The sequence below is a fragment of the Rikenella sp. genome (genome assembly GCF_056799795.1).
The window spans coordinates 1-41,537 of the sequence record NZ_JBQIQO010000022.1; the positions used below are offsets into that span (position 1 = coordinate 1).

Here is a 41,537-nt window from a genome sequence, read left to right on the forward strand (position 1 = left end):
TTTTCGTGGGTGAGCAAGTTTTTTCGCGCGCCTGCGCGATTCATTCTATTTCGGCTCACCGCCGAAATAGCTGAATCGCTTCTTTAGGCGGCGGCGCGCGGTCGAGCTTTGTCCCGCCTAAAACAGCCCTCGGGCCGGGCAGGCCCCACGTCCCGTGGACGGGAAATGCTTACGCATTTCAACTACTAGCCTCTACCCCGTTCTTTGTTCGCGCGCCCTGGGAAATCTAGTCAAAACTCGCTTGCGTGTTTTGACGATTTTCCTATTTAAGCGTCGACGTGCGTCTATCCTACGGGAGGAGACTGCCCTCAGGCCCCACTTAGTAAAGCAGAGATCACCCTAAACAAAATACCCTATGGGTGCGTAGACGGGAAATGCTTACGCATTTCCACTATCAGTCGCAGCCCAATCCTTGATTTGGGTACAAAAAAGCCTTCCCCTGCTGACACAGAAGAAGGCTCGAAAATGATAAAAGGAGAGAATAATTCCGAATCAGTGTGCGAACTCTGCGAAGAAGTCGTTCCCCTTGTCGTCCACGATGATGAATGCCGGGAAATCTTCGACATAAATCTTCCGCACCGCTTCCATCCCCAACTCCGGGAAGTCCACCACCTCCACCGACTTGATGCTGTTCTTCGCCAGCACCGCCGCCGGGCCGCCGATCGAACCTAAGTAGAAACCGCCATGCTTCTTGCAGGCATCGGTCACCGCCTTGCTGCGATTTCCCTTGGCCACCATCACCATCGAACCGCCGTGATCCTGGAGCAGATCCACGTAGGGGTCCATCCGCCCCGCCGTCGTCGGCCCGAACGAGCCCGAAGCCATGCCGTTCGGAGTCTTGGCCGGCCCTGCGTAGTAAATCGGATGGTTCTTGAAGTATTCCGGCATCGGTTTGCCCTCGTCCAGCATCTGTTTGATCCGGGCGTGCGCAATGTCCCGCGCCACGATCAGCGTCCCCTTGATATTCAGGCGCGTCTTGATCGGATATTTGGTCAGTTCCGCCCGCACGGCGTTCATCCCCTTGTCGAGGTCGATCTCCACCGCCGGAGTCAAGCCCGGCGCCTCTTTCGGCAGGAAGCGGGCCGGATTCTTTTCCAGTTGTTCGAGGAAGATACCCTCTTCCGTAATCTTCGCCTTGATATTGCGGTCGGCCGAGCAGCTCACCCCGATTCCCACCGGACAGGAAGCGGCATGCCGCGGCAGCCGGATCACCCGCACGTCGTGTACCAGATACTTGCCGCCGAACTGTGCCCCCACGCCAGACTCCTGGCAGATTTTCTTGATTTTCTCTTCCCATTCGAGGTCGCGGAACGCACGCCCCCCCTCGTTCCCCGTGGTGGGCAGGTGGTCGTAGTAGTGCGCCGAAGCCTTTTTCACCGTAGCGAGGTTGGCCTCCGCCGACGTCCCCCCGATCACCACCGCCAGGTGGTACGGCGGGCAGGCCGATGTCCCGAGATCCTTGATTTTGTCCTTGATGAATTGCGTCAGCGACGCTTCGTTGAGCAGCGCCTTGGTCTGCTGGTAGAGGAAGGTTTTATTCGCAGAACCCCCGCCCTTGGTCAGGAAGAGGAACTTGTAGGCCATCCCCTGTTCGGCATAGAGGTCGATCTGGGCCGGCAGGTTGGTCGCGCTGTTTTTCTCTTCGGTCATCGTGAAAGGCACGACCTGCGAGTAGCGCAGGTTGCAGTCCCGATAAGTCTCGTAAATCCCTTTCGAGAGCCACTCCGCGTCGTTCGCACCCGTATAGACATCCTCGCCTTTCTTCCCGATCACGATCGCCGTTCCGGTGTCCTGACAGGTCGGCAGTTCGCCCTCCGCCGACACCGCCTGGTTCAGGAGCATGGTGTAGGCCACGAACTTGTCGTTATCGCTCGCCTCGGGATCCTTCAGGATGTCGGCCAGCTGTTGCAGGTGCGAAGCGCGCAGGAAAAACGAAACGTCGCGGAACGCCTCCCGCGCCAGCAGGTTCAGCCCTTCCGGTTCGACGCGGAGTATCCGGCGACCGCCGCAGGTTTCGACACGGACATACTCTTTGGTCAGGAGACGGTATTCGGTGGTGTCTTCCGACATCGGAAACGGTTCCTGATAGTTGAATTCTGACATGGTGATCGAGTTATAAGTTGGTAAGCACTGAGGACAAAGTTACTGTTTTTTCCGTAACAGTGCATCGGGTGCCTGCCCCTTTTCTAACTCGTTTTCGAACCCGGCTGCCGGTCGTCGCGCCCGATTTCGTCGACGTCGAGTCCCGACGGCCGCTGGAACATCCGCAGGCCGAACAACGGCAGGCAGGCCATCACGTACTCCATCGTCGAACGTCGCACGGTGTCGTAGGCGTACTCGCTCTCGGTGTTGCGGGTGAAGGCGTAGACCTCGAAGACGAGCCCCGTCTCGGTCACTTCGGTCAGGTAGCGGGCGAAGGTCAGCAGCCGAGGGTTCAGCTGCGGATGGCGGAAGAGCCAGACCTCCATGTGGGCCCGGAATAGGGCCAGGTTGGTCAGGTAGTGCGGACTGCTCGAACGGGCCAGCTCGATGGCGGCCTGAGATTCGGACTGGGTGAGCGGGTCGGCGGCGATCCGTTGCAGCAGGGCGTCGTCGGCCCGGGCGATCGAGGTGACGTCCAGACGGAACCGACAGGTGAACCGCCGGCCGGTGCTCTGCTCCATGCACCGCCAGTTGATGAAGGACTCCGAAACCATCGAATAGATCGGAATCGTCGTGACGGTGTTGTCCCAGTTCTGGACTTTCACCGAGTTGAGGTTGATGTCGAGCACGACGCCGTTGGCCTGTTTGCCGGGCATCTCGATCCAGTCGCCCGGGCGGAGCATGTCCTGTGCCGCCAGCTGGATCGAGGCGACGAAGTCGAGCAGCGTATCCCGGAAGATCAGCGAAAGGACGGCCGCGGCGGCTCCCAGTCCGACGAAGAGCCGGGCGGGGCTCTCCTGCAACAGGGCGGCGACGATCAGGATGGCGACGATGAAGGCGACGAGGATTTTGCCCACCTGGACATACCCTTTGATCGAGCGCAGCTGTGCTTCGGGCCGCCGCTGGTAGAGGTCGTTGAGGGCGTCGAGCAGTGAAAAGCAGACGAGCATCACGGTGAAAAAAACGGCGCAACGGGTGGCGATCCGTACCGTTTCGTTCAGCCCGGGGGTGAAGCCGCTGAAAAAGGTGTTGATGCTGAACAGGATGACTCCGAGCGGTATCAGGTAGAGCGCGCGGCGGTAGAATTTGCGTTGGAAGAGGATGCCGACGAGGGCGCGGCGGGAGTGTTTGGCCCACCGCCGGATAAAGGTGAGTCCGAGACGGAGCAGCACCCGGTCGATGAACCAGACGGTGAGGGCCAGGCCTGCGCAAACGACCACGAAGGCGAGCGCGTCGCACCACCAGGGCGAGAGTCCCAGACCGGCGAGCCATTGGCTGAAGTCTTGCACGACCCAGAATTTCGCGGTCGGAGCGTGCTGTGTCGCTTCGGCCAGCCGGGCCGACCACGCCGTGGTGTCTGCGGCGACCGTGTCGGCTCTGAGCAGCGGCCCGATGAAGGGTATGTCGGTCAAGAGGTGCATTTCGATCAAACTGGAGATGGCGTTTCCGCAGCCTCCGAAAGAGGCGGCCGTTTATGGAACGAATGTCGTGCAAAAGATGTGCCCCAACGGTTTTCCGGGTACAAAATCGATCTTTCCGCTGCAAAAAAAGAGGAGCGTCTCTCCGGTTTTCACCGAAGAGACGCTCTTTATGGAGGACTCGGCCGCAACGAGGCGGCAGGTCCCGGACTCGACGATGCGAGTCTCCGAATTATTTAGCCGCAGCGGTCGAGTCGCAAACTGCGGTCGAATCGCAGCAAGCTGCGCTGTCCACAGCTACTGAATCTACGACGATCGTTTCGCTCATTTCAACGACAGCGGTGGTGTCAGTGTTGTTCGAGTTGGCAGCACCGTTGCCGCAAGCTACGAAACCGGCAGCCAAAGCGGCTACGCAAGCGAATTGGAAAATTTTTTTCATGACAAGTATGTGTGTTAGTGATGTTAAAACCGGTGCAAAGGTATACCTTTTTCTGAAAAATGATACTGCGAAACGAAATTTTTTGTAAAATATAAAGCGGTTGATTCTCAAGGAGTGAGCCTGCGAGACGATGGAATGTCCGTTGCGGCGGGGGTTACGACGCTTCGGCAGGGGGAGCGAAATGGGGGTGCGGGCCTGCGAACAAAAGCGTATCTTTGTCGGGTCGAACCGAAAATGCAGGTTATGAGCGCTCCGAAATATCGTCTCGCCGGGGAGCCGGGCGAGGGAAAATTCTATATCGAGACCTATGGCTGTCAGATGAACCAGAGCGACAGCGAGGTGGTGGTGGCCGTGATGCAGGAGGCGGGTTTCGTCTACACCGATTCGCTGGACGAGGCGGATGTGGTGCTGGTCAACACGTGTGCGATCCGCGACAATGCGGAACAGCGCATCTGGGGCCGGCTGGCCGAGTTCCGCGGGGTGAAACGCCGCCGGCCGTGGATGTTGGTGGGCATTATCGGCTGCATGGCTGAACGGCTCAAGGATCGGCTTATCGAACAGGAGAAGGCGGTGGACATCGTGGTGGGGCCGGACGGCTATCGTTCGCTGCCGGGGCTGGTGCGGCAGGCGGCGGGGGGGACGAAGGCGGTGAATGTGCTGCTCTCGCGCGAGGAGACCTATGCCGAGATCAGCCCGGTGCGGCTGGATAAGAACGGGGTGACGGCTTTTGTCAGCATTATGCGGGGGTGTAATAATATGTGTTCGTATTGTGTGGTGCCGTACACGCGGGGGGTGGAGCGGAGCCGCGATGCGGAGACGATTCTGGCGGAGGTGCGCGATCTGTTCGGGCGGGGGTATCGCGAGGTGACGCTCCTGGGGCAGAACGTCAATTCGTATAATTATAACGATGTGAATTTCGCGGGGCTGCTGGCGCGGGTGGCCGAGGTGTCGCCGCTGCTGCGGGTACGGTTTTCGACGTCGCACCCGAAGGATTTCTCGGACGAGCTGATCGAAACGATGGCGCGGTATCCGAATATCTGTCGGGCGATCCACCTGCCGGCCCAGTCGGGCTCGTCGCGGATGCTGGAGCTGATGAACCGCCGCTATACGCGGGAGTGGTATCTGGATCGGATCGCGGCGATTCGGCGCATGCTGCCGGAGTGCTCGATCTCGACCGACCTGATTGCGGGCTTCTGTACCGAGACGCAGGAGGATCACGAGGCGACGCTGTCGCTGATGCGCGAGGCAGGCTATGCTTTCGCTTATATGTTCAAGTACTCGGAGCGGCCGAACACGAAGGCGCAGCGGACGATGCGGGACGATGTGCCGGAGGAGGTGAAGACGGCGCGCCTGACGGAGATCATCAACTTGCAGAACGAGTTGTCGCTGGCTTCGAACCGGGCGGAGGTGGGGCGGCATGTCGAGGTGTTGGTCGAGGGCCGTTCGAAGCGGTCGGCGGACGAGGTCTACGGGCGGACGTCGCAGAATAAGGTGGTGATTCTGCCGCGGATGAATTTCCTGCCGGGCGATTACGTGCAGGCGTTGATTACGGATTGTTCGTCGGCGACGCTGATCGGCGTGCCGCTCGGATAGGGTGTTCGCTGGTCGGGAACCGGCCGGCTCAGAGCATGGCGATGCGGAGAATCAGTTCACGGAGCAGTTCGCCGTCGCCTGCCGAGCCGGCGTTCATCCCTTTCGATTTCATGTCGAACTCGCGTAACCAGCCCAGGATAGTAAATACTTTGGCATTGGAGTAGTTGGCGGCAGCGCTGATGTATTCTTTGGCGAAAAACGGGGCGGGCAGTTTCAGCAGCTTGGCGACCTCCATCTCCGACAAGCCGGTCATCGCCGGTCGCCCTTGTTTGCGGTTTTCCCACTGGGCGATCCCGAGGGTCACGATGCGTTGGAAGTGGTGGAACAGGGTGGAGAGCGTCGCGGGCAGCGGATTGTCTTTCGGATTGGCTGCGAAGTGGTCGGCGATGGTCAGGGCTCGGGCCATGTTCCGTTCCGAGAGGGCCCGTGTCAGTTCGAAATTGTTGTAATCTTTGCTGATGCCGATGTTCTGTTCGATGTGGGCGGCCGTAATCTCCTGCGTTCCGTCCGGCAGCCGGGTGAAGAGCTTTTCGACTTCGTTGTCGATCTTTTGCAGCTCTGTCCCTAAGTGGTCTGCCAGCATTTGAATCGCTTTCGGCTCGATGCGGCATCCTCTTGCGGCGAAGAGGTCGCGCATCCATCCCTCCATCTCATAATCCCGCGGCGTGGAGGCCTCTAAAACTACGGCTCCGGGGCAGCCGGCGAGTTGTTTGTAGACCACCGACCGTTTGTCGAAACTCTTCCCTTTATAGCAAATCACCAGCACGGTACTGGCCAGCGGCTGTTGGGCATACACGCCCAGTGTGTCGAAATTGCGCATGGCCTGCGCTTCGCGCACGATCACGACCTGTCGCTGGCTCATCATCGGATAGCGGCGGCAAAGCGATACGACGGTCGGCCCGTCGGTCTCCTTGCCGTAGACGACCGTCTGGTTGAACTCGCGTTCGCTGTCGTTCAGCGCGTGGGCGGCGATGTAGGCCGAAATCTTGTCGGTATAGAATCCCTCCTCGCCGCTCAGCAGGTAGAGCGGCGCATACCGGCCTTGTTTTAGCTCGGCCAGAATCCGACCGGCCGCTTGTTGGGTGTCTCTGAAATTTTGTTTGGCCATATCTTCCCCCAAAGATAACGTTTTCGGGCGGTCGGATGAAAACAAAAATCCCTTTTCGTTCACAGGAACGAAAAGGGATTCCGATAATGGAATATCGAAGAAGGAATAACAGTCTACTGTGCCGCCTCAGCTCCATCCGCGGTCGGCAACGCTGCCGGCGCCCCCGAAGAGAGGTCGAGGTTCTGGATCGGCGATGCCTGATTCTCGATCGCCTGCTGCAAGGCGTCGTTGCTCCGCGAGATATCCGCCCGCGGCATGGCCATCGTAGCCGCCAAGCTGAGCACGACGATCGCCACCGAAAGCCCCCAAGTCAGTTTTTCGAGGAAGTCGGCCGTTTGGCGTACCCCCATCACCTGGTTCGAAGCTCCGAAGTTGGCTGCCATCCCGCTCTTGGGATTCTGAGCCAGCACCGTCAGAATAATCAGGAAGCTGGCGATAATAATCAGGACAATGAAAAAAACGTACATAGTCGTGTATGTGAAATGCGTGTGAATGTATGGTGGTCGTCGTTCGCGTTCCGGATATGCGCCCCGGCGTCCGGCGTCAAAAGTAGGCTCCGGTTCCGCCTCCGAAATCGCCGTTTTCTGCCCGGATCTCTGCAATCAGGTCTGCAAAGTAAGCGTTTTTTTCCGGATATTTCAAGCCTAATTTGTAATAAATTTCGATGGCTCGATCCGGAAGTCCTTGAGCCAGATAGATTTGGGCCAATATTTCGGTGGCGATTTCGCCGTCTTCGGCCACCGAGGAGACCGAAATGTCTACCGGCTCTTCCACCGCACCCGGCACGGGAGGCTCTGCCACGATCCGCGAGCCCCAGCCCTCGGTACTCAGAAAATCGTCGATAATGGCGTCCGTCTCCGACTGCATCGGCTGGTGCACCGATTCGAATCCCGTTTCGAACGTGTCGTGGTGATGTGTATCTTCCCCCTGTACGGTCGCCGCTTCCCATGTCGCATTCGTCACCGGAGCCAGCAACAGGGTGGGATAAGGATGGATGAAGAGCCGCACGTCTGTCCGCCGCAAAGCCCGGTGGTAGCCGGCGGGATCGACTCCCCGCAGCGAGCGCAGCTGCATGTACCGCCCCAGGGTGAACCACGGATAGCTTTTCACGAGGTCGTCCAGACGCGCCGATACGCCCGGTTGTTCCAACAGGGTGTAGTCGTCGAGGTAGGCTCCGATCGGTTCGTCCATAGCGGTTTTTGGGGGTGGCAAAAAGGTGATTACCAGTTGGATAAAGCTTCGTTGAAGATGTCGTCCACCAGTTTTTCGACGATCTGCGGAATCAGCGTCCCTTCGGCCTGTGTCAGCAGGATATTGGTGTTGTAGTCTTCGTAGTTGCTGAAGGTCTTTTCGAAGCTGTACTGCGGCTCTTTTTTGTTGACGAATTTGACGCGGACGGTAATCGTGAGCCGGTTCTGCGTGGCGTATTCGTTCCCGGAGATCGAAACGGGGTCGGAGCTGTAGCCGATGATTTCGCCCGAGAAGGCGAGGTCGCCGTCTTCGCGCACTACTTGCAGCCGGGTCTGGCTGGCCAGTTTGCTGGTGAGTTCGTCGGTCAGGGTCGGGCTCAGAATCGGTGCGACCATGGCGGCCATGTTGGTGAAATAGGCGACCGATACGGTTTTGCTCAAATTATAGTTGACCGATGCGCCCGAGAAGGAGTATTTCACGGAGCATCCGCCTGCGGTGAGCAGTACCGCTACGCAGGTGGCGAGTGTATATGTCAACGTCCGTAAACGTCTCATGTTCGTGTGGTTATTCATTCGCAATGTCTTTGTCCTGTATCCCGAGCTCTTTGATTTTCCGATACAGGGTGCGTTCGGAGATGAAGAGTTCCCGGGCGGCTTCTTTGCGTTTTCCGCGGTGTTTCCGCAGGGCGCGGATCAGCATCTCGCGTTGGGCCTCTTCTTTGGTCTGCGGCGCGCTGTCGACTGTTGCGGTCGACGTGTCGGTCACCTCCTCTGCTGCGGTTTCAATATAGGGGTTCTCCGACGTAGCCGGGGTGTAGAGTGTCGGCGTTGCCGTATATTTGACGGGCAGTGCCGTCCCGTAGCCGGATGTCGTACCGCTGCCGTGTTGTGCCGCTGCGAGCTCGGCCACCATCCCCTTGAGCTCCGACACTTCGCCCCGCAGGTCGAACAGCAGTTTGTACAGGATATCCCGCTCTGTGGTGTTGGCGAATTCGCTTCCGCTGCCGTGTCCGGTCGGCCCCACGGGCATCAGACTCCCGGGTGTCGAGTAGTCGGGCAGGTAACGCAGCAGGGTCTCTGGTCCGATCTCGCGACGTTCTTCGATGGCGGATATCTGTTCGGCGACGTTCTTGAGTTGTCGCACGTTCCCGGGCCAGCGGTATTCTTCCAGCATCTCTCGGGCCCGGGTGTCCAGCGTGACGGGCGGAATGTGGTATTGGGTCGCGATGTCGGAGGCGAATTTCCTGAACAGCAGGTGGATGTCTCCTTTCCGATCTCGCAACGGAGGCACGGCGATGGGCACGGTATTGAGCCGGTAGTAGAGGTCTTCGCGGAACCGTCCCGCTTCGACGGCGAGCCGCAGGTTGACATTCGTGGCGGCGACGACTCGCACGTTGGTCTTCTGGGCTTTGGACGATCCGACGCGGATGAATTCGCCGCTCTGCAAGACGCGCAACAGCCGTACCTGAGTGGTCAATGGCAGTTCGCCGACTTCGTCCAGAAAAATGGTCCCGCCGTCTGCCACTTCGAAATATCCTTTCCGGCTGTCGGTGGCGCCGGTGAAGGAGCCTTTCTCGTGTCCGAAGAGTTCGCTGTCGATCGTCCCTTCGGGAATGGCGCCGCAGTTGACGGCGATATAATTGCCGTGTTTCCGCGCGCTGTAGGCGTGGATGATCTGTGGAAAAAACTCTTTCCCCACGCCGCTCTCGCCGCTGATGAGCACGGTCAGGTCGGTGGGAGCCACGCGAAGGGCGACTTCCAAGGCCCGGTTCAGGGCGGCGGTGTTCCCAATAATCCCGAATCGCTGTTTTACGCTCTGAAGTTCCATAGTCGGTCACACAAAGATACGGCTTATTTTCATTTCGACGATGATGACTGCTGCCGATTGGCACAATTCTTGAACGCTTTTTTGATACCTTTATTATTGCTTAGGAGGGTACTGTTCTTTTTGTGAACAAAAAGAACCAAAAAAACTTCAGAGCGCATCCCTTCGGGATGCTCTGGCCGTGTCTGCCCGATTGGTTGGGCTGGATTTTCTGGTGTGGCGCGCTATTATGTGACGAAATACCTTTAGGCGCGCCCACCGGAAAAATCCCAGCCCAACGAAACAAGGCGGAGAGAACACGTGGTCGGCCCAACGTGACGACCTCTGCAAAAGTCTTTTGGGTACCTTTTCTTCAGAAAAGGTACGGTTCTATCCGGGGCAAAAAAAACGTACAAAAATTGTTCATTAAAAATTATACTGTTATGCAAACACTTTTCATGGATCGCCTGCAACGTTCGCGCGTGGCAGTGAAAAACTGGTGGCTGCTGCTCCTGCTCGGGATTGCGGTGTTCGTCATCGGAATCATTATTTTCACCTATCCCGGTGTGAGCTATTTGGCGATGTCGGTTACTTTCGCCGTACTGATTCTGGTGGCGGGGGCGATCAATATCGCGTTGGCCGCTTCGAACACCAATCCGGCGATCGGACGCGGATGGCTGTGGGCCGGAGGGATTGTCGAACTCTTGATCGGGATCGTGCTGGTGTGCTATCCGGCTATCTCGGCGGCCACGTTGCCGCTGTTCCTCGGCTTTTGGCTGATGTTCCGGAGTTTCGGGCTGATCGGCTCGGGGAGCGACCTGATGTCGATGCGGGTGCCGGGCGGCGGATGGACGGTCTTCGTCGGGGTGTTGCTGCTGATCTGTTCGGTGGTGATTCTGGCTCAACCGCTCTTTTTCGGGATCGAAGCGGTCGTTATCTGGGTCGGCATCTCGTTCCTGATGGCGGGGATCTCGATGGGTGTCTTTGCGTTCCAACTCCGCAACCTGCACAAGCATTTCGACCGGTAGGATGCCGGTAAGCATTACGAAAGAGGGGTGTACCTGCTCGCAGGTACACCCCTCTTTTTCTTTAGCCGTCCGGATTATTCCGAAATCCGTCGTGCACCGTCCGAAATCACTACCGGATAGACCTTGCAGTCGATTCCGTATTTTGTCTTGTATTTCGTCCGAACCGTGTCGATAAAGGCATCGTATTTCGGCGCCGGCACCACGTTGATCGTGCAGCCGCCGAAACCGCCGCCCATAATCCGCGATCCGGTCACTCCGCACTCCTTGGCCACTTCGTTGAGGAAGTCGAGCTCTTCGCACGAAACTTCGTACAGAACCGACATGCCGATATGCGTGCCGTACATCTTCCGCCCCACGGTCTCGTAATCTCCCGCTTCAAGAGCGGCGCAGGCGTCCAAAAGCCGTTTGACTTCGTCGATCGCATACTTTGCCCGGATGTAGTCTTCCTGAGAAATAATTCCGATCACTTCGTCGAGCCACTCCGGCTGCGCATCGCGCAGGAATTCGACGCCCGGATGCCGCTGCTGGATCGCCTGCACGGCCCGTTCGCAGGACTCCCGCCGCTTGTTGTACGGCGATCCGACCAGTTCGTGTTTCACGCACGAGTCAATCAGCACCACTTTGTATCCATGCGCCTCGGGATCGAACGGCACGTATTGGAATTCGCCGGTCTTGCAGTCGAGCCGCATCAGGTGTCCCGCTTTCCCGTGGATCGAGGCGAATTGATCCATGATGCCGCACTTCACGCCCACATAATTGTGTTCGGTAGCCTGTCCGACCTTGGCCAGCTCCATCGGCGGGAAGCCGAGGTTCAGCATGTCGTTCAGGGCGAAGGCATAGGTAGACTCCAGCGCCGCCGAAGAGGACATTCCCGCCCCCAGCGGCACATCTCCCGAGAAGACCGTATCGAACCCTTTAATAGTCCCCCCGCGTTTGGTCAGCTCCCGGCAGACGCCGAAGATGTACTTGGCCCACTGTTCTTTCGGTGCGTCGGCTTCGCTCAACCCGAATTCGGAACTTTCGCCCAAATCCAAAGCATAAGCCCGCACTTTGTCCGTCCCGTTGAAGATGATTTCGGCGACCATCCCTTTGTCCACCGCCCCCGGGAGCACGAAACCGCCGTTGTAGTCGGTGTGTTCTCCGATGAGGTTGACCCGTCCGGGAGAGGTGTATACGGCACCCGAGGTGCCGTATAACTCTTTGAATTTTTCGCGTACTTTGGTGATATCCATAGCTATAACTCTCGTATAAGGGTTATTCCGCGATCATGTCCTGTTTCCGAATCCGGCTCCCGAGCAAAGCGTAGTAGAGCAGGTAGGCTTCGCCGAGAATGACGATGATCCAGGTAGCCGCCCACGATCCGGTCGCGTCGGCAATCATCCCCTGCAACAGCGGCAGTACGCCGCCGCCCAGCACGCCGATCATCAATGCCCCCGAACCTGCCGAGGTGTATTTGCCCAGCCCTTTGACCGCCAGTGCGAAGGTCGACGGCCACATTACCGAGTGGAACAGGCCGACAGCCACAAGCAGCCACAGGCAATCGGTCAGCATCCCTCCGATCACGAGCAAGCCTGCCGCAACGGAAGTTACGATCAACTGCGTGCGTGCCGGCACTTTGCTCAGGGCCGACCCGATGAGCCGCCCGACGAGCATTCCACCCCAATAGAGCGAACCCATCGTCGCTGCCAGTTCGATCCAGCTCGCATCCGAGTTGGCGTGCATCACGAGGTTCGCTCCCACGCAAACTTCGACTCCGACGTAAATGAAGATCGCTACGACCCCGAGTACCAGATGGCGGAATGACCAGATGCTGCGTTCGAGCTTTTCTCCCCCTTCGGCGGTGGTATTCGCGATGTTCGGCAATTGGAGTTTCGTAATCAGGAAAGCGACGGCAAGAATCACCACGATGAATGCAAGGAACGGTACGATCAGGCTGTCGAGTTTGATATCCGCAGCGGCCACTCCGCCGAAGATGATCCCGCCGACGAAGAACGGTGCGAGGGTAGTCCCGATCGAGTTGGAAGCGCCCCCGATGTTCTGCCGCTGCACGTCGCTGGTTCCCTTGACATTACAAGCGATCAAATACGGATTAATCACCACCTGCATAATCGTAACCCCGGCTCCCACGACATATGCGCCGATCAGGAAGAGGAAGTAGGCGTACGGAATCGAAGATTCGCCGAAAACGATCGACGCGCCGTTCGAATACTTCTGAAGCAGCACCGATGCTTCGAAAATCGCGCAGCCGGCAGCCACCACCATCAAGGCCCGCACCATGGTGTTCTTATACCCGTGCTTGTTGACGAGCCGGGCTCCGATCCCTCCGGTGAGGGGGTAGGAGAGGAACCAGGCGAAGGTGACCATCACGGCCAGGGTGTTCTGAATGCCGCCCACGTTGCTGAGCAGGGCGCTCTGCAACGGGCTCTGGAACTGCTGGTTCACGACGGTGAGGAAACCGACGATGAAGAACAGAAAGACCATCGTAATGAACGGCCCCGTGTAGTTGATTTGTGTTTGTTGATTGTTCGTCATAACGATTTGTTTGGGTTTATTTTTGAGTTTCAGTTATTTCGTTCCGAAGCGGTAGACGATATGCTGTTCATAAGTTTCTCCGGATTTTAAGACTACGCTCGGGAAGTCTTCCCGATTAGGCGAGTCGGGAAAGGCCTGGCATTCCATGGCGACCCCGTCCCGGTCTGCATAAAAATGGCCTGTGGTTTTCGATTCCGGCGAACCCGCGAGCCAGTTCCCGGTGTAGATCTGTATCCCCGGTTGTGTCGTAGCCACTTCGACGAACCGTCCCGAATCCGGCGAATAGAGTTCCGCCACTGTTTTTTTTCCATCCGCCAAGCCGGGATCGATCACCCAGCAGTGGTCGTATCCTTTCCCCCAGATCAACTGCTGAAACGGCTCGTCGATCCGTTCCCCGATCGCATGAGGCGTCCGGAAATCCATCGGTGTTCCCTCGACCTGCGCCGGTGCCTGCCCTGCCGGCAGCGGAATGGCTGTGTCGTCCGTCGGCAGGTAGCGCGAGGCATGCAGCATAAGCTCATGGTTCACTATGGAGCCTTTGTCGTGTCCGTTGAGGTTGAAATAGACGTGGTTGGTGAGGTTTACAATCGTAGCCTTCCCTTCAACCTTGGCGTAGTAGGTGATCTCCAGTCGGTTGTCGTCGTCCCAGTCATAACATGCTTCGACGTACAAATCCCCGGGGTACCCCTCTTCGCCGTCTGCGGAGTGGTAGCCGAACACAACCCGGTTCCCTTCGACCCGCCCTTCCCACAATCTGTTGGCAAATCCGGTCGGCCCGCCGTGCAGGTGGTTCGGCCCGTTGTTGACAGCCAATTTATAGGTCTTATCCTCCAGTGTAAATGTTCCTTTGGCGATCCGGTTGGCGTACCGTCCGACGCTCTTCCCCATGGCAGGGCCGTCGGCGACGTAAGATTGCCATTTGTCATATCCCAATGTGACGTCGGCCATCTGTCCCTCCCGGTCGGGCACGGTGATCCCCACGATGGCGGCTCCGTAATTGGTGAGCTGCACGCTCGCTCCGTTGCCGTTGGTCATCGTATAAAGCACCACGGGCTCTCCGCCTCCCTCGCCGTCTGCCGAGGCCGGGGTGAAACCCCATACCTGTTGTGTAATCTCGTTCATTCTGTATATGCTTTTCTGTTCTTTGCCCCGGCTGGAACCGTACCTTTTGACTTCGTCTTCCTCGTGCTACCTCGGCAAATCTCGCAAGCGGTCTCTGCTCTCGGTACGCTACTCGGTTCTGAAGAAAAGGTACCCAAAAGACTTTTGCAGAGGTCGTCCCGGTGGGACGACCACGGGTTCTCTCCGCCTTGTTCGTTGGACTGTGATTTTCAGGCGTGGCGCGCGTGGGGTTCTCGCCCATTATTAGCGCGCCCGCCGAAAATCCAGCCCAACCAATCGGGCAGACACGGCCAGAGCATCCCGCAGGGATGCGCTCTGAAGTTTTTCTGGTTCTCTTTGTTCACAACCGACGCTGCCAGCGAGAGCAATGCAAACATAGTTTGCAAATTGCCGAGCGGCGAGGAGGAAAACGAGCGGAGCGAAGTTAAAAAGAACAGTACCCTCCTACACAAAGAGCGAAACGATTATTTACCCCACAAATTCCGCGGATAGACCCCCGCCTCGATCAAATCGAGCACCCGCTGTACCGTCGCCGGCCGATCCTCTTTGTACGTCACCCCGAACCAGTCGCTCGTCGTGTGCAACACCTTCAACTTCGCCACCCGTTCCGACACCAGTTTGTTCACCAGCAGCGGGATGAAGAACTCCGCCTTCAGATTCCCCGATTGCAGAGCGTCATCGAGGAATTTGCGGAAAAATTCCGTCGAATGCCGGAAATAGTCCGGCGTGAAGCCGAACAGGTTCATTGAAACCGGCGTATTTTCCGCCAGCGGATGCCGCGAGCCGTCGTCGTCGATGTAGACGATATTTCCCCCTTCGTCGAGTGGCTGTCGCACGATTTTCGTCCGTTCCACGATAGATTCCAGATACCCCTTCCCGTCGATCGTGCACACCCCGCGTGACACCGTCCCGTTTTCCGACAACGTTTTGCACACCTCGTATCCCACCATCGCGTATTCACCCTCCGAACCCTCCGGCAGAGCCGCCAGATAGGCCCCCATCTGTGCGATCGCGTCCTGTCCGTAGAAGTCGTCGGCGTTGATCACCGCGAACGGCTCGCCGATCACCGCTCCGCCCATCATCAGAGCGTGGTTTGTCCCCCAAGGCTTTTCGCGGCCCTCCGGCACGGCGTATCCCACCGGCAAACCTGAGTTCAGCTCCTGAAATACATATTCCACCTGAATCTTTCCTCCGAACCGTTCCGCGCTGAAAACTTCCTTGAACTCAGCTCCGAAGCTGCTGCGGATGACGAAAACGACCTTCCCGAAGCCCGCCCGGATGGCGTCGTACACAGAGTAGTCGATGATCGCCTCCTTGTTCGGCCCGATGCCGTCCATCTGTTTGAGCGATCCGTAGCGGGAGCCCATGCCGGCTGCAAGTACTAAAAGTGTGGGTTTCATATCTTTTGACAAATTTGATCCTTTCGGGTTGTTGCTACAAATATACTATTTCCTCTTAATTATCCATCCGCCCGATTGCAAATCGTTTTCGGATTTCGGCCGACCGGAGCTGCGGACGAGCGGCCAGCTCCGTAATGTACAAAACAAACGAAAAACCGGTCGCCCGGAATCGATGGAAAAAGCCTATCTTTGCACTACGCTTAAACTCGTCTATGAAACTCAAAGATATCGTCGGCTATCTGCGCGAGCGGAACAAACTTTCGCTGCGGAACGTCCGAACCGGACGCGAGATTTGGCACGTTTTCATCAGCCGCATCAGTCTGGTGCTCGCGGCGGTGGCGCTGCTGCTCGTCCTGTTTTTCGCCGTGCTGGCCACCGTGGCCTATACGCCGGTGCTCGACCTGATTCCGGGTTATCCCGGGAGCAAATCGCGCGAGGCGCTGATCGCTAACATCATGAAACTCGACTCCCTCTCCGCCGAGGTGGGGCGGTGGGAGAACTATCACGGGCGACTGGCCAAGATTCTGGACGGGCAGGTCTTGTCGCTCGATGCGGGCGACACGTTGCGGCGACAGGGGGTGAAGGGGACGGTTTCGGCGCGCATCGGGCTCGACTCGGTGTTGCGTGCGGAGATGACCGACGAAGGGTCGTCTTATCGCCTGCGCGAGAGCGGCGAGAATCGATCCCGGTCGGAGGTGACGTTCGAGATGCTGCCGCCGGTCAAGGGGGTGATTACCCGGTCGTTCTCGCCCAAGAACGGGATGTTCGGCGTGGAGATCGCTCCGGCGCCCAACCAGGTCGTGCTGGCGGTGTTGGACGGCGCGGTGATTCTCGATGCCTGGAATCCGGAGACGGGGAATATCGTCGTGGTGCAGCACGGGGGGAATATGGTCTCGGTCTATAAACAGGTCGCTAAGGCGATGAAATCCACCGGCGAGCATATCCGGGCGGGCGAGCCGGTGGCGGTGACCGACCGGCTGATCGACAACAAGATTCCGCACCTGACTTTCGAGCTGTGGTACAACGGAACGCCGGTGGATCCGGAAAACTATATCGCATTTTAAGTGGCAGCCGTGGAGGATAACAGGAAAGAGACGCGGCGTCAGCGGCTGGCGGTGCTCGGGTCGACCGGCTCGATCGGGACGCAGACGCTGGAGGTGGTGCGGGCCTGGCCGGAGCTCTTCGAGGTCGAGATGCTGGCTGCCCATCGGAATTGGGAACTGCTGGCCCGGCAGGCGGAGGAGTTCGAACCCGATGCCGTGGTGATTGCCGACGAACGGTATTATGAGCCGCTCTCGGCCGCTTTGGCACACTTGCCGATCAAGGTCTATGCGGGGGCGGAGGCGGCAGCGGCTTCGGTGGTGTCGTCGGGGGTGGATACGGTGGTCTCGGCGATGGTGGGATTTGCGGGGCTGGCGCCGACGCTGGCGGCGATTCGGGCGGGGAAGAAGATCGCGCTGGCCAATAAGGAGACTCTGGTGGTGGCGGGCGGATTGGTGATGGAGGAGGCCAGACGGTGTCAGGCGCCGATTATTCCGGTGGATTCGGAACACTCGGCCATTTTCCAATGTCTGGTGGGTGAGGCGGCACAGTCAGTGAAGCGGCTGGTGCTGACTGCGTCGGGCGGGGCATTTCGGGATACTCCGTTGTCGGCATTGTCCCGGATGACGGCGGCGGATGCCCTGAAGCATCCGTGCTGGGAGATGGGGCGGAAAATTACGGTGGATTGTGCCACGATGATGAACAAAGGGTTCGAGGTGATCGAGGCGCGGTGGCTGTTCGACCTGCCGGGGGATCGGATCGACGTGGTGGTCCATCCGCAGTCGGTGGTGCATTCGTTCGTCGAGTTCGACGACGGGGCTTTCAAGGCGCAGCTGGGGGTGCCGGATATGCGGCTGCCGATCCAGTATGCGTTGACTTTTCCGTATCGGTTGTCTGTGGAAGGGGCGGTGGCTTTCGAACCGGCGTTGTGCGGTGGGCTGACTTTCGATGCGCCGGACGGGGAGAAATATCCGGCTTTGGGGTTGGCTTACGAGGTGTTGGAGGGACGGTACGGCGAGGGGGGAGGGTGTGTGATGAATGCGGCCAACGAGGTGGCGGTGGCGGAGTTTCTGGAGGGAAGTATCCGGTTTACGGATATATATAAGGTGGTTCGGCGGGCGCTGGAGGCATCGGTTTCGGGCGGGGGCTTATGTCCGGAGGGGCCTGTGCGGACGTTGGAAAGTTACGAGGCGTGCGATGCCCGGGTGAGGGATTATGTCCGGCGGGAGTTGCTGCCGGAATTTGTCATAAAAGGATAATCGAAAAAATAAGGTTCTATACGCATGGAGGTTTTCATCAAGGTATGTCAGGTGATCGTCTGCTTTTCGCTGTTGGTGTTGGTGCACGAGTTCGGTCACTTTCTTTTTGCCAAGATTTTTCACGCACGGGTCGATAAATTCTACCTCTTTTTCAATCCGTGGTTCTCGATTTTCAAGTTCCGCATCGGCGAGACGGAGTACGGGATGGGATGGGTGCCGTTCGGGGGCTATTGCAAAATTGCGGGGATGGTGGACGAGTCGATGGACACCGACCAGCTCAAAAGCGAACCTCAACCGTGGGAATATCGGTCGAAACCGGCGTGGCAGCGGCTGCTGATTATCGTGGGCGGGGTACTGATGAATATCGTGCTGGCGATCGGGATCTATATCGGGATTACGTATGCCTGGGGGGATTCTTATATCAAGACGAAAGATGTGACCGACGGTTTCGCCTTCAGCGAGGTGGCCCAGGAGGTGGGGTTCCGCAACGGAGACAAGATTCTTTCGGTGGGGGGAGAATATGTGGATAACTACATGCAGGTGCCGGCGATGATTCTGCTGGACGAGGCGCGCGAGGTGACTGTCGAACGCGATGGCGATCCGGTGCAGGTGGTGATCGATCCGAAGCACATCAAGGCGATGCTCAAGGATAAGGAGTTCATTATGTTGCGGTCGCCGTTCGTGGTGGGGCGCGTGGCGACGGGCAGCGGGGCTGAGGCGGCGGGTCTGGCGGCGGGAGACTCGCTGGTGGCGGTCGACGGGGTGCCGATGCGGTGGTTCGACCAGTTCCGCGACACGTTTATGCAGCACAAGGGAGATACGCTTCAGGTGGCGTTCTTGCGTGGCGGCGAACGGATGACGGCGGCGGTGCCGGTCAGCGATGCGGGACAGATCGGTGTGGGGCTGGGGGCGGTTTCGGTGACGGATGTCTATACGGTGAGCACGCGGCGGTACTCGTTCTGGGAGTCGATACCGGTCGGGACGGGGCGGGCGTTCACTTCGATCGGAAGTTATCTCAAACAGTTGAAACTTATCGCTTCGCCGGATACGGAGGCATATAAGTCGGTAGGGGGGATTATCGCGATGGGGAATATCTTTCCGGGCTATTGGGACTGGGCGTCGTTCTGGCAGATTACGGCTCTGATCTCGATTATGCTGGCGGTGTTGAATATCCTGCCGATTCCGATGCTGGACGGGGGGCATATGGTTTTCATCCTGTACGAGATGATTACGGGCCGTGCGCCGAGCGATAAGTTTATGGAGCGGGCGCAGGTGGTGGGGATGATCATCGTCTTCGGCATCATTATTCTGGCCAATGGTAATGATATTCTCAAACTGATATTTAAGTAGTCGCTTTTTGAGGGGACGGGTTCGTCTTTAATGATTAGGGGGCAAGGCGGCCTCTTAATCCGCGCGCGGACAAAGAACGGGGCGAGGAATTGGGCCGAGGCTGCCAGTGGAAATGCGCAGCATTTCCCGTCCACGGGACGTGGGGCCCGCGCGGCCCGAGCGCAGTACCCTCCCGTAGGACGACGCGCGCCCCGCCTGAAGAAGCGATTCAGCTATTTCCGGCGGTGAGCCGAATATAGATGAATCGTGCAGGCGCGCGAAAAATTTCGATCTCACGCAAAAATCCGTCGCCCGCCCGCGTAAAAGAGGGATTTCACTCATTTTGCGAGAGCAAAATCGAGATGAAATCCCAGCGGGCGACGATAAACGCGGCGGAGCGCAAGCGGAGCCGCAGTGAGGCGGACACGGGGCAGAGAATTGGGCCGTGCTTTTGCCAAGCTTTGGGGCCGAGAGCGAATAGCTAAGTCCCCGTGGCAACGGTCGGCCCGCAGCCCCCGGATGCGGGCCGAAATACTCTGCTTGCGCTTCGTATTCGTTCTCCGCTGGCTGCGGCCGAAAACAAATTGGCCGTGCTTTTGCAACTTGACGGAGCTCGCTGCTGCTCTCCGCTGGCTGCGAACTTAGGTTAAGAACGAAATAGCGCGCCAAGGACGAATAGGCTATGCTTTTGCGACCCTTTGGGTCGCGCGGGCCGGACGCCGCCCACGGGCGGCCCGCAACACGCTGCTTGCGCGTCGATGCTGTACCTCCCGGGCGTCCAGCCCACTTCATCCAAGAGCGTGAATGATACGGGCCGAAGCCAGCGTGGGCCGAACGAGCTTCGCGACGTTGCAGGCCTACGCGTGGGGTGGCTTCGGCCCGGGCGGTTCTGCGAACCGCAGGATTCAACTCAAAAGTAGGGTAGAGGCTGCCGGTTATTTGGGCCGAGGCGGCCATTAAAAGACGCCGTGCTTCTGTTTATTCCGAGAGGCAACGTAACTGAAGACCGGTAGCCCGATGTGTAGTTCCGTTGGGGTTTAAATGTAAGGCGAAAAAGTTTAAAAAGATACCGGAAGTTGTCATGGCGTTGACAGACCAATTGGAACCATGATTTCCGACGAGCATCGGATCGCCCCATATTCCGTAATCGCCTGCGTCGCGGAAGCCCGGGGCGAGACCGATCGACACTTGAAAACTGAAGCACTCTTCTTCATTGCATCCCCTTATCTCCTCCCCCCCTCGATAAATTTCGAAAATTAGTATGAGTGAAAAAGTATATCCCCGCGAAATGCACACCGCCGAACACCTCCTGAGCGGTACCATCGGGCGGATGTTCGGGTGCGGGCGACCCGTCACCACCCATCTGGAACGGAAAAAATCGAAAGTCGATTTCGATTTCCGGAACGTCGGGCGGAATCTCACGCCGGAAGAGACTGATGCTGTTGAACAGGCTGTCAACGAGCAGATTGCCAAGCGTCTGGAGGTGACATTCGAGACGGTCTCCCGTGCTGCGGCTGCGGCCGAGTTCGACTTGTCGCATCTGCCTGTCGAAGCCACTGAGGTTGCTGAACTGCGTGTTGTCCGGGTCGGAGATTGCGACCGTTGCCTCTGCATCGGCGAACACGTGGCCAATACGGCTGAAATTAGTCCATTGCGCATTATTTCCACCGATTATGATCCGGAGAGCGGGCGGCTCCGGATCCGATTCAAACTCGAACCGTCGGCATGAGAACCTCGATTGCTCTATTTTTTAGTGCTTTGCTCTCGCTTTTCGGATTGGGCGAAGCTCGGGCCCGGCAGGCGGAAGACAGCCTCCTGAGGCGGCAGATCGGCCAAATGATTATCGCCGGTTTTCGCGGATTTACCGTCACCGATAAGGTGGCTGATGCCGTGCAGCGGCTGGGGATCGGCGGTGTGATCTATTTCGACCGAGACGTGCCGTCGGCTGTCAATCGGCGCAACGTGCGTTCGCCGGAACAGTTGCAACAGCTGAGCGCCGACCTGCAACGGCTGGCGGCCGAGGCGGGGCATCCCGAACTTTTCATCGCGATCGACCAGGAGGGCGGACGGGTGAACCGTCTGAAGCAGGCATACGGTTTTCCGAAGAGCGTTTCGGCGGCTTATCAGGGGCGGGTCGATCGGCCGGATACGACTCGGCTGTGGGCGGAACGGACGGCCGAAAGCTGTCGGCAGGCGGGGATTAATGTCGATTTCGCCCCTTGCGTGGATGTGAACGTCAATCCGGCTTGTCCGATTGTCGGGGCTGTGGAGCGGAGCTTCTCGGCCGATCCGGAGAAGGTGGTCGCCCATGCGCGGATCTGGATCGATGCTTTGCACAGGCAGGGGGTGCGGACATCCCTCAAACACTTTCCGGGCCACGGCAGTTCGCACGCCGACAGCCATCTGGGGCTTGTCGATATCACGCGGACGTGGGAACGGGAGCGGGAGTTGGCCCCTTATCGTGCGTTGATCGGCGAAGACGGCTATGCCGATTTCGTGATGGTCGGTCATTTGGTGCATCGTGGGGTGGATACCTTGCCGGCTTCGTTGTCGCGGCGGTGGGTGACCGACGTGTTGCGCGGCGAGCTGGGGTATCGCGGTTTGGTGATTACCGACGACCTGAATATGGGGGCGATTACGGAACATTATACCTTGGGCGGGGCGGTCGAACGGGCGGTCAATGCGGGGGTGGATATGATAATTGTCGGAAATAACGGCCCGGTTTTCGAACCGGATTTGACCGCTCGGACCATTGAACTGATTTTTCAGGCAGTCTGCGAAGGGCGTATCTCGCGGGCGAGAATCGCGGAGGCGAGTGGGCGAATTTCGGTGATGAAACAAAATGTTTTTCAATGATAAAAGTCATTAATTCGACGATTGGATGAGTCTCTAATCTTCATTTAATCAATCGATTTTGCGTGGTTGAGAGGCGATGGTTGCCGACAAAAAAGAGTATATTTGTCGGAACCATTCGTCTCTTATTTTTTTGTTCGATGAGTTATTTGGCTCGCATTACGCAAGAGTGTCCCACGGCTGTTGTGCTGCTGGTCGATCAGTCCGGCTCGATGTCCGAACCTACCCGATGGAACGGTCGGACGGTGACCAAAGCCGAAGCGGTGGCGACGGCTATCAACGCGCTGTTGGCGGAGCTGATTGCCCGCACGCGACGCGACGGCGGATATCAGCCTTATTACGATCTGGCGGTGATGGGGTATTCCGGATCGGAGGTGCGGTCGCTGCTTCCGACAGTGGGCGAACGATACTTTTTGCGGCCCGAAGAGCTGGCCGACAATCCGGTCGCTACGCGCGACGTGCAGCGGCTCCGGACGTTGCCCGATGGACGGCAGGTGGCTACCGTGGTGCGTGAACGGGTGTGGGTACAACCGGCTTCGGAGTGGAATACGCCGATGGTCGCGGCTTTCGGAGAGGTCTATAAGTTGCTGAAACAGTGGTGTGACAGGCACAAAGGGAGGCCTTGTTATCCGCCCACGGTCATTCACATCACCGACGGCGAGGCGACCGACGGTACGGCGCGCGAGGTGGCGGCAGCGGCCCAACGGCTGCGTTCGCTGGGGACAATGGACGGTTCGGTTTTGTTGATGAATGTGCATATCTCAGCAGCCGAGGCGGAACCGGTACTCTTTCCGGCTGTGGCGGAGGAGTTGCCTGAGGAACGGTATGCGCGGCTGCTTTTCGATATTTCGAGCCCGATGCCGGATTTGTATCGCGACGAGATCGCGTGGCTGACGGGACGTGAGACGGGCGGCGAGGGGATGGCGGTGCGCGGAATGGCTTATCGGGCGAATATGACTGACCTCGTGCGGATGATGAATATCGGCACGGCAACTTCCGATTTGTTGGTATGAACGACAAAGAGAAATTTCTATTTCCTTCGACGATCGACTACCTCGAAGCGGTGGTCAATCCGACGGGCCGTTTCGCTACGCTGGCGGGGATTGCGGCGGTGACGGATCGGGCGGGCGAACCGGATTACACGGTGGGGACGGGTCGGGTGACTTTTCGGGTCGTGCGGGAGGGGCGACCGGTTGAATTGACTTGTTTTACGACGACGGCGGGGTATGCCGGAGCGGGGCGGTACGGCGAGTTGCTGGAGGATGAGATTTATGTTTTTCGGCATGACGGAACGGGGACTTATTATCCGGTGGCGTGGCGCCCGGTCTCGGATCCGGCGGATTGTCCGGTTGCGTGCGATGAACTTACGGAGGGGCGGTTGTGCGAGGGGCGGCGGCTGGTGGTGCGGAACGGTCGGTTCGGCTTTCTGGACGAGGAGGGGAGCACGGTGGTGGAGGCTCACTATCTGTGGGCGGACGATTTCAGCGAGGGGCGTGCTCCGGTCGCGGTGCGGGCGGCGGTGGGCGAGGGGATGAGGATGGGACTGATCGACCGGGAGGGGGAGGTGGTGATCGAGGCGGTGTATGACGATTTATCGTGGGATGGTTCTCGGTATGCCTATGTCGATCGGGGAGGGCGGCACGGGTGTCTGGATCGTACGGGGCGGGTGGTTGTGTCATTGGAATATGAAGGGATGGGGGAGTTCGATCATGGTTTTGCGGTGGTGTGGCGCGAGGGGCGGTATGGTTATGTGGATGAGGGAGGCGAGTTGGTGGGAGCAGGGCTGGCGTATGCCGAGGCGTGGTCGGCGGAGGAGGATGGAACGGCTCAGGTACGGCGTCTGGAGGCGCAATCGGGAGGTTTGGAACGGATTCAGTTGCGGAAATAGCTGGGTGGAGGGGCGCGAACAAAGACGGGGGTAGAGGCTGGCAGTTGAAATGCGTCAGCATTTCCCGTCCACGGGACGTGGGGTCTGCTCGGCCTGAGGGCAGTTTCATCCGGCTCAAAGCTCGACCGCGCGCGACCGCTGGAGTAGGAAATCTTGTTAGAACAATTCACCATTGTTCTAACAAGATTTCCGCCAGCGCGCGGACAGAGAACGGGGCGAGGAATTGGGCCGAGGCTGCCCACTCCGAGTGCCGGAAGGCACCGCTCGCCCGGCGTAAGGGCAGTCCTCTCCTATAGGACAAACGCACGCCCCGCCTCAAGAAGCGATTCAGCTATTTCGACGGCGAGCCGAAATAGAATGAATCGCACAAGGTGCGCGAATAAAGAACTACGCGCGAAATCCGTCGCCCGCGGCGGAGCGAAAGCGGAGCCGCAGTGAGGCGGACGCGGGGCGGAGAACTGGGGCGTGCTCGTTCTTCGGGCGGGAAAACCGGTTACGGTTTTCCCGCCGCGCTGGGCCGAGAATGGGGCTTGGATTTGGGCTTTGCTTTGGGCTGAGCTTTTGCGACTTGCAGAGTCGCGCAGTTCGCCGCCATTTCATGCGGCGGGCTGCAATTCGTCGGAGCTTGTTGCACTCACCGCTGGCGGCGAATTTCCCATGATGGAGCGGTGCTTATGCGCCCCCAAGGGTCGCCGGCCTTGTCGCCCAGGCGCGGAGCGCCTCGGGGGAGTGGGCGACAGGCCGAACCCGAAAGAATGGGACGAGCTTTGGGCGGTGGGTTGGGGCTTGTTTTGGGTCAAGCTCCTGCGGCTCGTAGAGCCGCGCGGGCCGAAGCTCCCGCCGCGGCGGCCCGCAACTCGCGATGCTCGTTTTAGGCCCCGCAGGCTTCAACCCGTTTGGATGACAAGGCCGAACCCGAAAGATTTAGGCTGTGAGTTAGGCTGAACTCTTGGCCGAGCTCCTGCGACCCTTTGGGTCGCGCGGGTCGAAGCCTCCCGCAGCGGAGGCCCGCAATTCGTGAAGCTCGTTTTGGGCCTCGCAGGCTTCAACCCGCTAAGGTAATTGCACTTTTGTAGACTTAGGCTCCTCCGCTGGTTCCGGCCGCCCCAATGGGGCTACATGTAGAGGCGCCTAAAAATAGTTCCAGCCCCTTGCTTCCCGTAAACGTGCAGCCCGTTTATTCCGAGAGACAACGCAACTGAAAATCTTGAGCGCGGTAGTTCGTGTTGCTGGGGTCGAGAGCTTGCGAATGGAGCCACAAGAACCGCCCTCGAATGCCATTGACTGCCGTTGACCAGCTATAACCATCGTTACCGACACCGCCCGGTACGCCCGAAGTTGGATTGCGGAAGCCCGGGGCGCGCCCACAGGGCTTTTGTCTTAGGGTAGAGACTGCCATTAAAACGCCCTTTGGGCGCGTTTATTCCGAGAGGCAACGCAACTGAAAACCGTGGGCGCGGAAATACGTATCGCAAGGGTTGAGCAGGGTTGTGTCAAATAGAAGGTGTATTACATCGGTACCGCTGACCGTGGAAGACCAGATGTAACCATCGTCTCCGACGTCTATTATGATCTCTCCAAATAGTCCCGTAGGGCCATTGTCGCGGTAGCCCGGGGCGGAAAGGGATTCAGCCCCCGCATTCTCAATAGACTGTTTCTGCTCCGGAGCTATCCGTCTTTATCCAAACTATAAAAAAGAGAGGGAAGCGACACTTCAATGTGTCGCTTCCCTCCGGTTTTAGTCATGATTGAATTAGAAGCGAACCCCGGCCGTCAGCTGGAAGACGTTGTTCCGAGAGTTGCCGGCTTTCAACGCGTGGCTTACCCCGAAATTGTACCGGGCATCCAGCACGATCGGCCCGAAGTCGTAAGAAATACCGACCGGAATGGCTACTTCAGCCGTGTGGAAGGCATTTTTGACTCCGTCTTTCGTTTTAGTGCCGTCGATCTTGGTGATCGAGCTTGCGCCGAGGCAGAAGCCGGCCTGAACCCCCGTCTTCAGGGCAAGGTTCTGGGTCACATAGAAGTTGGCCAGCACCGGCACGTTCAGGTAGTCGCTCTTGAGGCGCGTTTTGATTTTCGTACCGTCGATCGTCTCTTTGTTAGTTACGCCTTGTCGCGAATAGAGCACTTCGCCCGAAAGACCGAACCAGTCGACACGATACTCGGTGAAGATACCGGCTGTGAATCCGACTTTGGCGTTCATGTCCGTGTGGCTCATGTTCGACACGGTCATCCCGGCCTTAGGCCCCCAGGTGAACGTTTTTTGTGCGGAAGCGGTCGATACGCTGGCGATCATCGCTGCGGCTGCTGCCATGGAGAGAATTGCGTACTTTTTCATAACTGTAAAATTTTTATAGGTTTACGATAAAGTTATCTATTCGACCAGCCCGCAGACTCCGAGTAACTCTTCGTAAACGAAGGAGGCAAGGATCACGCGAACCGTCTCCACTGTCATTATCAAAGGTTGTGCCACACTCGGCGATTCGAGTCGAATATCGCGGGCGAAATCCGTCTCGGGCCCTCCTGCCGCCTTGTAGGCCGCCTCTTTGGCGCACCAGAGCCACAAGGCCGGTCGGGAGGGAAAGATGCGGGCTGCTGCCGCCAATTCGCCCGGCGCAGCGATGCGAGCTGCTGCCCGGCTCGCATCCCGGTCAATCCGTTCGATGTCGATGCCGCACTGCCCTGCGGTCGAAGCCGCTACGGCTGCCCAGCCGGTTGTGTGTGAGATAGAGATGTCCTGTTTTGTCGATGGCGACACCAGCCGGGGTCGCCCTTGGGGCGTGTATGAGATTCGTCCGCCCAGCTCTTCGCAGACCAGCATCCGCGTTCCGAGCCACTCGTGTCGCCGCTGTCCGCCGGAGCGACCGGTCGTTTCCGGAAAGGTTTCGAATACGGCCTGTTCTGCGTCCGTCAGCTGCGCCCGCTCCAAGAGTTCCGCCTCTGTGAAGGCCTCCAAAGGCGCCAGCCACACCGAAAGTTCCGTTCCGTCGATCGGAATCGAGAGCGTTCGGCTACTCTTTCTCTTCGTTCGTGTCGTCATGGTTCCCGTCCGTCGCCTCGTCGGGTTGCAGAAAAGTGACTTCCACTTCGGTAATGCGTCGGTTCTCGACGCGCAAGGCCTTGAATTCGATATCTCCCTCCTGTACGCTCTCCCCTTCGCAGAAAAATTCGCCGCGAATTTCCAGCATCAATCCCGCCAGGGTGTCTGCGTCGCCCCGCGCTCCGTCCAGCAGCCCGTCGGGCAGTTCCAGCACGCGGAGAAAATCGCCCAGATGGGTACGTCCTTCAAAGATGTACCGGTGGTCGTCGATCTGGCGGAAGAAGTCGTCTTCGGTGTCCGATTCGTCGGCAATCTCGCCGACGATCTCCTCCAGAATGTCTTCCAGCGAGGCGATCCCGAGCGTCCCGCCGTATTCGTCCACGACGACGGCAATGTGGATTTTCCGCTTCTGGAAATCTTCAAGCAGGTCGTTGATCTTTTTATGTTCGGGCACGAAGTAGGCCGGCCGGAGCAGCTGTTGCCAGTTGAAGTCGGCGTCGGCTCCCAGATGGGGCAGCAGGTCTTTGACGTAGAGAATCCCGCGGATGTCGTCGAGGTTTTCGTGGTAGACGGGAATGCGCGAGAATCCGCTCTCGACCACCGTTTGTTTCACGTCGGCGAAGGTCGCGCCGATCTCCAGCGCTCTGACGTCGATGCGCGGTTTCATGATTTGATCGACTTCGGTCGCGGCGAACCGGACGATGCCGGTCAGCATCTTTTTGTCGTCTTCGGAGTCGGTTTCGGCAATCTCGATGGCGTCGGTCAGGTCGGTCACCGAGAGGTTGCTCTGTTTCCGGGCCAGCGCCCGGGTAATCACGCCTCCGGTGCGAATCAGAATGGCCGACAGGGGCCGGAACAGACGCTGGAGCGACAGGAGCGGAACGCTCATCCGCTGGGCGAATGAGAGGCTGTTGTAGGCGGCGAAAATTTTGGGCATGATCTCGCCGAAAAGCAGGAGCAGGAAGGTGACGATAATCACCTTGACGATGAATTCCAGTGCGGTCGCCCCGCCGAATACCACCATACCGTCGATCAGGGCGTTGGCGGCGAGGATGGCGCCGATATTGACCAGATTATTGGTAATCAGGATGGTGGAGAGGAGACGGTCTTTGTCGTCGAGCAGCCGGAGGGCGGCTTGTGCCTGCGAGCCGTCCGACTCTTCGAGTTCGTGGATGTCGTTCGGCGAGAGCGAGAAAAAAGCGGTTTCGGAGCCGGACACCAAGGCTGAAATGATCAGCAGCCCGATGAGTGCGGCGAGAATCCAAAGCAGTTGCGGGTCGAACGGGAGAAATGCGATCCCTTGAAAATAGTCGTCCATAATCGGGGGTAAAGATAGCGATTTTTCGGCGATCCGGGGGGCTAAAAATGGATCGGTCTCGCCGGATTCGTTCCGGCGAGACCGATGCCGAGAGTCGAAACGGGCCGACGCTATTTCTGCCGCCCGAGCCGCCAGGCGACATGTCCGTTCCCGTGTCCCAGCACGAGCGAGTCGGCGTCGAGCCGCAGAACGGTCAGGGTGTCGCACATCGGAAGGGTTTGGCCGTTCCCGATGCTTTCGCCGGTCAGGATCAGGGTCTTCGGAGCCGTCAGGTTCCAGCCGGTGATCTGCAATGTCGCCATCCCGATCGAAGCGGCAGTTCCGTCTTCGTTCAGCGCGAATCCCTGCACCGCGGTCGAATCGATCGGATTCGGTTCTACCCACTGGCCTTGGATATAGAAGTAAGGCGAGTGGGCCGTGACGTTCAATTCCTGCGCTTCGAGCGCGTTGTGGCCCTGTACTTCGATCGTCCGGCAGGTCAGGCTGACGGAGTCGTCGACCAGTACCCCCTGTACCTTGGCCGGATCGGCGCCCAGCGTGCTGATGGTCAGGGTGTCTCCGGCTTCGGTCCGTATGGTGACGGTGTTCATCGAGGCGTCCAAGACCCGACCGTTTACGGTTTCGGTTTGTGCCGTTTTGGGGCCGCAGGCGGTCATCCAGCCACAAGCGACAGCTGCTGCGAAGAGCGCTGTCCGTGCAATGCGATGGTTCATAAATGATCGTGTTAAATGGTTTGTCTTCAGTGGACAAAGGTATTCAAAAACGGGTAACGATCCTCGCTTATTTGCCTCCTTGGGCGACGGTCGTCAGAAATTCTTTCAGAATCGACAGCGATTCGGACGGCTGTTCGATGAATCCCATGTGCCCCGACCGTTCGAGCCAGGCCACGCGTGCCTGTGGCTGTGCCGCGGCCATCGCTTCGGCAGCCACCACCGGAATGTAGTTGTCGCCCCGACCGAAAATCATCAGTTCGGGGATGCCGAACCGGCGCATCTCGTCGTTGCGATCCCGCCGCCGCGACATCCCTCGCAGCACGGCCGCGATCGCGGCGTCTTCCGTCATCATCACCTGTTCCGAGAGCTCTTCGATCGCCTCGGAGCACCGTTTCAGGTTGGCCTCCGCAAAGCCTTTGCCGGGATTGACGCGCGCCAGCATCTCTTTTTTACCCGCTTCGATCAACTCGATTTCGCGCTGCCGGTTGGCCGCTTTTTCGGGTGTGTCGGCGTTCGGCGAGGAGTGGAACAGCACCAGCCCCTCCACCTGTTCCGGGTGGTTCGCAGCGAGCGCCAGCGCGACGTAACCACCCATCGAATGGCCTACGACCGTGCATTTTTCCACCCCGGCGACCCTCAACACGGCCGATACGGTGTCGGCCATGTAGTCGATGTCGATCACGTCGCGGCCACCCCACTCCGAAAAGCCGTGGCCCGGCAGATCGACCCGAATCACGCGGTACTCCCTGCCCAGCTCGCCGGCGAAGTCGTCCCAAACTTCGATCGATTCCAAATAGCCGTGCAGCAACACGACGACTTGCGTCCCTTTCCCGGCGTCGGCATAGCGTACCGGTGTGCCGTCGGCGATGACGAATTTTTCCATGTCCGTTCGATTTTTATGGTCGGTTAAATTTCGATTTCTCCTTCGAAAACGCGTTCCGCCGGCCCGGTGAGTCGGATGTCGGAGAAGGTTCCGGTTGTGGTCTCGGCAAAGGTCACCCTCAGTACTCCGCCGCGCGTCTCGACGGTGAAGTCGAAACACGCCGGTTGCCGGACGGCATGCGTCACGAGTGCCGCAGCCGTCACGCCGGTGCCGCAGGCCCAGGTCTCGGCCTCCACGCCGCGTTCGAAGGTGCGCACCCGGATCCGTCCCTCGCCCGCCACCTCCACGAAATTGACGTTCGTGCCGCCGATGGATTCGAAGTCGGCCCGCCGCCGGATCGTTGCGCCGAGCCGCTCCACGTCGAGTCCGTCCAGCCGGTCGGTGAATTCGACGTAGTGCGGCGAGCCGGTGAAGAGGAACCACGAACGACCGTCGGCCAGCTTTTCCGGCGCTCCGGTGTCGATCATCTGCAACCGGACGAGGCGGTCGTCGAGCAGTTCGGCCGTGTGGATGCCGTCGCTGCTGTCGAACCGTTTGACGCGGCCGCCGATGCCGAGGTGGTCGGCGAAGCGGACGATACACCGCCCGCCGTTGCCGCACATGGTGGATTCGCCGCCGTCGGCGTTGTAGTAGCGCATCCGGAAGTCGTAGCCGGGTGTCGCGCTGTTTTCGAGGGTCATCAGGCCGTCGGCGCCGATGCCGAACCGCCGCTCGCAGAGGGCGCGTATCTCCGGACGGGTCAGGGCGGGGGCGTCGTGTCGGGCGTCGAGCAGGATGAAGTCGTTCCCTGCGCCCTGGTATTTGGCGAATCGCACGTTTTTCATATCGGCAAATATAGCTTTTTATGTGTTTCCCCGGGTGACGGATCTTTGCGGACGCGGGCGAGCGTTGGGGGTGGCTTGGCGGATACGCATTTAAATCCTATATTTGTACAATGGGCACAGGAGGGGCTGCTCCGGTGCCGGAAGTTTGAAATTTTCGAAACAGCGTATGATATGATACCAGAAATAGCGAACCATCGCAGTGTCCGGAATTTCCAGCCGGGGCGACCGATTCCCGATTCGCTGATGACCGAATTGCTGGCTGCCGCGGCGCGGGCGTCGACGGTCGGAAACATGCAACTCTACAGTATCGTGGTGACGTCGGCCGGTTCGCCGGTTTTCGGAGAGCTCGGGCCGTGCCATTTCAACCAGCCGGCGGCGACCGGAGCGGGGGCGTTGGTGACTTTCTGCGCCGATGTGCACCGCTTTTCGATGTGGTGCCGGCAGCGCGGAGCGGAGCCGGGGTACGACAACCTGCAATGGTTTGTGAACGGCGCGATCGACGCGCTGCTGGCTTCGCAGAACTTCTCGTTAGAGGCGGAGGCTAACGGGTTGGGGATTTGTTATCTCGGGACGACGACTTATAATGCGGCGGATATCGTGCGGATCCTGCACTTGCCGCGCGGGGTGGTGCCGGTGGCGACGGTAGCGGTGGGGTATCCGGCGGAGCCGCTGCCGGAGCTGACCGACCGGCTGCCGCTGGAGGCGGTCGTGCATCGGGATACCTATCGGGACTATACGCCGGAGTGGATCGACGAGGTGTGGGCGGCGCGGGAGGCGTCGGAGGAGACGGCGCGACTGCTGGCGGAGAATGAGTTGCCGAATCTGGCGCGGATTTTCACCGAACGGCGGTATACGACGGCGGACAACCTCCGCTTTTCGCGGGCTTATCTCGACGTGTTGCGCGGACAGGGCATGTTCGAGTTCGACCTGAAAGACTGAATTTTTTTTTGACACGCATACTTCCCAATTCAAACGATGAAAAAGTTTCTTTTGTTCCTCCTGCCGGTCATCGGTGCGGCGGGCTGGCGTTCGGCTCAGGCCCAGACGGTTTTCGTTCACGAACCGACCATTCCGGTGGTTGTCGGGCGTGCCAATAATATTATTTTCGACCTGCGGGTGACGCCGACGATCGACAGTCTCTATATGAGCGGCGTGACGATCGAGTTTCCGGAAAAGGACTTGCCGTATATCGAGGCGGTGCGGGTCTTTTACACCGGAACCACGTCGATGCTCGGCTCGCGCACGGCGTCGTCGGGGCTGGCGCACGGCATAGCGGAGTATGGCGGGGGACAGACGGTTTACGACCATCCGGCTTATGCCATGCTGCTGGCTCAGGATACGACGGTGGCGGCGCAACGGGATGGGACGGTGACTTTGCGTTTCGATCAGCGGCTTTTCCCGTGGACGAATTACTTTTATGTCAGTCTGGCGGTGGCGAAGGATACGCCGCTGACTTTCAAGTTCGAACCGCAGGTCAAAGAGGTGCTTTTCAACGGGAGTGCGCAGGGGAGGATTACCCGCACGCGGCGGGCGGACGGACATCGGTTGGCGCTGGCGGTGCGGACGACGGGGGACGACGGGGTGCATACCTATCGGATTCCGGGGCTGGCGACGACGGCCGAAGGGACGTTGCTCGGGGTGTATGACGTGCGGAATCACAACAATATCGATTTGCAGGAGGATGTGCAGGTGGGGCTGAGCCGGAGTACGGACGGGGGACGGACGTGGGAGCCGATGCGGCGGGTGATGGATTTGACTGCGTACGGTTCGTTGCCCCGGTCGCAGAACGGGGTGGGCGACCCTTCGATTCTGGTGGACCCTTTGCGGGGGCGGACGTGGGTGATGGCGTTGTGGAACCACGGGATGGGCGGCGGACGCGGCTGGTGGGCGTCGCACAACAATGCGATGACGCCGGAGGAGCAGACGGGGCAGGTGTTGCTGGTGCACAGCGACGATGACGGGCGGACGTGGTCGGAACCGGTCAATATCACGGCGCAGATCAAGGATCCGACGTGGCATTTGATTCTCCAGGGGCCGGGGCGCGGGATCGTGATGCAGGACAGTACGCTGGTCTTCCCGATTCAGTGGACGGATTCGACGCATATGCCGTTCGCGTCGGTGGTTTGGAGTCGCGACAACGGACGGACGTGGACGATCGGTGCGCCGGCGTTCACCAACACTACGGAAGCACAGGTGGTAGAAATTGAACCGGGGGTATTGATGCTGAACATGCGGCGGAACGGGGGCGATAGCCGGGCGATCTGCGTGACGCGCGATATGGGTCGGACGTGGGAGGAGCATGCGACTTCGCGCAGTGCTTTGCGTGAGCCGGTCTGTATGGCGAGCCTGATCCGGGTGCCGGCGGCGGAGAATGAGTTGGGGCGGGATTTGCTGCTGTTTTCGAATCCGGATACGACGCAGACGAGAGCGAAGATTACGATCAAGGCGAGCTTGGACGGAGGGGCGACGTGGCTGCCGGAGAACCAGTTGTTGTTGGATGAGGAGCCGGGTTGGGGGTATTCTTGCCTGACGATGATCGATCCTCGGACGGTGGGAATTTTGTACGAGAGCAGTGTGGCTCAGATGGCTTTTCAGGCGATTCCGCTCCGTGATATTGTCCGGAAGGAGCGGTAGGGCTTTTGTGCTGTGCGTAGGTTGGGGGGAGCTGCCACTTGCCCGTTGCGGGCCCGCGCGGCGTCGCGCGGGCGAAGAATGGGGGTAGAGGCTGCCGCAGCAAAACGAAGTTTTGCCCGTCCACGGGACGTGGGGCCCGCGCGGCCCGAGCGCAGTACCCTCCTGTAGTTAAAGGCGCGCGAAAAAGTGGCGGAGCGAAAGCGGAGCCGCAGTGAGGCGGACACGGGGCGGAGAATTGGGGCGAACTTTGGGCCGTGCTGTTCTTTGGGCTGAGCATGGGGCTGAGATTTGGGCGGTGAGTTGGGGCTTGCTTTGGGCCGAGCTTTTGCGGCTCTTTGAGTCGCGCAGTCCGCCGCCACCCCATGCGGCGGACTGCAACTCGACGGAGCTCGTTGCATTCACCGCTGACGGCGAACAGTTGTAGGCTGAGAGCGAGTAGCGCGGTTTGTAGAACCGCCGGGCTTGCGCGCTGGGCCTTCGGCCCACCCCCGGAGCGCGCAGCCCGAACTCGCTAGGAAAAGGCGTTGCTTATGCGACCCAAAGGGGCGCTCGGGCCGGCGCCACCCCGGCGTAGGGCCCAACTCGCTGAGTTCGTTTTGCCTCCGCTGGCTCCGGCCGCCAAAGTTAAGTCAGTTAGGGTCTCCGGCCCCTTGCCCACCGCGACTCCCTTTCCCGTTTATTCCGAGAGGCAACGCAACTGAAAACCGTGGGCGCGGTCTGTCGTGTAGTTGGGAATGAGTCCTATCGTGTTGAAGCTCAGGTAGACGCCTTTTATGTCGTTGATCGCAGAGGCCCAGCTGTATCCGGAGTTGCCGACGTCGCTCAACGCACCTGAGGTGCTGAGGCGGAAGCCCGGGGCGGGTCGCAGGGCGTTTTACTGGCTGCCTCGGCTTCAAGTTAGGGTAGAGGCTGGCATTAAAAGACGCTGTGCGTCCGTTTATTCCGAGAGGCAACGCAACTGAAAACCGAAGGCACGAGGACTGCCGCCGTTAGGAATAAGGCTTTGCGAATGGAAGTATAAGAACATGCCGCCGGTCTCATCTATCGTAGAACACCAGCTGTACCCGTGGCTGCCGAGATTGTTCAAAAGGCCCGAGTACGCGTGGCGGCAGCCCGGGGCGGGGCCATCGTCAGCCGGCCGCTGTGAATGATTGAGATATATTCAAAAAACGACTGAAAATATGAGAACTTCGATCCATGGATTATGGAGCCTCGTTTTGGGAGCCGCCTTGCTGGCCGGCTGCCGGACTGCTGCGAACGATCAGGAGCGCGATCTCGCACAGTTCGTCGATCCCCGGATCGGATCCGGCGGACACGGGCACGTTTTTGTCGGAGCCAACGTGCCGTTCGGAGCCGTACAGCTCGGGCCTACGAATATCAGTCAGGGATGGGACTGGTGTTCCGGCTACCATGTCAGCGACACCACCGTCATCGGCTTTGCCCATACCCATCTCAGTGGTACCGGGATCGGCGATAAGGGCGATGTGTTGCTGATGCCGCTGACGGGGACATTGACCGCTCCGGTGAAGGCGCAGAACTATCTGTCCACCTACTCGCACGACCGGGAGGAGGCGCAGGCGGGATATTACAAGACCCGGCTCGACCGGTACGGAATCGACGCCGAACTGACCGCTACGCCGCGCGTCGGCCTCCATCGATACACCTATCCCGCTACGGATTCGGCGCGGGTGCTCGTCAATCTCTTCAACGGCATCGGCTGGGACTGGCCGACGGAGTTGCAGATTCGGGCCGTGAACGACTCCACAGTTGAAGGGTATCGCCTCTCGCGGGGATGGGCTGAGGATGATCGGGTCTATTTTGTGGCCGAGTTCTCGAAACCGTTCAAAAACATCGCTGTGTATGCCGATACCACCGTGTTTTCGGCTAAAGAGGGGCGACCGGCGCGGACGGTGATGACGCCGGAGGCATATGCCGTGCTCGATTTCGGGCCGTTGACCGAAGGAGAGACGGTGGAGGCTCGTGTGGCGATTTCGGGGGTGAGTGTGGCAGGCGCTAAGGCCAATTTATTGGCGGAGGCGCGCGGCCAGGGATTCGACGAAACCCGTGCCCGGGCGCGGAGGGAGTGGAACGACCTGTTGGCCCATATGTCCGTCGAGACGACCGATACGGCCCGCCTGCGGACGTTTTATACCGCGCTTTATCACGCCTCGATTTTCCCGGCTGTTTTCAACGACGTGACGGGTGAATACAGGGGGGCCGACGGTAAGATTTATGCGGATTCGAGTGCCGATATCTATACGATTTTCTCGCTGTGGGATACCTATCGGGCGGCCAATCCGCTCTATACCCTCACTGCGCCGGAGCGCGTGGGCGATTTCGTGAACTCCTTCATCCGGATTTATGAGCAACAGGGGAAGGTGCCGGTGTGGCATCTGGCGGGGAACGAGACGAATTGCATGGTCGGATTTCCTTCGGTGCAGGTCATTGCGGATGCGATCCTCAAGGATATTCCGGGGTTTGATCGCGAGAAAGCGTATGAGGCGATCCGGGCCTATGCGCAGCTCGATGAACGGGGGCTGCGTCAGGTACGCGAGCGTGGCTACATCCCGGCCGACGAGGAGGGTGAGTCGGTGGCCAAGGCGCTGGAGTACTGCATCAGCGACTGGAGCGTGGCGCAGGCCGCCCGCAAGTTGGGGCGAGAGAAGGATTACGACTATTTTATGGAGCGGTCGAAAAATTACCGCCATTACTTCGACTCGACGGACTGCTTTATGAAAGGGCGGCTGGCCGACGGCTCGTTCCGGACACCGTTCAATCCGGACTACTCGACCCACCGGGGAGATGATTTTTGCGAGGGCAATGCCTGGCAATATACGTGGCTCGTGCCGCACGACTTCGAAGGGCTCTTCGCCTTGTTCCCCAGTCCGGAGGCGGTTGAAGCGAAGTTGGACAGTACGTTTACCGTGCCGTATAACGGCGGGCCGGAGGCTTCGCCCGATATTTCGGGCCTGATCGGCCAGTATGCCCAAGGCAACGAACCGAACCACTCGACGATCTATGCCTATGCTTACCTCGGGAAGCAGTGGAAGACCGCCCGGCTGGCGCGGCGGATTCTGGACGAATTTTTCGACGATACGGTCGAGGGGCTGTGCGGGAACGAAGACTGCGGCCAGATGTCGGCCTGGTATGTCTTCAACGCGCTGGGCTTCTATCCGGCCAATCCGGCCAACGGCGCGTTCGTGCTGGGGAGTCCGGTTTTCGACCGGGTCACGTTCCCGGTTGCAGGGAATAAGCGATTTACCGTCGTGGCGGAAAACAACGGGCCGGAGAATATCTACATTCAGTCCGCCACGCTGAACGGCGAGCCCTACTCGAAGGCCTATATCACTTATCGGGATATCATGGGCGGCGGAGAACTGCGGTTGGTGATGGACCCTCGGCCCAACGAAGCGTTCGGGGCCGGGCTGGCCGATCGGCCTCGTTCGGCGGTCGAATAGCGGCGGAGGGAATCCGTCCGGGGCGAAAAATGGCTGCGAGTCAGGAAAAAAGTATATATTTGCAACTTCATATCACCCGAAAAAACAAAAACAAAATAAAACTATTTACGATCCATGCAGAATAAAGGCGCACTCAAGTTCTTGGCCATCATGCTGGCCATCGCCTGCGCGTTCCAGCTCTCGTTCTCGTTCGTGACGCGGAGCGTGCGCAAGGAGGCGGCCAAAGTCTCCGGCGGGAACTCGGCTGTTGAACAGGCCTACCTCGACTCCATGAAGTCGCAGGTCGTGTACAACCTCGGACTGGTGAAATACACCTACGCCGAATGTCAGGAGAAAGAGATCAACCTCGGGCTCGACTTGCAGGGGGGGATGAACATCACCCTCGAAATCGCGGTCGAAGATGTCCTCAAGGCCCTTTCTAACCACAGTACCGATCCGCAGTTCCTTCAGGCTATGGCGGATGCCAAGACGGCTATGCGGAGCAGCACCGACGACTTCATCACCCTGTTTGCGGACGCCTATCGGCGGATTGCGCCGGAGGGGCGGCTGGCGGCTATCTTCGGAACCTATGAACTGCGGGGGAAGATTACGCCGGAGTCCACGAATGAACAGGTGATCCGCGTGTTGCGCGAATCGAGCGACGCGGCGATCTCCAACTCGTTCAACGTGCTCTCGACCCGTATCGACCGATTCGGGGTGATTCAGCCCAATATCCAGCGGATCGGGAATACCGGTCGGATCCTCGTCGAACTGCCGGGGATCAAGGATCCGGAACGGGTGCGGAAACTCTTGCAGGGGACGGCCAGCCTCGAATTCTGGACGACCTATACGGCGAAGGAGCTCTATCCGATGATGGCGCAGGCCGATAACGAAGTGGCCGGTTTGCTGGCGGCGGAAAAGGCTGCGAACGCTTCGGCTTCGGCGACTGAAACGGCTGCGGAAGCGGCTGATGAGGCGGCGAAGGATTCGACCGACGTGCTGTCGGCTCTAGGCGCTGCGCAGGGTGAAGACGGAATCGCTGCTGCGGCGACGGGAAATGAAATTTCATCGTTGTTCAGCGTCTTCCAGCCGTTCCAGGAGGGGGGCGTGATCGGGCTGGCGCAATCGTACGACACGGCGAAGGTCAACACTTACCTCAATATGCCGCAGGTGCGGGCGATGTTCCCGCGCGACGTGCGCTTCATGTGGGGGATCAAGGGGATCAAAGGGAATCCGACGGTCTTCGAACTCTATGCCATCAAGGGGAGCAACGACGGGCGGCCGGCGCTGGACGGGAGCGTGATTACCGACGCGGTCGGACAGTACGGACAGACCGGTTCGTCGGCTGAAGTCTCGATGAGCATGAATGCTGCGGGGGCGAAGACCTGGGCGCGGCTGACGGCGGATAATGTGGGACGGTATATCGCGGTGGTGCTGGACGGGTATGTATACTCTTGCCCGATCGTGAACGGCGAGATCGCCGGGGGGCACTCGCAGATTACCGGCGACTTTACGATTGCCGAAGCGAAGGACTTGGCCAATATCTTGCAGTCGGGACGCCTTCCGGCTCCGGCGCAAATTGTGCAGGAAGCGGTCGTAGGGCCGTCGCTCGGACAGGAATCGATCGATGCAGGGATGATCTCTTTCGTGCTGGCGTTCGTGCTGGTGCTCATCTATATGTTCTTCTTCTACAAGACGGCGGGGATGGTGGCCAATATCGCCCTGATTGCCAACCTCTTCTTCTTGTTCGGGGTGTTGGTTTCGTTCGGTGCGGTGCTGACCTTGCCGGGGATTGCCGGGATCGTCCTTACCATGGGGATGGCGGTGGACGCCAACGTGATTATTTACGAACGGATCAAAGAGGAACTGCACTCGGGTAAGGGGCTCAGTCTCTCGATCGCCGATGGGTTCAAGAACGCTTATTCGGCTATTATCGACGGACAGGCGACGACATTGATTACCGGTATCGTCCTCTTCATCTTCGGGACGGGGCCGGTGCAGGGCTTTGCCACGACGTTGATTATCGGGATTTTGACCTCGCTCTTCTGCGCGATCTTTATTACGCGGTTGATTTTCGTGGCGATGCTCGACAAGGGGTGGAACATCCGCTTCTGGAACCGGATGACGGAACACTTCCTCGGCAATGCGAAGATCGACTTTATCGCTTGCCGGAAGTACACTTATATTATCTCCGGGACGCTGATTCTCGTGATGATCATCTCGCTGGCGACCAAGGGGTTGAGCTACGGCGTCGATTTCTCGGGGGGACGGGCCTATGTGGTGCGTTTCGACCAGCAGGTGACGGCCAACGAAGTGCGGGCTGAGCTGGACAAGGTCTTTACCGACGGGTTGGAAGTGAAGCAGTATGGGAATAAGGATCAGAAGCAGATGCGGATCGTGACCCAGTACAAATACGCGGACGATGCGGACGGGGTGACGAACGAGATCAACGAGATGATTTACCGGGCTTTGAAACCGCTCTATAAACAGGACATCTCGATCGAAGACTTTACGACCACGGTCAATAATCCGTACGGGATTATCAGTGCGGAGAAGGTCGGGCCGAGTATTGCGCACGATATCAAGGTCAATTCGTTCATTGCCGTGATCTTCTCGCTGATCGCCATCGGGATATACATTGCGATCCGATTCAAGAACTGGCAGTATGGGATGGGAGGGGTTGTCTCCCTGTTCCACGATGCGATTCTTACGATCGGTATCTTCTCGCTGTTGTACGGTTTGCTGCCGTTCAACCTGACGGTCGATCAGTCGTTCATCGCGGCGATCCTGACCATCATCGGGTATTCGATCAACGACACGGTGGTGATCTTCGACCGGATTCGTGAAAATCAGCATCTCTATCCGCGGCGGTCGCGGCGCGAAAATATCAACCATGCGATCAATAGTACACTGGCTCGGACGGTCAATACGGCGGGTTCGACGTTTGTGGTGTTGCTGGCGATCTTTATCTTCGGTGGCGAGGTGATTCGCGGTTTCGTCTTCGCGCTGATGTTCGGGGTGGTGATCGGGACGTTCTCGTCGGTGTTCGTTGCAACGCCGGTGGCATACGACATGATGACTCGCAAGGAAAAACGTACCGGAAAGACGATTGCCGATTAGTCCGGCGCGATTCTTTCTCAATAGTATTTCGAGGCAGCCTCTCTTCCCTTTGTTTGGAGGGATGAGAGGCCGTCTCTTTTTTATATGTCTATTCTGTAAAGAATGGGAAAAGTGTATGCTTTTTGCACGGTATGTTTGTAATGTGATAAACTGATGAAACAGAATGATGGAATTGCATGAATTGAAAGAGGCGGCTTTGGAACAGGTGGTTCGGTCGTCGGAAGATGGGACTTATCGTCCGGTGGGGGAGAGGCCGGTTGTTTTGGATTTTTATGTGCCGTGGTGTCAGCCGTGTCGAACGATGTTGCCTGTGCTTGAGGAGGTTGCGGAGGAGTATGCGGGGCGGGTCGATTTCTATAAAATCGACATCGACCGAGAGCGAAGGATTGCGGTGCGGTTCCGGGTTCGGAATGTGCCGGCTTTGGTTTTCCTATCGTCGGATGGGGTTTCGGGGTGCGGGGTGCATGTCGGTGTGCTGACGAAAGCGTCGTTGCGGGAACGTGTCGAGGCATTGCTGGCGTCGTCGTGTTGATTCACAAGAGGCGGAGGCTTTGCGTATGCGGTTAGACCCGGCCAAAGCATCCCGTAGGGATGCGCTCTAAAGTTTCTTTGGTTCTTTCTGTTCACAGAAAGAACAGTTCTAGCCGGGGCAATGACCAAATCGCGCGCCACGCCTTAGGAGGGAAATCGTCAAAACTCGCTTGCGTGTTTTGACAAGATTTCCCCAGGCGCGCGGAACAGTGGGTTGGGCCGCGGCTGCCGTAGCGAAACGGAAGTTTCGCCCGTCCACGGGACGTGGGGCCTGCCCGGCCCGAGGGCAGTTCCATCCGGGTCAAAGCTCGACGCGCGCCGCCGCCTAAAGAAGCGATTCAATCATTTCGGCGGTGAGCTGAAATAGAATGATCGCGCAAGGCGCGCGGAATAAAGAACAATGCGAAACACCGTCGCCCGCCCGCTTAAGAAGGCATATTCTGCCGGTTGGCACTTGGCCAACTTAGGCAGAATTGCCGCGGGCGACGTTTAGGAGTAGATACGCCCGTTTCTCGAGTGCCGAGCGGCACCGGCGGAGCGACAGCGGAGCCGCAGTGAGGCCGACACGGGGCAGTGCTTTGGGCCGTGGGTTGGGCTGTGCTTGTTCTTCGGGCGGGAAAACCGCAACCGGTTTTCCCGCCGCGCTGGGCCGAGCATGGGGTTTGGATTTAGGCGGTGGATGGGGCTGAACCGTTTGACGGGCTTTGGGCCAAGAGCGAGTAGCGCGGTTCTTTGAACCGCCGGCCTTGTCGCCCAGGCGCGGAGCGCCTCGGGGGGGATGGGCGACAGGACGAACCCGGCAGCCTTGGGCGGTGAATGGGTTGTTGCTTCTGCGACCCTTTGGGTCGCGCGGGCCGGACGCCTCCTACCGGGCGGCCCGCAACACGC

34 protein-coding genes are annotated in these 41,537 nt (G+C 58.9%); 14 read left to right on the plus strand and 20 right to left on the minus strand.

The window, feature by feature from the left end:
* Positions 1-492: 492 nt before the first annotated feature.
* The 3 genes from ACTO3O_RS06460 to ACTO3O_RS06470 all read right to left on the minus strand — a co-directional run bounded on the left by ACTO3O_RS06460 (position 493) and on the right by ACTO3O_RS06470 (position 3,999).
* On the minus strand, positions 493-2,103 hold the full coding sequence (locus ACTO3O_RS06460) for a fumarate hydratase (protein WP_297831815.1): 1,611 nt from the start codon (positions 2,101-2,103) through the stop codon (positions 493-495).
* 83 nt (positions 2,104-2,186) lie between these two features.
* On the minus strand, positions 2,187-3,563 hold the full coding sequence (locus tag ACTO3O_RS06465) for a mechanosensitive ion channel family protein (protein ID WP_297626898.1): 1,377 nt from the start codon (positions 3,561-3,563) through the stop codon (positions 2,187-2,189).
* Positions 3,564-3,792: 229 nt separating this feature from the next.
* Positions 3,793-3,999 (minus strand): hypothetical protein, encoded by a 207-nt coding sequence (locus tag ACTO3O_RS06470; RefSeq protein ID WP_297831821.1) that lies wholly within the window; start codon positions 3,997-3,999, stop codon positions 3,793-3,795.
* A 243-nt stretch (positions 4,000-4,242) separates the two neighbouring features.
* Between ACTO3O_RS06470 and miaB the strand changes: the two genes are divergently transcribed.
* A complete protein-coding gene (gene miaB, locus ACTO3O_RS06475) occupies positions 4,243-5,592 on the plus strand; it encodes a tRNA (N6-isopentenyl adenosine(37)-C2)-methylthiotransferase MiaB (protein WP_294591920.1) in 1,350 nt (449 codons plus the stop codon).
* 28 nt (positions 5,593-5,620) lie between these two features.
* Here miaB and holA read toward each other — a convergent pair whose 3' ends face one another.
* The 5 genes from holA to ACTO3O_RS06500 all read right to left on the minus strand — a co-directional run bounded on the left by holA (position 5,621) and on the right by ACTO3O_RS06500 (position 9,718).
* Positions 5,621-6,700 (minus strand): DNA polymerase III subunit delta, encoded by a 1,080-nt coding sequence (holA, locus tag ACTO3O_RS06480; RefSeq protein WP_297831826.1) that lies wholly within the window; start codon positions 6,698-6,700, stop codon positions 5,621-5,623.
* Between the two features lie 113 nt (positions 6,701-6,813).
* Positions 6,814-7,167, minus strand: a complete 354-nt coding sequence (gene secG, locus ACTO3O_RS06485) for a preprotein translocase subunit SecG (protein ID WP_297626733.1) — start codon at positions 7,165-7,167, stop codon at positions 6,814-6,816.
* 76 nt (positions 7,168-7,243) lie between these two features.
* Complete coding sequence (locus ACTO3O_RS06490) at positions 7,244-7,891, minus strand: hypothetical protein (RefSeq protein ID WP_297831829.1); 648 nt, start codon at positions 7,889-7,891, stop codon at positions 7,244-7,246.
* 29 nt (positions 7,892-7,920) lie between these two features.
* Positions 7,921-8,445, minus strand: coding sequence for an LptE family protein (locus ACTO3O_RS06495; protein WP_294591912.1), 525 nt, complete (start codon positions 8,443-8,445; stop codon positions 7,921-7,923).
* A 10-nt stretch (positions 8,446-8,455) separates the two neighbouring features.
* Positions 8,456-9,718, minus strand: a complete 1,263-nt coding sequence (locus ACTO3O_RS06500; protein ID WP_294591910.1) for a sigma-54 interaction domain-containing protein — start codon at positions 9,716-9,718, stop codon at positions 8,456-8,458.
* A 419-nt stretch (positions 9,719-10,137) separates the two neighbouring features.
* Here ACTO3O_RS06500 and ACTO3O_RS06505 point away from each other — a divergent pair, with 419 nt between their 5' ends.
* The gene (locus ACTO3O_RS06505) at positions 10,138-10,722 is read left to right on the plus strand and encodes an HdeD family acid-resistance protein (RefSeq protein WP_294591908.1); all 585 of its coding nucleotides are present in this window, start codon (positions 10,138-10,140) and stop codon (positions 10,720-10,722) included.
* Between the two features lie 74 nt (positions 10,723-10,796).
* On the opposite strand, the gene galK is transcribed toward ACTO3O_RS06505, so the two are convergent.
* The 4 genes from galK to ACTO3O_RS06525 all read right to left on the minus strand — a co-directional run bounded on the left by galK (position 10,797) and on the right by ACTO3O_RS06525 (position 15,776).
* Entirely contained in the window at positions 10,797-11,954 is a 1,158-nt protein-coding gene (gene galK, locus ACTO3O_RS06510) for a galactokinase (protein ID WP_297832676.1), read from the minus strand.
* A 22-nt stretch (positions 11,955-11,976) separates the two neighbouring features.
* A complete protein-coding gene (locus tag ACTO3O_RS06515; protein WP_297832674.1) occupies positions 11,977-13,254 on the minus strand; it encodes an MFS transporter in 1,278 nt (425 codons plus the stop codon).
* Between the two features lie 33 nt (positions 13,255-13,287).
* Positions 13,288-14,376, minus strand: a complete 1,089-nt coding sequence (locus ACTO3O_RS06520; protein ID WP_297832672.1) for an aldose epimerase family protein — start codon at positions 14,374-14,376, stop codon at positions 13,288-13,290.
* Positions 14,377-14,840: 464 nt separating this feature from the next.
* Entirely contained in the window at positions 14,841-15,776 is a 936-nt protein-coding gene (locus tag ACTO3O_RS06525) for a nucleotidyltransferase family protein (protein WP_297831719.1), read from the minus strand.
* 212 nt (positions 15,777-15,988) lie between these two features.
* Here ACTO3O_RS06525 and ACTO3O_RS06530 point away from each other — a divergent pair, with 212 nt between their 5' ends.
* Genes ACTO3O_RS06530 through rseP form a run of 3 tightly spaced genes read left to right on the plus strand, consistent with a single transcriptional unit; the run spans position 15,989 to position 19,426 of the window.
* Positions 15,989-16,840, plus strand: a complete 852-nt coding sequence (locus ACTO3O_RS06530) for a murein hydrolase activator EnvC family protein (RefSeq protein WP_294591898.1) — start codon at positions 15,989-15,991, stop codon at positions 16,838-16,840.
* Positions 16,841-18,076, plus strand: a complete 1,236-nt coding sequence (dxr, locus tag ACTO3O_RS06535; protein WP_298080613.1) for a 1-deoxy-D-xylulose-5-phosphate reductoisomerase — start codon at positions 16,841-16,843, stop codon at positions 18,074-18,076.
* A 24-nt stretch (positions 18,077-18,100) separates the two neighbouring features.
* Positions 18,101-19,426, plus strand: coding sequence for an RIP metalloprotease RseP (gene rseP, locus ACTO3O_RS06540; protein WP_297831728.1), 1,326 nt, complete (start codon positions 18,101-18,103; stop codon positions 19,424-19,426).
* 957 nt (positions 19,427-20,383) lie between these two features.
* Here rseP and ACTO3O_RS06545 read toward each other — a convergent pair.
* Positions 20,384-20,593 (minus strand): hypothetical protein, encoded by a 210-nt coding sequence (locus tag ACTO3O_RS06545; RefSeq protein WP_297831731.1) that lies wholly within the window; start codon positions 20,591-20,593, stop codon positions 20,384-20,386.
* A gap of 73 nt (positions 20,594-20,666) precedes the next feature.
* Between ACTO3O_RS06545 and ACTO3O_RS06550 the strand changes: the two genes are divergently transcribed.
* From ACTO3O_RS06550 to ACTO3O_RS06565, 4 genes are all read left to right on the plus strand, one after another.
* On the plus strand, positions 20,667-21,134 hold the full coding sequence (locus tag ACTO3O_RS06550; RefSeq protein WP_297831734.1) for an alanyl-tRNA editing protein: 468 nt from the start codon (positions 20,667-20,669) through the stop codon (positions 21,132-21,134).
* Positions 21,131-22,261, plus strand: coding sequence for a glycoside hydrolase family 3 protein (locus ACTO3O_RS06555; RefSeq protein ID WP_297831737.1), 1,131 nt, complete (start codon positions 21,131-21,133; stop codon positions 22,259-22,261). Before ACTO3O_RS06550 ends, ACTO3O_RS06555 begins: the two co-directional genes overlap by 4 nt.
* 209 nt (positions 22,262-22,470) lie before the next feature.
* Positions 22,471-23,271, plus strand: a complete 801-nt coding sequence (locus ACTO3O_RS06560; RefSeq protein ID WP_297831740.1) for a vWA domain-containing protein — start codon at positions 22,471-22,473, stop codon at positions 23,269-23,271.
* On the plus strand, positions 23,268-24,146 hold the full coding sequence (locus tag ACTO3O_RS06565) for a WG repeat-containing protein (RefSeq protein WP_297831743.1): 879 nt from the start codon (positions 23,268-23,270) through the stop codon (positions 24,144-24,146). Before ACTO3O_RS06560 ends, ACTO3O_RS06565 begins: the two co-directional genes overlap by 4 nt.
* 1,753 nt (positions 24,147-25,899) lie before the next feature.
* Here the strand turns inward: ACTO3O_RS06565 and ACTO3O_RS06570 are convergent.
* From ACTO3O_RS06570 to dapF, 6 genes are all read right to left on the minus strand, one after another.
* Positions 25,900-26,487, minus strand: a complete 588-nt coding sequence (locus ACTO3O_RS06570; protein WP_297830584.1) for a porin family protein — start codon at positions 26,485-26,487, stop codon at positions 25,900-25,902.
* A gap of 36 nt (positions 26,488-26,523) precedes the next feature.
* Complete coding sequence (locus ACTO3O_RS06575) at positions 26,524-27,189, minus strand: 4'-phosphopantetheinyl transferase family protein (protein ID WP_297830586.1); 666 nt, start codon at positions 27,187-27,189, stop codon at positions 26,524-26,526.
* Positions 27,161-28,507: a gliding motility-associated protein GldE gene (gene gldE, locus ACTO3O_RS06580; protein ID WP_297830588.1), complete on the minus strand. Its 1,347-nt coding sequence runs from the start codon at positions 28,505-28,507 to the stop codon at positions 27,161-27,163. The genes ACTO3O_RS06575 and gldE overlap by 29 nt, the downstream gene beginning before the upstream one ends.
* A 110-nt stretch (positions 28,508-28,617) precedes the next feature.
* On the minus strand, positions 28,618-29,220 hold the full coding sequence (locus ACTO3O_RS06585) for a lipocalin-like domain-containing protein (protein WP_297830590.1): 603 nt from the start codon (positions 29,218-29,220) through the stop codon (positions 28,618-28,620).
* Between the two features lie 67 nt (positions 29,221-29,287).
* Positions 29,288-30,103 (minus strand): alpha/beta fold hydrolase, encoded by an 816-nt coding sequence (locus tag ACTO3O_RS06590; protein WP_297830591.1) that lies wholly within the window; start codon positions 30,101-30,103, stop codon positions 29,288-29,290.
* 23 nt (positions 30,104-30,126) lie between these two features.
* A complete protein-coding gene (gene dapF, locus ACTO3O_RS06595) occupies positions 30,127-30,927 on the minus strand; it encodes a diaminopimelate epimerase (protein WP_297830593.1) in 801 nt (266 codons plus the stop codon).
* 171 nt (positions 30,928-31,098) lie between these two features.
* Here dapF and ACTO3O_RS06600 point away from each other — a divergent pair, with 171 nt between their 5' ends.
* Together ACTO3O_RS06600 and ACTO3O_RS06605 are read left to right on the plus strand one after the other, a co-directional pair.
* On the plus strand, positions 31,099-31,866 hold the full coding sequence (locus ACTO3O_RS06600) for a nitroreductase family protein (protein ID WP_297830595.1): 768 nt from the start codon (positions 31,099-31,101) through the stop codon (positions 31,864-31,866).
* Between the two features lie 36 nt (positions 31,867-31,902).
* Positions 31,903-33,561, plus strand: coding sequence for a sialidase family protein (locus ACTO3O_RS06605; RefSeq protein ID WP_297830597.1), 1,659 nt, complete (start codon positions 31,903-31,905; stop codon positions 33,559-33,561).
* A 676-nt stretch (positions 33,562-34,237) separates the two neighbouring features.
* Here ACTO3O_RS06605 and ACTO3O_RS06610 read toward each other — a convergent pair.
* Positions 34,238-34,387: a hypothetical protein gene (locus ACTO3O_RS06610; protein ID WP_297830599.1), complete on the minus strand. Its 150-nt coding sequence runs from the start codon at positions 34,385-34,387 to the stop codon at positions 34,238-34,240.
* A 355-nt stretch (positions 34,388-34,742) separates the two neighbouring features.
* Here ACTO3O_RS06610 and ACTO3O_RS06615 point away from each other — a divergent pair, with 355 nt between their 5' ends.
* From ACTO3O_RS06615 to ACTO3O_RS06625, 3 genes are all read left to right on the plus strand, one after another.
* Complete coding sequence (locus tag ACTO3O_RS06615; RefSeq protein ID WP_297830601.1) at positions 34,743-37,019, plus strand: GH92 family glycosyl hydrolase; 2,277 nt, start codon at positions 34,743-34,745, stop codon at positions 37,017-37,019.
* A 114-nt stretch (positions 37,020-37,133) separates the two neighbouring features.
* Complete coding sequence (secDF, locus tag ACTO3O_RS06620) at positions 37,134-40,118, plus strand: protein translocase subunit SecDF (protein WP_297830603.1); 2,985 nt, start codon at positions 37,134-37,136, stop codon at positions 40,116-40,118.
* 163 nt (positions 40,119-40,281) lie between these two features.
* Positions 40,282-40,650 (plus strand): thioredoxin family protein, encoded by a 369-nt coding sequence (locus ACTO3O_RS06625; protein ID WP_297830605.1) that lies wholly within the window; start codon positions 40,282-40,284, stop codon positions 40,648-40,650.
* Positions 40,651-41,537 lie beyond the last annotated feature (887 nt).

Bases quoted from the DNA above. Each gene is read 5' to 3' on its own strand.
- ACTO3O_RS06570 (WP_297830584.1), bottom strand. From the start codon at position 26,487: ATGAAAAAGTACGCAATTCTCTCCATGGCAGCAGCCGCAGCGATGATC.
- dapF (WP_297830593.1), bottom strand. From the start codon at position 30,927: ATGAAAAACGTGCGATTCGCCAAATACCAGGGCGCAGGGAACGACTTC.
- secG (WP_297626733.1), bottom strand. From the start codon at position 7,167: ATGTACGTTTTTTTCATTGTCCTGATTATTATCGCCAGCTTCCTGATT.
- miaB (WP_294591920.1), top strand. From the start codon at position 4,243: ATGAGCGCTCCGAAATATCGTCTCGCCGGGGAGCCGGGCGAGGGAAAA.
- ACTO3O_RS06505 (WP_294591908.1), top strand. From the start codon at position 10,138: ATGCAAACACTTTTCATGGATCGCCTGCAACGTTCGCGCGTGGCAGTG.
- ACTO3O_RS06615 (WP_297830601.1), top strand. From the start codon at position 34,743: ATGAGAACTTCGATCCATGGATTATGGAGCCTCGTTTTGGGAGCCGCC.
- ACTO3O_RS06490 (WP_297831829.1), bottom strand. From the start codon at position 7,891: ATGGACGAACCGATCGGAGCCTACCTCGACGACTACACCCTGTTGGAA.
- ACTO3O_RS06555 (WP_297831737.1), top strand. From the start codon at position 21,131: ATGAGAACCTCGATTGCTCTATTTTTTAGTGCTTTGCTCTCGCTTTTC.
- ACTO3O_RS06605 (WP_297830597.1), top strand. From the start codon at position 31,903: ATGAAAAAGTTTCTTTTGTTCCTCCTGCCGGTCATCGGTGCGGCGGGC.
- ACTO3O_RS06530 (WP_294591898.1), top strand. From the start codon at position 15,989: ATGAAACTCAAAGATATCGTCGGCTATCTGCGCGAGCGGAACAAACTT.
- ACTO3O_RS06500 (WP_294591910.1), bottom strand. From the start codon at position 9,718: ATGGAACTTCAGAGCGTAAAACAGCGATTCGGGATTATTGGGAACACC.
- ACTO3O_RS06465 (WP_297626898.1), bottom strand. From the start codon at position 3,563: ATGCACCTCTTGACCGACATACCCTTCATCGGGCCGCTGCTCAGAGCC.
- ACTO3O_RS06585 (WP_297830590.1), bottom strand. From the start codon at position 29,220: ATGAACCATCGCATTGCACGGACAGCGCTCTTCGCAGCAGCTGTCGCT.
- holA (WP_297831826.1), bottom strand. From the start codon at position 6,700: ATGGCCAAACAAAATTTCAGAGACACCCAACAAGCGGCCGGTCGGATT.
- ACTO3O_RS06590 (WP_297830591.1), bottom strand. From the start codon at position 30,103: ATGGAAAAATTCGTCATCGCCGACGGCACACCGGTACGCTATGCCGAC.
- rseP (WP_297831728.1), top strand. From the start codon at position 18,101: ATGGAGGTTTTCATCAAGGTATGTCAGGTGATCGTCTGCTTTTCGCTG.
- ACTO3O_RS06550 (WP_297831734.1), top strand. From the start codon at position 20,667: ATGAGTGAAAAAGTATATCCCCGCGAAATGCACACCGCCGAACACCTC.
- ACTO3O_RS06560 (WP_297831740.1), top strand. From the start codon at position 22,471: ATGTCCGAACCTACCCGATGGAACGGTCGGACGGTGACCAAAGCCGAA.
- ACTO3O_RS06575 (WP_297830586.1), bottom strand. From the start codon at position 27,189: ATGACGACACGAACGAAGAGAAAGAGTAGCCGAACGCTCTCGATTCCG.
- ACTO3O_RS06600 (WP_297830595.1), top strand. From the start codon at position 31,099: ATGATACCAGAAATAGCGAACCATCGCAGTGTCCGGAATTTCCAGCCG.
- ACTO3O_RS06525 (WP_297831719.1), bottom strand. From the start codon at position 15,776: ATGAAACCCACACTTTTAGTACTTGCAGCCGGCATGGGCTCCCGCTAC.
- ACTO3O_RS06565 (WP_297831743.1), top strand. From the start codon at position 23,268: ATGAACGACAAAGAGAAATTTCTATTTCCTTCGACGATCGACTACCTC.
- ACTO3O_RS06520 (WP_297832672.1), bottom strand. From the start codon at position 14,376: ATGAACGAGATTACACAACAGGTATGGGGTTTCACCCCGGCCTCGGCA.
- galK (WP_297832676.1), bottom strand. From the start codon at position 11,954: ATGGATATCACCAAAGTACGCGAAAAATTCAAAGAGTTATACGGCACC.
- gldE (WP_297830588.1), bottom strand. From the start codon at position 28,507: ATGGACGACTATTTTCAAGGGATCGCATTTCTCCCGTTCGACCCGCAA.
- ACTO3O_RS06460 (WP_297831815.1), bottom strand. From the start codon at position 2,103: ATGTCAGAATTCAACTATCAGGAACCGTTTCCGATGTCGGAAGACACC.
- ACTO3O_RS06515 (WP_297832674.1), bottom strand. From the start codon at position 13,254: ATGACGAACAATCAACAAACACAAATCAACTACACGGGGCCGTTCATT.
- ACTO3O_RS06495 (WP_294591912.1), bottom strand. From the start codon at position 8,445: ATGAGACGTTTACGGACGTTGACATATACACTCGCCACCTGCGTAGCG.
- secDF (WP_297830603.1), top strand. From the start codon at position 37,134: ATGCAGAATAAAGGCGCACTCAAGTTCTTGGCCATCATGCTGGCCATC.
- ACTO3O_RS06470 (WP_297831821.1), bottom strand. From the start codon at position 3,999: ATGAAAAAAATTTTCCAATTCGCTTGCGTAGCCGCTTTGGCTGCCGGT.
- ACTO3O_RS06625 (WP_297830605.1), top strand. From the start codon at position 40,282: ATGATGGAATTGCATGAATTGAAAGAGGCGGCTTTGGAACAGGTGGTT.